The sequence below is a fragment of the Kitasatospora sp. cg17-2 genome (assembly GCF_054031055.1).
On sequence record NZ_CM132923.1, the window covers coordinates 6,735,055 to 6,790,188 of the forward strand.

General features: G+C 72.7%; 57 protein-coding genes and 1 tRNA gene (2 of these 58 cut by a window edge). 21 read left to right on the forward strand and 37 right to left on the reverse strand.

Annotated features, from left to right (window positions below):
• On the reverse strand, positions 1–20 hold the 5' end (the start) of the coding sequence (locus ACW14Y_RS28360; protein ID WP_380299810.1) for an ATP-binding protein. Its footprint begins 454 nt before the window's first position; only the first 20 of its 474 coding nucleotides appear in the window; it begins with the start codon at positions 18–20; its stop codon lies off the left edge, out of view.
• 169 nt (positions 21–189) lie between these two features.
• Between ACW14Y_RS28360 and ACW14Y_RS28365 the strand changes: the two genes are divergently transcribed.
• From ACW14Y_RS28365 to ACW14Y_RS28385, 5 genes are all read left to right on the forward strand, one after another.
• The gene (locus tag ACW14Y_RS28365) at positions 190–1,143 is read left to right on the forward strand and encodes a helix-turn-helix domain-containing protein (RefSeq protein ID WP_380392691.1); all 954 of its coding nucleotides are present in this window, start codon (positions 190–192) and stop codon (positions 1,141–1,143) included.
• The gene (locus ACW14Y_RS28370) at positions 1,100–1,240 is read left to right on the forward strand and encodes a DUF397 domain-containing protein (protein ID WP_380392693.1); all 141 of its coding nucleotides are present in this window, start codon (positions 1,100–1,102) and stop codon (positions 1,238–1,240) included. The genes ACW14Y_RS28365 and ACW14Y_RS28370 overlap by 44 nt, the downstream gene beginning before the upstream one ends.
• Before the next feature lie 58 nt (positions 1,241–1,298).
• A complete protein-coding gene (locus ACW14Y_RS28375; protein WP_456988273.1) occupies positions 1,299–1,499 on the forward strand; it encodes a DUF397 domain-containing protein in 201 nt (66 codons plus the stop codon).
• A gap of 76 nt (positions 1,500–1,575) precedes the next feature.
• Positions 1,576–1,773, forward strand: a complete 198-nt coding sequence (locus ACW14Y_RS28380) for a DUF397 domain-containing protein (RefSeq protein WP_380392702.1) — start codon at positions 1,576–1,578, stop codon at positions 1,771–1,773.
• A 43-nt stretch (positions 1,774–1,816) separates the two neighbouring features.
• Positions 1,817–1,900, forward strand: a tRNA-Leu gene (locus ACW14Y_RS28385).
• A gap of 158 nt (positions 1,901–2,058) precedes the next feature.
• Here ACW14Y_RS28385 and ACW14Y_RS28390 read toward each other — a convergent pair.
• The 7 genes from ACW14Y_RS28390 to ACW14Y_RS28420 form a co-directional block, all read right to left on the reverse strand.
• Positions 2,059–3,216 (reverse strand): methyltransferase domain-containing protein, encoded by a 1,158-nt coding sequence (locus ACW14Y_RS28390; RefSeq protein ID WP_456983765.1) that lies wholly within the window; start codon positions 3,214–3,216, stop codon positions 2,059–2,061.
• A 394-nt stretch (positions 3,217–3,610) separates the two neighbouring features.
• On the reverse strand, positions 3,611–4,456 hold the full coding sequence (locus tag ACW14Y_RS28395; protein ID WP_456983767.1) for a hypothetical protein: 846 nt from the start codon (positions 4,454–4,456) through the stop codon (positions 3,611–3,613).
• Positions 4,457–4,617: 161 nt separating this feature from the next.
• Complete coding sequence (locus ACW14Y_RS28400; protein ID WP_456983768.1) at positions 4,618–5,070, reverse strand: NUDIX domain-containing protein; 453 nt, start codon at positions 5,068–5,070, stop codon at positions 4,618–4,620.
• A gap of 377 nt (positions 5,071–5,447) precedes the next feature.
• Positions 5,448–6,311 (reverse strand): helix-turn-helix domain-containing protein, encoded by an 864-nt coding sequence (locus ACW14Y_RS28405; RefSeq protein ID WP_456983770.1) that lies wholly within the window; start codon positions 6,309–6,311, stop codon positions 5,448–5,450.
• Positions 6,308–6,820, reverse strand: a complete 513-nt coding sequence (locus ACW14Y_RS28410; protein WP_380395063.1) for a DUF6879 family protein — start codon at positions 6,818–6,820, stop codon at positions 6,308–6,310. The genes ACW14Y_RS28405 and ACW14Y_RS28410 overlap by 4 nt, the downstream gene beginning before the upstream one ends.
• Positions 6,804–7,025 carry a hypothetical protein gene (locus ACW14Y_RS28415; RefSeq protein WP_266313292.1) on the reverse strand — a complete coding sequence of 74 codons (222 nt, stop codon included), beginning with the start codon at positions 7,023–7,025 and terminating at the stop codon, positions 6,804–6,806. Before ACW14Y_RS28415 ends, ACW14Y_RS28410 begins: the two co-directional genes overlap by 17 nt.
• A gap of 339 nt (positions 7,026–7,364) precedes the next feature.
• Entirely contained in the window at positions 7,365–8,054 is a 690-nt protein-coding gene (locus ACW14Y_RS28420; protein WP_456983772.1) for an HAD family hydrolase, read from the reverse strand.
• Between the two features lie 417 nt (positions 8,055–8,471).
• On the opposite strand from ACW14Y_RS28420, the gene ACW14Y_RS28425 reads away from it, so the two are divergent.
• Entirely contained in the window at positions 8,472–9,047 is a 576-nt protein-coding gene (locus tag ACW14Y_RS28425; RefSeq protein ID WP_456983774.1) for a YrhB domain-containing protein, read from the forward strand.
• Between the two features lie 88 nt (positions 9,048–9,135).
• On the opposite strand, the gene ACW14Y_RS28430 is transcribed toward ACW14Y_RS28425, so the two are convergent.
• From ACW14Y_RS28430 to ACW14Y_RS28440, 3 genes are all read right to left on the reverse strand, one after another.
• Positions 9,136–9,696 carry a hypothetical protein gene (locus tag ACW14Y_RS28430; protein ID WP_456983775.1) on the reverse strand — a complete coding sequence of 187 codons (561 nt, stop codon included), beginning with the start codon at positions 9,694–9,696 and terminating at the stop codon, positions 9,136–9,138.
• A 258-nt stretch (positions 9,697–9,954) separates the two neighbouring features.
• Complete coding sequence (locus tag ACW14Y_RS28435) at positions 9,955–10,281, reverse strand: nuclear transport factor 2 family protein (RefSeq protein WP_456983777.1); 327 nt, start codon at positions 10,279–10,281, stop codon at positions 9,955–9,957.
• A gap of 31 nt (positions 10,282–10,312) precedes the next feature.
• Positions 10,313–11,497 (reverse strand): M20 metallopeptidase family protein, encoded by a 1,185-nt coding sequence (locus ACW14Y_RS28440; RefSeq protein WP_456983779.1) that lies wholly within the window; start codon positions 11,495–11,497, stop codon positions 10,313–10,315.
• Between the two features lie 149 nt (positions 11,498–11,646).
• Between ACW14Y_RS28440 and ACW14Y_RS28445 the strand changes: the two genes are divergently transcribed.
• The 4 genes from ACW14Y_RS28445 to ACW14Y_RS28460 all read left to right on the forward strand — a co-directional run bounded on the left by ACW14Y_RS28445 (position 11,647) and on the right by ACW14Y_RS28460 (position 16,713).
• The gene (locus ACW14Y_RS28445) at positions 11,647–12,693 is read left to right on the forward strand and encodes an Lrp/AsnC family transcriptional regulator (protein ID WP_456983780.1); all 1,047 of its coding nucleotides are present in this window, start codon (positions 11,647–11,649) and stop codon (positions 12,691–12,693) included.
• 239 nt (positions 12,694–12,932) lie between these two features.
• On the forward strand, positions 12,933–13,871 hold the full coding sequence (locus tag ACW14Y_RS28450; RefSeq protein WP_456983781.1) for a terpene synthase family protein: 939 nt from the start codon (positions 12,933–12,935) through the stop codon (positions 13,869–13,871).
• Between the two features lie 197 nt (positions 13,872–14,068).
• The gene (locus tag ACW14Y_RS28455) at positions 14,069–15,544 is read left to right on the forward strand and encodes a prenyltransferase/squalene oxidase repeat-containing protein (protein WP_456983782.1); all 1,476 of its coding nucleotides are present in this window, start codon (positions 14,069–14,071) and stop codon (positions 15,542–15,544) included.
• Between the two features lie 41 nt (positions 15,545–15,585).
• On the forward strand, positions 15,586–16,713 hold the full coding sequence (locus ACW14Y_RS28460) for a polyprenyl synthetase family protein (RefSeq protein ID WP_456983784.1): 1,128 nt from the start codon (positions 15,586–15,588) through the stop codon (positions 16,711–16,713).
• Between the two features lie 224 nt (positions 16,714–16,937).
• Here ACW14Y_RS28460 and ACW14Y_RS28465 read toward each other — a convergent pair whose 3' ends face one another.
• The 7 genes from ACW14Y_RS28465 to ACW14Y_RS28495 form a co-directional block, all read right to left on the reverse strand.
• Positions 16,938–17,189, reverse strand: coding sequence for a hypothetical protein (locus ACW14Y_RS28465; protein WP_456983786.1), 252 nt, complete (start codon positions 17,187–17,189; stop codon positions 16,938–16,940).
• A gap of 225 nt (positions 17,190–17,414) precedes the next feature.
• Positions 17,415–17,822 (reverse strand): hypothetical protein, encoded by a 408-nt coding sequence (locus ACW14Y_RS28470; protein ID WP_456983788.1) that lies wholly within the window; start codon positions 17,820–17,822, stop codon positions 17,415–17,417.
• A gap of 245 nt (positions 17,823–18,067) precedes the next feature.
• Positions 18,068–18,658 (reverse strand): chitin binding peritrophin-A domain-containing protein, encoded by a 591-nt coding sequence (locus tag ACW14Y_RS28475; RefSeq protein ID WP_456983789.1) that lies wholly within the window; start codon positions 18,656–18,658, stop codon positions 18,068–18,070.
• Between the two features lie 70 nt (positions 18,659–18,728).
• Complete coding sequence (locus tag ACW14Y_RS28480) at positions 18,729–19,790, reverse strand: SGNH/GDSL hydrolase family protein (protein WP_456983791.1); 1,062 nt, start codon at positions 19,788–19,790, stop codon at positions 18,729–18,731.
• A gap of 175 nt (positions 19,791–19,965) precedes the next feature.
• Positions 19,966–21,030: a hypothetical protein gene (locus ACW14Y_RS28485; protein WP_456983793.1), complete on the reverse strand. Its 1,065-nt coding sequence runs from the start codon at positions 21,028–21,030 to the stop codon at positions 19,966–19,968.
• A 337-nt stretch (positions 21,031–21,367) separates the two neighbouring features.
• Positions 21,368–22,288, reverse strand: coding sequence for an RNA polymerase sigma-70 factor (locus ACW14Y_RS28490; RefSeq protein ID WP_380312376.1), 921 nt, complete (start codon positions 22,286–22,288; stop codon positions 21,368–21,370).
• Positions 22,289–22,401: 113 nt separating this feature from the next.
• Positions 22,402–22,875 (reverse strand): carboxymuconolactone decarboxylase family protein, encoded by a 474-nt coding sequence (locus ACW14Y_RS28495; protein ID WP_456983795.1) that lies wholly within the window; start codon positions 22,873–22,875, stop codon positions 22,402–22,404.
• Positions 22,876–23,155: 280 nt separating this feature from the next.
• On the opposite strand from ACW14Y_RS28495, the gene ACW14Y_RS28500 reads away from it, so the two are divergent.
• Positions 23,156–24,505, forward strand: coding sequence for a glycoside hydrolase family 18 protein (locus ACW14Y_RS28500; protein ID WP_380312372.1), 1,350 nt, complete (start codon positions 23,156–23,158; stop codon positions 24,503–24,505).
• Positions 24,506–24,583: 78 nt separating this feature from the next.
• On the opposite strand, the gene ACW14Y_RS28505 is transcribed toward ACW14Y_RS28500, so the two are convergent.
• Both ACW14Y_RS28505 and ACW14Y_RS28510 read right to left on the reverse strand, forming a co-directional pair.
• Positions 24,584–24,820, reverse strand: a complete 237-nt coding sequence (locus ACW14Y_RS28505; RefSeq protein WP_030395042.1) for a chaplin — start codon at positions 24,818–24,820, stop codon at positions 24,584–24,586.
• A gap of 200 nt (positions 24,821–25,020) precedes the next feature.
• A complete protein-coding gene (locus tag ACW14Y_RS28510) occupies positions 25,021–27,672 on the reverse strand; it encodes a SpoIIE family protein phosphatase (RefSeq protein WP_456983798.1) in 2,652 nt (883 codons plus the stop codon).
• A 220-nt stretch (positions 27,673–27,892) separates the two neighbouring features.
• Between ACW14Y_RS28510 and ACW14Y_RS28515 the strand changes: the two genes are divergently transcribed.
• Entirely contained in the window at positions 27,893–28,831 is a 939-nt protein-coding gene (locus tag ACW14Y_RS28515) for an AurF N-oxygenase family protein (RefSeq protein ID WP_380390083.1), read from the forward strand.
• A 69-nt stretch (positions 28,832–28,900) separates the two neighbouring features.
• Positions 28,901–30,544 (forward strand): 4Fe-4S binding protein, encoded by a 1,644-nt coding sequence (locus ACW14Y_RS28520; RefSeq protein ID WP_380390081.1) that lies wholly within the window; start codon positions 28,901–28,903, stop codon positions 30,542–30,544.
• Positions 30,545–30,566: 22 nt separating this feature from the next.
• Here ACW14Y_RS28520 and ACW14Y_RS28525 read toward each other — a convergent pair whose 3' ends face one another.
• The 9 genes from ACW14Y_RS28525 to ACW14Y_RS28565 form a co-directional block, all read right to left on the reverse strand.
• A complete protein-coding gene (locus ACW14Y_RS28525) occupies positions 30,567–30,830 on the reverse strand; it encodes a hypothetical protein (RefSeq protein WP_380307434.1) in 264 nt (87 codons plus the stop codon).
• Positions 30,823–31,098 carry a hypothetical protein gene (locus tag ACW14Y_RS28530; RefSeq protein ID WP_380307432.1) on the reverse strand — a complete coding sequence of 92 codons (276 nt, stop codon included), beginning with the start codon at positions 31,096–31,098 and terminating at the stop codon, positions 30,823–30,825. The genes ACW14Y_RS28525 and ACW14Y_RS28530 overlap by 8 nt, the downstream gene beginning before the upstream one ends.
• A 121-nt stretch (positions 31,099–31,219) precedes the next feature.
• Entirely contained in the window at positions 31,220–31,633 is a 414-nt protein-coding gene (locus ACW14Y_RS28535) for a hypothetical protein (protein ID WP_380441326.1), read from the reverse strand.
• 227 nt (positions 31,634–31,860) lie between these two features.
• Entirely contained in the window at positions 31,861–33,000 is a 1,140-nt protein-coding gene (locus tag ACW14Y_RS28540; protein WP_456983801.1) for a PucR family transcriptional regulator, read from the reverse strand.
• Positions 33,001–33,135: 135 nt separating this feature from the next.
• Positions 33,136–34,185, reverse strand: coding sequence for an ABC transporter ATP-binding protein (locus ACW14Y_RS28545; protein ID WP_402723565.1), 1,050 nt, complete (start codon positions 34,183–34,185; stop codon positions 33,136–33,138).
• Positions 34,182–35,249 carry an ABC transporter ATP-binding protein gene (locus tag ACW14Y_RS28550; protein ID WP_456983803.1) on the reverse strand — a complete coding sequence of 356 codons (1,068 nt, stop codon included), beginning with the start codon at positions 35,247–35,249 and terminating at the stop codon, positions 34,182–34,184. The genes ACW14Y_RS28545 and ACW14Y_RS28550 overlap by 4 nt, the downstream gene beginning before the upstream one ends.
• Positions 35,246–36,100 carry an ABC transporter permease gene (locus tag ACW14Y_RS28555; protein ID WP_380307422.1) on the reverse strand — a complete coding sequence of 285 codons (855 nt, stop codon included), beginning with the start codon at positions 36,098–36,100 and terminating at the stop codon, positions 35,246–35,248. Before ACW14Y_RS28555 ends, ACW14Y_RS28550 begins: the two co-directional genes overlap by 4 nt.
• The gene (locus ACW14Y_RS28560) at positions 36,087–37,091 is read right to left on the reverse strand and encodes an ABC transporter permease (RefSeq protein WP_380307420.1); all 1,005 of its coding nucleotides are present in this window, start codon (positions 37,089–37,091) and stop codon (positions 36,087–36,089) included. Before ACW14Y_RS28560 ends, ACW14Y_RS28555 begins: the two co-directional genes overlap by 14 nt.
• Positions 37,088–38,656 carry an ABC transporter substrate-binding protein gene (locus ACW14Y_RS28565; protein WP_456983804.1) on the reverse strand — a complete coding sequence of 523 codons (1,569 nt, stop codon included), beginning with the start codon at positions 38,654–38,656 and terminating at the stop codon, positions 37,088–37,090. The genes ACW14Y_RS28560 and ACW14Y_RS28565 overlap by 4 nt, the downstream gene beginning before the upstream one ends.
• Before the next feature lie 298 nt (positions 38,657–38,954).
• Here ACW14Y_RS28565 and ACW14Y_RS28570 point away from each other — a divergent pair, with 298 nt between their 5' ends.
• Positions 38,955–39,617, forward strand: a complete 663-nt coding sequence (locus ACW14Y_RS28570; protein WP_456983805.1) for a TetR family transcriptional regulator — start codon at positions 38,955–38,957, stop codon at positions 39,615–39,617.
• Between the two features lie 10 nt (positions 39,618–39,627).
• Here ACW14Y_RS28570 and ACW14Y_RS28575 read toward each other — a convergent pair whose 3' ends face one another.
• Positions 39,628–40,485, reverse strand: coding sequence for a GntR family transcriptional regulator (locus ACW14Y_RS28575; RefSeq protein ID WP_402723570.1), 858 nt, complete (start codon positions 40,483–40,485; stop codon positions 39,628–39,630).
• A gap of 151 nt (positions 40,486–40,636) precedes the next feature.
• Between ACW14Y_RS28575 and ACW14Y_RS28580 the strand changes: the two genes are divergently transcribed.
• The 7 genes from ACW14Y_RS28580 (at position 40,637) to ACW14Y_RS28610 (ending at position 47,178) form a co-directional block, all read left to right on the forward strand.
• Positions 40,637–41,428, forward strand: a complete 792-nt coding sequence (locus tag ACW14Y_RS28580) for a tyrosine-protein phosphatase (protein ID WP_402723571.1) — start codon at positions 40,637–40,639, stop codon at positions 41,426–41,428.
• Positions 41,425–43,230 (forward strand): glycoside hydrolase family 3 protein, encoded by a 1,806-nt coding sequence (locus ACW14Y_RS28585; RefSeq protein ID WP_456983806.1) that lies wholly within the window; start codon positions 41,425–41,427, stop codon positions 43,228–43,230. The genes ACW14Y_RS28580 and ACW14Y_RS28585 overlap by 4 nt, the downstream gene beginning before the upstream one ends.
• A 177-nt stretch (positions 43,231–43,407) precedes the next feature.
• Positions 43,408–43,911: a SigE family RNA polymerase sigma factor gene (locus ACW14Y_RS28590; RefSeq protein WP_380307408.1), complete on the forward strand. Its 504-nt coding sequence runs from the start codon at positions 43,408–43,410 to the stop codon at positions 43,909–43,911.
• Between the two features lie 45 nt (positions 43,912–43,956).
• Positions 43,957–44,766 (forward strand): hypothetical protein, encoded by an 810-nt coding sequence (locus ACW14Y_RS28595; RefSeq protein ID WP_456983807.1) that lies wholly within the window; start codon positions 43,957–43,959, stop codon positions 44,764–44,766.
• Between the two features lie 151 nt (positions 44,767–44,917).
• The gene (locus tag ACW14Y_RS28600) at positions 44,918–45,484 is read left to right on the forward strand and encodes a DUF4291 domain-containing protein (RefSeq protein WP_380307404.1); all 567 of its coding nucleotides are present in this window, start codon (positions 44,918–44,920) and stop codon (positions 45,482–45,484) included.
• Between the two features lie 228 nt (positions 45,485–45,712).
• The gene (locus ACW14Y_RS28605; protein ID WP_380307400.1) at positions 45,713–46,285 is read left to right on the forward strand and encodes a papain-like cysteine protease family protein; all 573 of its coding nucleotides are present in this window, start codon (positions 45,713–45,715) and stop codon (positions 46,283–46,285) included.
• 20 nt (positions 46,286–46,305) lie between these two features.
• Entirely contained in the window at positions 46,306–47,178 is an 873-nt protein-coding gene (locus ACW14Y_RS28610) for a hypothetical protein (protein WP_380390061.1), read from the forward strand.
• A gap of 72 nt (positions 47,179–47,250) precedes the next feature.
• On the opposite strand, the gene ACW14Y_RS28615 is transcribed toward ACW14Y_RS28610, so the two are convergent.
• The 7 genes from ACW14Y_RS28615 to ACW14Y_RS28645 all read right to left on the reverse strand — a co-directional run.
• Positions 47,251–48,177, reverse strand: coding sequence for a GNAT family N-acetyltransferase (locus ACW14Y_RS28615; RefSeq protein WP_456983808.1), 927 nt, complete (start codon positions 48,175–48,177; stop codon positions 47,251–47,253).
• Between the two features lie 296 nt (positions 48,178–48,473).
• Positions 48,474–49,064: a hypothetical protein gene (locus tag ACW14Y_RS28620; protein ID WP_402723577.1), complete on the reverse strand. Its 591-nt coding sequence runs from the start codon at positions 49,062–49,064 to the stop codon at positions 48,474–48,476.
• Between the two features lie 336 nt (positions 49,065–49,400).
• On the reverse strand, positions 49,401–50,420 hold the full coding sequence (locus ACW14Y_RS28625) for an N-acetylglucosamine kinase (RefSeq protein ID WP_380313162.1): 1,020 nt from the start codon (positions 50,418–50,420) through the stop codon (positions 49,401–49,403).
• A 196-nt stretch (positions 50,421–50,616) separates the two neighbouring features.
• The gene (locus ACW14Y_RS28630; protein WP_340634235.1) at positions 50,617–51,906 is read right to left on the reverse strand and encodes a 6-phospho-beta-glucosidase; all 1,290 of its coding nucleotides are present in this window, start codon (positions 51,904–51,906) and stop codon (positions 50,617–50,619) included.
• Positions 51,906–52,829 carry a carbohydrate ABC transporter permease gene (locus tag ACW14Y_RS28635; protein WP_380300488.1) on the reverse strand — a complete coding sequence of 308 codons (924 nt, stop codon included), beginning with the start codon at positions 52,827–52,829 and terminating at the stop codon, positions 51,906–51,908. The genes ACW14Y_RS28630 and ACW14Y_RS28635 overlap by 1 nt, the downstream gene beginning before the upstream one ends.
• 21 nt (positions 52,830–52,850) lie before the next feature.
• Positions 52,851–53,849, reverse strand: coding sequence for a carbohydrate ABC transporter permease (locus ACW14Y_RS28640; protein WP_380300489.1), 999 nt, complete (start codon positions 53,847–53,849; stop codon positions 52,851–52,853).
• Positions 53,850–53,887: 38 nt separating this feature from the next.
• Positions 53,888–55,134: the 3' portion of an ABC transporter substrate-binding protein gene (locus ACW14Y_RS28645; RefSeq protein ID WP_380300490.1), read on the reverse strand. The gene runs 115 nt beyond the window's last position; only the last 1,247 of its 1,362 coding nucleotides appear in the window; the start codon falls outside the window, past its right edge; it ends in the stop codon at positions 53,888–53,890.

Below are 55,134 nucleotides of genomic sequence, written 5' to 3' on the forward strand. Positions count from 1 at the left end.
GGGATGCGGAGACAGGGCATGGCGAAGCCTTCGGGTGAGAGGGGGGAGTGGAACGGGCTCGCGAATGGGGCGCGATATTCACGCTGCGCAAGGAGAAGATTGCGTTCCGCCACAATCATCGGCTCCCGCCGGGTACGGTGACGACCAAATCGCAGTGCGGGACGTGTGCGGCACGTGAGGGGACCGGTCATGGCACACCGGAGGAGCAAGCTCGAACCGACCGCGAGTTCGGCGGTGATGTTCGGCGAGGAGCTGCGGTTCTACCGGGAGCTGGCCGGCTACACGCAGGAGGAGCTGGCCAAGCTCCTGCACTGCGACCGCACGGTGCTGACGCGCTGCGAGAGCGGCAAGCGCCGGATGCAGCCCGAACTCGTCGAGGATGCAGACCGGTTGTTGAACACCGGTGGGCTGTTGAAGCGCCTCTGGGACCGGGTGGACTGGAATGCGGAGATCGAGCACCCGGACTGGTTCCAGGAGCACGTCGAGATGGAGGCGGAGGCAGTCGGCCTCCGGGTGTTTCAGTGCTCCGTCATGCATGGCCTGTTGCAGTGCCCCGCGTACGCGAAGGCGGTCTTCGAAGCGAGTGATGCGGCAGGCAATCCGGCCCTGATCGAGGAGCGGACTTCGGCTCGGCTGGGCAGGCAGAAGCGCTTTCTCGACCCCGAAGGCCCTTTGCTCGTGGTCATCCTGGACGAGAGCGCCATTCGAACCGTCTATGGCGGACCTGGCGTGATGCGGCGCCAGCTGGAGCACGTGCTGGCCCTTGCCGAGCAGCCCAACATCGTCATCCAGGTCGCGCCGTTCGCCGATCGGCGGACGATCATCGACAAGTCCATGGTGCTGCTGGAGATGCCTGACGGCCAGCACTGGGTCTACTCGGAGAGCCTCGATCACGGCCATCCGAGCAATGTTCCGACCATCGTTTCGAGTCATCAGCGCAGCTATGATCGCCTCCGCGGGGAAGTGCTCTCGACGGACGACTCGCTCGCGCTGATTGCCGGGGCGCTGGAAGGGTTCAGATATGACGAGGAACACGCTCGGCACCGCCGAGTGGCGCAAGAGCAGCTACAGCGGCGGCAACGGGGGCGATTGCATCGAGGTGGCCCTCACGTCCCCTTCCCTCGCCGTCGTCCCGGTGCGTGACTCGAAGGACCCCTCCGGGCCGGTGCTCCTCTTCCCTTCCGCTGCTTGGGAGTCCTTTGTCTCCGCTCTTCGGGACGGTTCCTTCCCGGTTGGTTAGGACCACTCCCGGGGATGGAGCGCCCGTGCGATGGAGGAGTCCCACTGTGGAGCAGGTCGTGACGCCCGAGTGGCGCAAGAGCAGCTACAGCGGGCCCGACGGGGGCGATTGTGTTGAGGTGGCCCTCGCGTCCCCTTCCCCCGGCGTCGTCCCGGTGCGTGACTCCAAGGATCCCTCCGGGCCGGTGCTCCTCTTCGCCTCTGCTGCGTGGGGCTCCTTCCTCTCTGCGCTCCGGGACGGGTCACTCCCGTTTGGTTAGGACCACCCTCGGGGATGGGCTAGCCGCGCTCTGAACGTTGATGCGATGGAGGAGTTCCGCCATGGAGAACGTCGTGATGCCTACTTGGCGCAAGAGCAGTTACAGCGCGGACCACGGGGGTGAGTGTGTCGAGGTGGCCGTTGTGTCTCGTGCTGCTGGCGTTGTTCCAGTGCGTGACTCGAAGGACCCCTTCGGGCCGGTCCTCCTCTTCCCCTCCGCCGCCTGGTCTTCCTTCCTCTCCGCCCTCCGGGACGGGTCACTCCCGGTTGGTTAGGACCACCCCTGGGCATGGGCTACTATTTACCCATCACCCAGTTGCGCGGGTGGCGGAATAGGCAGACGCGCTGGATTCAGGTTCCAGTGCCCGAAAGGGCGTGGGGGTTCAACTCCCCCCTCGCGCACACAGAGAACGGCCGGTCGGATCCTCGGATCCGACCGGCCGTTCCAGTTTCCGGATGTACGGATCGCCCCTCACGACACCGTGAGGGGCGATCCGCGTTCGTGCCGGTCGGTGGTGTGCGGGGTTGCGGGGTTGTCGGCCGGGCGCCGCCGGGTTGCTTCAGCGCGACGTTGCGGCCGCCGCTTCGTGGAGGGGCCACCGGGGTCCGTCGTCCGGGTCGGCCAGCCAGGCGAACTGCCTCTCGGGGGTGACCGTGATGCCGTACTCGTACGGGTCCGGCCGACCGTGTTCCTCCCACTGCTTCCAGGCCTGCAGTACCTCGTCGCCGATCCGCCGCCCGCCACCCTGGAACAGCACGCTCCCGCCGGCGGCGTCGGCGGAGAACATGGCCCACGCGGCCACGCCGTCGTGCACCCACGCGCTGACGCCGTCCTCGTCGCGGCCGGTGAGGACCACCGCGTCCGGGACGGCCACCCGCAGTGCGAACCGTAGATCCCAGTCCGATTCGAGCGGGGCGAGGTCGCGGTCGACCGACCTCTCCGTCTCGGCCGGTCTCTCGCCGCGCACCGCCCGGTACCCGGTCGGCCCGGCCGCCGGTGGCGCCGGAGCGGTGCGGTCCGCCATGAACTGGGCCAGGCCCTGCACATGGCCGGAGGCATGGCGTCCACCGGCGGCGACGGTGAGGGCGACGTGCCCGAGCCGGCCCCAGGGGTAGACGATCCGTCCGCCCGGTCCGGTGGCCTCGATCCACGCCCACGGCACGCGCTCGACCGCGTAGGTGGCGATGACCCGGTCGAACCGGCCGCCACCGGGGGCGGCGGTGGTGGCGTCCGCGGTGAGCGTCTCCACGTCCAGGCCGGCGGCCGCCAGCCGTTCCCGGGCGAAGGCGGCGAGGTCCGGGTCGATCTCGGTGGAGACCACCCGCCCGGGCCCGGCCCGCCAGGCCGCGAGCGCGGCGTTCCAGCCCTGCCCGCCGCCGATGTCCCACACCCGGTGCCCGGACTCCAGTTGCAGCGAGTCCAGCATGTCCACCACCACCCCCTGGGCGGAGAGGCTGGAGGACGGCAGCCCGCCCGAGACCTGGGTGACGGCAGCTGCGTCCTGGCTCGCGTACAGCTCGTCAGCCCAGCCGTCCGGGTCGGCGTGCCGGTCGACGGCCGCGTAGGCGTGTCCGTCCCACCGCCACAGCCGGTCCGGCGCGAACCCGTCCCTCGGCAGCGCGGCCACGGCCTCACGTAGCCACGGCGAGCGCTCCGGCCAGTCCCCGCGCGCGGTCATGGCCTCGTCCATGACCGCGCGCCGCTTCGCCAGATCCACCGTCAGTCCTTCTTCGGTTTGCCGCGGTGCTTCCCGTCGCTGCCCGGATCAGGCCTCGGCACCTGCCCGTCGGCGTTCCCCGGAACCGCCTCGCCCTTACCCGGGTCCGGCGGCGGCTTCTCGTGCGATCCCATCAGCAGGTTGCCCTTTCGTGTACCGCATACCGACCCCGTCATCCTCACCGACCCGCGCTTGCAGGGGTAGGAGGCGTGGAAGCACCCACGGGGGCGTGCGGGCGCCCGCCCGGACTGTCGTGCATCAGCAGGTTTCATCCGACCTGGGAAATGATCTTTGGGGTCGCGGGAACGACCGCGTCACCGAGCAGGCAACGCTGCAGGTCAATGGATTCTGTCGGGTGGCCGTTCTGTTTCTACCCTAGAGCTGTCAGCGCGGCCTACTCGCCCGGGTCGGGACCGGTGTAGGCCGGGGAGCGAAAGAGACGGCGGAACGCGTCGCGGCCGTGGTGCCGGTCGAGCCGGGCAGTGAGGGCGGACGTGTCGCCGCTGATCATGGCGGCGACTATGAGCCTGTGCAGGGTCTCGGCGTCGGCGCCGCCCACCTCGGCGAGGAAATGCTGGTACCGCGTCCCAACGCCGTGTTCGTACCCGGTCATGGCCTGGTGGAACGGGGTGGCGATGCCGGGGGCGGAGTGTTCCAGGTCGGCCGGCTCCAGTCGTCCCGTGGTGTCGCGGAAGGCCGGCCGATCAGGCGGAGCGATCTGCTGGGTCAGGCCGAGACGGTCGGCCACCGTGGCGGCAATGGTCCGGGCCTCCCGATCGGTCGCCCCCTCCATCACGGTTCCCAGGTTCCGGGTCGAAGAAGTGCCGTCCGCGTCGGGTGCCGAGTACGTCCGCCCATGGGAGTCGCGCCAGTTGATCCCGTACCGGCTCCGGACCACCTGCCCGCCGTGGAGCCGGTACTCACGGAACGACCCCCAATGCAGGCAGTCGTGGGAGTAGGAGCGCAACAGGTCGAGTGCCACCAGTTCCGGCGACGCCAACCGCGGATCACTCAGCAGCCCGTACCGGGTGATCACCGACGCCAACTGCACGTGCCGGTAGCCCTGGTTCGGGTGGTGGAAGCCGCCGAAGGCATCGGGCCGGGTCGAGCGCACCCCGACCCACACCCGATCGATCGGCAACAGCTGGTTCAGGCCCAACTCCCGGTAGCGGTCGGCCAGTAGATCCGCTCCTTGCCGGAAGACCTCCCTCGCAGCCTGGTCCTCCCAGGTGTCCAGCACCCAGTGCAGCAGACTGAACGCGATGTGCGGGTGCGCCTGGTCCAGGGCGGTGGCCGCCCGCCGCGCGGCCAGCAGATGCGCCAGCTCCGCGCGCTCGGCCGGGTCTCCGGCCAGGTGCTCGTTCGGCCCCAGGTACGAGGGCGTGAGCGAGCGTCCGAGAGTCAGGGTCGCCGCCGACCGATCAGCTGCCGGTGCGACTCCTGCACTCCCTCGGGAAGGTCGTCCGGTGAGAACCATCGAGCCTCCAGGATCTCGAACGAGTCCACCTTGATCTGTCCGCTGACGTACAGCGCCTCGTAGGCGACTTCGACGCGCAGCTTGTATCCGCTCGTCAGGTGCGCCAGTTCGCACACCTTCACCGTGAGCCCGGTCTCCTCCCGAACCTCACGGACGATCGTCTCTTCGAAGCTCTCGCCCTTGTTCGCGTAGCCGGTGGGCAGCCCCCACTGCCGACCCTCCGGCCACATCCGGTGTTTCAGGAGCAAGACCTGGTCTTCGTCGTCGCGGACGATGCCCGTGACCCCGACCATGAACTTCGAGTGCCACAGCCACAGAACGCGCCACTGCATCGGGCCCCGGATGATCCGCCAGAGCTTCGCGGCGATCTTCTTCATGGGTTCGCCCCTTCGTTGGTGGTCACTCCCGCGCGCCGCTCGCGCGGTCGGCCCACGATCCCGCACCCCACCCCCGGGACGCCAAATCCCGCGATCATCAGATCAATTGGGGTGCCAGTACTGGTGCCGGTGCCGCAGGTGTTCCGAGCGAAGCGCTGCCTTCCGGGCAGCCTCAGAGGCCAGCGGATCGGGTGACTCCGGGTCGGTGAGCGGCTCGGTCGACCTCGTGCGCTCCCGCCACCTCGTATTGCATCATCGCGCGCGACTCGGTTCGGGCCGGGTTGGCTTTCCACCGCTGCGGACAAAGCTGGTTCCCCTTGACTTCGCGTAGTGAGTGAGGAGTCAAGTTACGGGATTCAAGTACGCGGTCCAAAGGCTTATTCACGTGGTTGCATAAATTGCTGGTCCGAGCTCCGAAAGTCGTCGGACCACCGAGCGAGCAGGTTTCGCATCTCTTCGCCGAAGAGGGCAAATCCTGCCATGGCCGCGAAGGCGTCCAGGTGCATTGCTACGTCTTTCTGGTCCCTGAGAGCAAGAATGCCACTGGTTGTTTCAACGGTAACAAGCGATGCGTCATACACGGTGAAAGTATCCATCGGTGCCACCGGCATGACTCCCCGCAGGGGAATCACGCCCAACCGGACATTGGGAAGCCGCGACACGGAGACGATTCGATCCAGTTGCATTGCCATGGCCGGCGCTGGGATCAATGGCCACCTCGCGGCCATTTCCGACAGGAGAAACGTGAACGTCTTGCCGGTGTCATACAGGACTTCTTGACGACTCAGCTTCAGCGCGATGAGCTTGCTCTGGTCTCCGTCAAGATGAGCAAGGCTGGCCCTGATATATTCGGGAGTCGAGAGGAGTCCCGTTATCATCGACAGCAGAAAGAACCTGAACTCCGTGGATGTCGACTCCAGGCCGGCAAGCTCCTGCTGCTTGTGATGAAGTCCCTTCCTCCGGAGCGATCGGATGCTCTGCCAGTCGGTATTTGCCAAGCGGGCGAGCTTTTTGACTCTGGCCAATACGTCTGGCGGAGCCTCCAGGGTGCGGAGGATCTGTTCCACGTCCACAAGGCTCGCGGGGCTTTTCCCGTTCTCGATCCTGGAAATCTTGGACTGAGACATGTTGCAGCGCGCAGCGAGCCGGGCTCCTGAGAGCCCGGCTCGCTTCCGCAATTCTTTGAGCGCTGCAGCCAGCTCCTGTTTCGACTGGCCCAGCTGCTCAGGACTGAGCGTCACGACCTGATGTACTCCAAGAACGGCACCGATTCCGCTATGGCCACCCGCTGGTACTCGACAAAGGGTAGGGGGTCACCGCTGAAGAGCTCGCGGCTGATCTGCGTTCCGTCCGTCCTGTAGTTCATGAGAACAATCTTGGACTGGTCGAACATCCAGAAGTCCTGGGCTGCCGGAAGCGGGTTTTCCCTGTCGGTCACGTCAAGGATTCGAATCTCCTCGCCGGCCCTCACGTGGTGCCGGTAGTAGTACTCGAATTCGAAACGAAGATAGTCGGAGAGCGGCCGGGTGACAATGTGAACGCGACCGACACGCTTTCCCTCGGCCGTCCACTGCTCCACCTCGTCCATCCACCCGGACTTGTGGTCCTCGGGCGAGCTTTCTCCAGCCAGAAAGCGTGCCAGCTTCTCCGCTTCCTGCGGCATGGTGTAGGTGGACAGCGTTTCGAGTCGCCACGCCTCTGACTGCATGGAATCGAAGCACTGGTTCCAGGCGTCACCAGCCAAGAGCACGGAATGCCTCCCGCAGCGTTTCCTCGGGGATCTCAACCAGGCCTTCACCCGTCGGAGGGGTGAAGGCGTTGGCCAGGTCGCCCTGGACCAGGAACGATCCCTTCGCCGTGCGGTAGACGTTGGGGCAGTCCTTCTCTCCGCACGTACCGGTCCCACTGCCGTTGCCGGTGTTGGTCAGGCGGGTCAGCTCGGCGCGATCAGACATGTCAAACCTCCTTTTCGTCAGCCAGGTTGACGAACTAACAGACAAGGTAGACGCGTCGGGGGTAGGCCGTCGATGCATGAACGCGACTATGCACGTCATTGACTAAGGATCATGGCCCTGGTGGCAGCCTGCCCAGTCCGCCCGCAAGCAGGTTCGATACCGGCGAGGGCGTGAGAGTGTTCGTCGTTGTGGGGGTATGTGATGTCGATGCAGCCGAGAGAGCACCGTGGGATCCCGGCGGCGACGGTGCGCGTGGCGCGGGCAGCGTTCCCGAAAGGGAGCCTGGCGATCCGGGTCCGGGATGAGCCGGTTGATGCGCTCGCGGCACCCGGTGCGCGACTACGAGACGCTGCCCCGCCGTGCGTCCCGGCTTCCCCCGGACACATACGCGCCGAATACCGAGGTGTCGAGGTCCTTGAGGGACCCCAGCACCAGCGTGGCAATCGCATAGCGCGGATCGCAGCGATCGGCGGCCTCGGGAACGGCGACGACCGTCATCCGGGCCGACACGCCGGCGAGGACGCCGTTGAACGAGTCCTCGATCACGACGCATTCGTCGGGTGACGCGCCGAGGGCGGCGGCTGCGCGGAGATAGGCGCCCGGGTGGGGCTTTCCGTGGTCGTCGTCCTCGGCCGAGAACACGGCATCGAAGGATCGATCCAGGCCGGTGCTCGCGAGCGCGGCCCGAATCACCGACTCCGGCGAGGACGACACGACGGCCATCGCCCTCGATGTTCGCGCGCATGCCGCGACGGCGTGTTCGGCGCCGGGCTTCAGCGCCACTCCCTCCAGCCCACGGCACACGGCGGCCACGATCTGCTGCTCGACCTCGTCGGGGTCGGCTCGAAGGGTGGCCCGATCGAACCAGTAGGCCACCATGTCCCTTTGCCGCAGCCCGCGCGTCGCCGCCTGCATCTCCGGGGTGAGGTGCAGGCCGAGCGGACCGAACACTTCACGCTTTGCCGCGTCCCAGACCGGCTCGGAGTCGATCAGAAGGCCGTCCAGGTCGAACAGGACAGTCGGTTGCATCGGTTGCTCTTTCGTTGGCGATCATGCGAGGACGGGACCGAGCCGCTGCCCCGCCGTGCATGAGCAGATGGTGCCGTGGTCGATGACGATACTCATGAGCCGCCGGCCGGCCCGGCGACGAGCGTGAACCGTCCCGGGGCGGGCTCGTCGGCCCGGCCTCGGTCGGCCGGGCCGACGGGACCAGCGCCTGGTGTCCATTCCGGCGAAGAGGTCAGCGCACTCGCTGGCGAAGGAACAGACCTGCTCCAGGACCTGTCGGTACTCCTGCGGATCCCGCACCGTGTTCGACGTGGCATCGGTCCACTGCTGCCACAGACCACTGGCGGCGAGGTATCGGGATGCCGTCGTTGAGCGACCACCTTCACGGCCTCGGCGGCCCACGCGCGAAATCAGTGGTCGCGCAAGGAGGCATGCGGCATGCTGCCGGGCATGATCGACCGGGAGTACGCCAGGCGCACGGCCCAGGAAGATCTTGAACGCATCGACCCGGGACGGCTGGTGGTCTCCGACGTGGAGGAGCACGAGCTGGTCTGGATCGTCTCCTACCAGACCGCGGAGTACCTCCGAACCAGGGATCCGCGACAGCTTCTCGGTGGGAACGGCCCCTACCTGGTCGACCGCGTCGACGGGGGGCTCCACGCGATCGGTTCGGCCTCGGACGTCAACGGCGGAGCGTGGGAGGGTGACTATCGCTGGCGCATTCGGAAAGAGCTCACGTGCGCGGCCGTCGACGACCTGCACGACGAACTCCGCCGAGCGACGGCAGAGCAGGGGCGGATCGTCGCCATGCGTCTGCTGCGGCAGCGCGTCCCGAGCCTGACCCACGCCCAGGCCGTCGAGTACGTCACGGCTCTGCGGGCCGGTGCCGTACCTGATCACCTCGTCGCCGCTGCGCGCGAGGCACTTGTCCCGCCCGTTCACCCTGCCGACGCTGTCGAGACGATCCGTCCAGGACGGACCCCCTGGAGCGGAGTTCGGACAGTCGGGCCGTAGTCCGGACAACCGTCGGCCATCGGTGCGGCCCGAACCACGGTGTGCACCCGGATCTGCGCGTGGGAGGGCTGCCGTCGGCGCCTGCCGCTCACGGCTCGATCCTCCGGGCGTACACGCCCTCACCGATGGGCCGGAAGTCGTGCCGCTCCCAGGCGAGTCGGAGCTTCTCCATCGCCTCCTCGTCCGGTCGCCGCACCTCCGGATCGTCGGACGCGTAGGAGCACGGCTCGTCCGGCCCGTGGTCGTGGATCGGTGCCGGGTAGCACACGGCCACCGTGCCGGGGACGGCCAGGCGCCGCAGCGCGGTGACGGTCAGGCGCATCCCGACTCCCTTGCCGCGCCACGCATCCGAGACGCGGACGGACTCCAGCAGGAGCAGCAGTACGGGACTCAGCGCGGATACCGCCGGGGCAAGGCTGCCGTCCTCACCGAAGATCACCCGGGGGATGCGGTCGAGGAGGCCGGGGTCGTCCTCCAGGGCGGCACGGGGGTTCGGCGTGACGCCCGGGACGACACGGGTGATCTCGGCGGTGCCGATCTTCTCGTCGGGAACGTAGAACTTCACTGTCCACCGCTCCGCCCGCCCGGTCCACGTCTCGTCGGCGAACTGCCGCATGGCATAAGAGATGTGGAGCCGATCGGGGTCCATGGTCGCTCCTCTGAAGGGGTGGGCCCCGCCCGGTGCGGCGGGGCCCACCCCTGTGTCGGCCGACTGCTTCGGGCCGGGGGCAGGTTGCCTTCCCGTTCCTCCGCAGCTGTGACCAGGGGGCTACGTACGGTATGCAGTCGATCGCAAGGGGCAATGGGGCACCTGCTCGCGTTCCCGCACAATCTCCTGGCCGACCACGGAGAACGGCCGGTCGGATCGTCGGATCCGACCGGCCGTTCCGGCTTTCCTGCCCGCGGATCAGCCCAGGAAGTCGACCCGGTCGATCAGGCCGTTGCGCACGCGGTAGGCGACCAGGACGCGGAGCGGCTCGGGGGACAGGCCGTGGGCGATCTCCTGGTCGACCACCCAGTCGCCCTCGGTGAGGCGGCCCACGATCTCCGCCCGGCACCGGGCCTCGGCGAACTGCCCGGCGTACGTGTCGCGCAGGGCCGGCCTGCCCTGGAGGAGGCTGCCGTCGGTCCGGCGGATCGTGACGTCCTCGGCGTAGGTGGCGACGAAGGCGTCGAGGTCGTGGCTGTTGTAGGCGGCGAGCTGCTGCTCGACCACGTCGCGCGGTTCGGTCATGTGCTTGAACGTTCCTTCTTCGATGGGTGGTTCAGGCCGCGAGGCGGCGGGCGGCGAGTTCGGCGTAGAGCGCGGCTCCGTCGGGGAGGACCGCGTCGTCGAACTCCGCGTGGGGCGAGTGGTTGGACGGCAGGACGTCGGGGTCGCTGCCCTTCGGGGCGGCGCCGAGCCAGGCGAACGAGCCCGGGACGGCTTCGAGCACCCGGGAGAAGTCCTCCGAGCCGGGGATCGGGTTCGGCAGCGTCCGGAAACGCTCCTCGCCGAAGACCTCCCGGACGGTGTCCGCCAGGAAGTCGGTCTCGGAGTCGTCGGTCACGGTCACCGGGTACTCGGGGAGGTACTCGATCTCCGCCCGCAGGCCGTGGGCGGCGGCGATGGACCTGACCAGCTCCACCGAGGCGTCGGCGACCTTGGCCTGCGCCTCGGGGGAGAAGGTGCGCACGGTCGCCTCGAAGCGGGCGGTGTCGGGGATGATGTTGCGCCGGGTGCCGGCCTGGAGGATCCCGACGGTGATCACCACCGGGTCGAAGATGTCGAAGCGGCGGGTCACCATGGTCTGCAGGGCGGTGACGATCTCGCAGGCCGCCGGTACGGGGTCCTTGGCCCGGTGCGGCACCGCGCCGTGGCCGCCCGCGCCGTGCAGGGTGACGTGCAGCGCGGCCGACGCGGCGAGGATCGGCCCGCGCCGGGAGCTGAACTCCTTGTGCGGCATGGTCGACGACACGTGCAGGGCGTACGCGGCGACCGGGCGCTGCCCCGCCGCGTCCAGCACGCCCTCGGCGAGCATGGCCCCGGCGCCGTCCCAACCCTCCTCGCCGGGCTGGAACATGAAGACCACGTCACCGTGCAGCTGCTCCCGCCGCGCGGCCAACAGCTGCGCGGCGCCCGCGAGCATGGTGGTGTGCAGATCGTGGCCGCAGGCGTGCATCGCGCCGTTCTCGGCCGCGAACGGCACCGGGGTCTTCTCCACGACCGGCAGGCCGTCCATGTCACCGCGCAGCAGAACGGCCGGTCCCGGCCGGCCGCCGCGCAGCACCGCGGTGACCGAACTCAGGCCGGTGCCCAGGCTCACCTCCAGCGGCAGCCCGTCCAGGGCCCGCAGCACCCGCTCCTGGGTGCGCGGCAGGTCGAGGCCCACCTCGGGGAAGCGGTGCAGGTCCTGGCGGAGCCGGACCAGATCCGGGGCCAGTGCGAGGGCGTCGTCGTGCAGGGACACAGGTACCTCCATCGGACCCGCGTGCGGCGGGATTTGTGCGGAGCGGTCTCGTTCCGTGATTCTGGGTGCCGCGGCGGGATTCTCCCGCGATTTCGCAGGATCACGCCACGGAGAACCCCTTTCATGAACGAATCGACCGGAAGCCGACGGTGACCGGTACGGAGGTGACGGTCGACGAGCTGGACCTCGCCCTGGTGAACGCGCTGCAGCTGCGCCCCCGGGCGCCCTGGTCGCTGCTCGGCCAGACCCTCGGGATCAGCCCGGTCACCGCGGCCCGCCGCTGGCAGCGGCTCTCGGAGGCCGGGATCGCCTGGGTCACCGCCTACGGACTGCCGCACCCCGAGGACCGCGGCTGCGTCGCCTACCTCGACCTCGACTGCGCCCCCGACCGGACCGGCCGGATCGCCGCCGAACTGGCCGAGGACGCGCACGTGATGAGCATCGAGCACTTCGCCCAGGGCTGCGACCTCGCCGTCACCGCCGCCTTCACCGACCTGGCGGCGGTCTCCCGGTACACCGCCGAACGGCTCGGCCGGATCCCCGGGGTCGAGGCCGTCCGGGTCCACCTGGCCACCGGCTTCTACGCCGAGGGGATCCGCTGGCGCCTGGACTCGCTGGACCAGGCCCAGCGCGTGGAACTGCACGACGACCACCTGGCGGGCCACCCGAAGCCGTTCGCCGCGCGGGCCGAAGTCCGCGAAGAAGACCGGGAGTTGCTCATCCGACTGGGCGTCGACGGCCGCCTCGACCAGGCCGGGCTGGCCGCCGCCACCGGGCTGAGCCCGTCCACGCTGCGCCGCCGCCTCGACCGGCTGGCGAGCTCCGACGCGATCCGCTTCCGCTGCGAGATCGCCGCCCGCGACGCAGGCCGGCCGGTCCTGGCGACCTTCCGGGCCGACCTTCCCCCGGACCGGCTCGACGAGGTCGGCCCCCAGCTCGCCAGACTCCCCGAAGTCCGACTGTGCGTGTCCGTCACGGGCACGTACAACCTCGTCCTCTCCGTCTGGCAGCGCTCCCTCGCCGACGTCCAGCGGCTGGAGGCCGCGCTCACCCGCAGGTTCCCGGACCTGCGGGTGGCCGAGCGCCGGGTGGCGCTGCGCACGGTGAAACGGATGGGCCGGATCCTCGGCGCGGACGGACGCGCCGTCCGCGCCGTCCCGATGGACATCTGGCGGGACCCGGTCCCGGCTCCCTGACGGCCGCTCGGGTCCTCGGGTCCTCGGGTGCTCGGGTCCTTGGGTCCGGCCGGCCGGGTGCGAACGGTCCGGGTGCGAACGGCCCGGGTGCGACCGGGCCGTTCGGCGACTCGCCCCGTGGGGTGTGCACAAGGGCACGAGCGTGCAACGCGTGCAACACGTCAGGGAGCCGCTCCCCTTTCGGGCCGCATTTCCGGCTGCTGGAGTGAGGACATCCCTCCCGAGGAAGGCGGAAAGCCATGCCCGTCCAGGAATTCCCCTACGCGTTGCCCACCTTCGGAAACACCCTGTTCCCGTCCTCGGTGAGTCCGCACGCCGACGCGGTCGAGCGCCATGCCCGCACGTGGCTGGAGTCCTACCGGCTTCTGACGGAGCCCCGTGTCCTCGAACGCTTCCACAAGACCCGTCTCGGGGATTCCCTGGGGTTCTGCTTTCCCGAGGCCGGTCCGGAGATGCTCACCTGTGCCGGTGAACTCCTCGGCTGGATCACCGTCTTCGACGACACCTTCGCCTATGTCACCGCCTCCGCCGACATGGCCCGTGCCGTCCCTGAACTCATCGGCGTGATCGAAGGGGCGCCAGCAAGGAAGCAGACCGGCTTCGCGGCGGCACTGGGCGCCTCTCTGGCGAAGATCCGGCGGACGCTCGACCCCGTCCACGCCGACCGCATCGTGAATGCCCTCCGCGTCGATCTTCTGGCGCAGTACTGGGAAATGCGCGCCGACCGGGACGTCGTGTCCCTGGACGAATACCTGGCTGTCCGGCCCCGTACCGTGTACGCGACCGTCCTGGAATCCTTCGCCGAACCGGCGGGGAACTGGCACCTCACGGACAGGGCGCGGCGCCTGCCGGACGTGCACCGGGTCATCACCGCCGCGGTCAATCTCCTGGGAATGTGCAACGACATCGTCTCCTACCCGTGGGAGATCGCCATGGGAGAAGCCGAGCTGTGCGGTCTCATTCCCCTTCTCATGCACGACCGCGGGTACGGCATGGCGGACGCTTTCGTCGAAGCGTCGGGTCTGTGCGACCAGGCAGCCAGGGACGCTCACGACGCGCTCACCCGTATCGAGAGCGGCGACGATCCCGAACTGCACCGGTTCGCCCGCACCATGCGGCTGCTGATCGGCGGGATCAACGCCTGCGAGAACTCGGCCACCGAACGCTTCGCACTGTGACCAGGCACCGCAGAACGACGGAGAGTACTCATGCGCCCGCGTACGGGGCCGCCGACCGGATTTCCGCCCTCGGCCTTCTCGTGGACCGCGCGCTGAGCAATCCCGAAGGAGCCAATACCGGCCCGTCGTGCTACGAGACGTCGTTCGTCGCCCGGCTTCCCAGAACGCCCGACTACGTCGGCATCGTCGACGCGGCGATGAAACACCTCCTCGAGGGCCAGCGCCCGGACGGCAGTTGGGGCCCCGGCCTCGCCCCGCCGCCGTACCGGCTCGTTCCGACCCTGGCCGCCACCGTCGCGACCGCCGCGACCGCCGCCACCGTCGCGACCGCCGCCACCGTCGCGACCGTCGCGACCGCCGCCACCGTCGCGACCGGCTCGACGCAGGACCAGGACGCACGGCACGTCACCGCTGCGCGCAACGGACTCGCATGGCTCTCCGCCCACGCCGAGGACTTCCCGCCCGAACGCCTCCCCGACACCGGCGGCCTGGAAATCATCGTGGCCGCGCTCCTCGAAGACCTGGACGCCCTCACCGCGGGCCAGGACGCGGCCCTGCGCCACGGTGTCGACCGGCTGGCCCAGTTGCACGCGCCCGCCCGCCGCCGGTTGGAGCTCCTGCGCGGTGCCGTGCGCTCCGGACGGCCGCTTCCTCCCTACGCCGATCATTTTCTTGAAGTGCTGCTCCCCCCGGCCGACACCCCGCTCGCCGGGGCACGCTGGGGAGCCCTGCTCGAACAGGGCGCGGTCGCCTGCTCCCCGGCCGCCACCGCGACCGTCCTTCGTGCCCACGGCAGACCCGTCCCCGCAGCCACCGCGTATTTGCTGCGCAACGCGCGGGACCTGGGCGGCGCCCAGCCCGGATTCTGTCCCATTCCGGCCTTCGAACTGGCCTGGATCACGCGCGACGTGCTCAGGACGGGAGCGGTGCTTCCCGGCGCAGTGGCCGACCGCATGCGCCGCGCCCTGCGGATGTGCGTGACACCCGACGGCGTCGCCATCGGACCGGGAGCACCGGCCGACGGCGACACCACCGCCACCACATTGGCAGCCCTTCGCCTGCTCGGCGAGGACATCGACACGACACCCCTCGACCGGTTCGAGGACGTCCACGCGTTCGCCACGTTCTACGTCGGCGAGAGCGGGCCGTCCGTCACCACCAACGCGCACGCCCTGGAGGCGCTGACCGGTCCCACCTCCACGACACACACCCGGCGCCGGCGTCACAAAGTCACCGACTACCTCCTGGACAGCCAGGAGACCGGAGGGCTCTGGACGGACCGCTGGCACGCCTCCCCGTTCTACGCGACCGCCTGCGCGATGACCGCGCTGTCCCTGTGTGCCCCCAGGAGACCCACGCCCCGGATCGAGGCGTCCATCGACGCCGTGCTGTGCGCACAGCGACCGGACGGCAGCTGGGGCATCTGGGGCCCCACCCTGGACGAGACCGCGTACGCCGCCGGTGCCCTGATCGCCACGGCCGTCGACCACCGCCGCAACGACCGGCGTCAGGCCGTCGTACGAGCCGCCGCCTTCCTCGCCGACGCCCTCCGCGCCCCCGCGGACGATGCGGTGAACACGCCGCTGTGGCACGGCAAGGAGCTGTACCGGCCGACACAGGTCGTACGGGCGCTGTCGGTGGCCGTGACCGAGCGTGCCGCTCGTACGAGCTGACGAAGCCCGCCCTCCCCATGACCTCCGACAAGGACCGCATCATGGCCCCGCTCCCTCCCCGCCCCGCACCGTCTCCCGTACTGGAGCCGCACCGCCTGAAGGAACCCGTCGAACGGATACTGACCGACTTCCTGGCGACGAAGGCGGAGACGACGACAGTGGGTGGCCGTCTGCCGAACCTGGCGTTGCCGCTGCAGGAGTTCCTGGCCGCCGGGGGCAAACGCATCCGCCCCGTCTTCGCCATGATCGGCTGGCACGCGGCCGGCGGCGTCGGCTCCGTCGACACGGCCCGTCATCTGGCGGCTTCACTGGAACTGTTCCACGTGTGCGCCCTCATCCACGACGACCTGATGGACCGTTCCGACACCCGCCGCGGCCGGCCCACCGTCCACCGCGCCCAGGCCGGCACGTACGACCGGCGCCCGTCCGGCTCCCCGCCCGGCTCCCCGGGCGAAGACCCGGCAGTGGCCGCCGACCGCTTCGGCGAGGGCGCCGCCATCCTGATCGGGGACCTGGCCCTCGTCTGGTCCGACGAACTCCTCCACGCGGGGCGGCCGACCCCCGGGCAACTGGCCCGGGTCCTGCCGTTACTGGACGAGATGCGCACCGAGGTCACCCTGGGCCAGTACCTCGACCTCGCCCACACCGGCTGCGCCCGTCCGGAGGTCGAAACCGCGCTCACGGTGCTCCGCTACAAGACGGCGAAGTACACCGTCGAGCGCCCCCTGCAGCTGGGAGCCGCTCTCGCCGGCGCGGAACCGCCCCTGCTCGATGCGCTGTCCGCGTACGCGGTTCCCCTGGGGGAGGCCTTCCAGCTCCGTGACGACCTCCTCGGGGTCTTCGGCGATCCGGACCTGACCGGGAAGCCGGTCCTGGACGACCTGCGCGGAGGGAAGGCCACCGTCCTTGTCGCCCTCGCCCTCCAACGCGCCACCCACGCCCAGGCCGACCGGCTCCGCTTCTTCCTCGGGTGCCGCACGCTGACCGAGGACCAGGCCGACGCGGCACGTCGGATCATCGAAGCCACCGGCGCCCACCACGCCGTCGACCGCATGATCACCGACCGCTACGAGGAAGCCCTCGCCGCCCTGGAGAGCCCGTTCATCGACCCCGCCGTCACCGACGCCCTGCGCCTGCTCGCCGACCAGTCGGCCCGGAGGCGCACCTGACCCGGTGGCCGCCGTCCCCGCGGCAGGGCCAGGAGCCCCGGCTCGCAGTGGGTGCACCGGCCCGAGAGGTACGGCTCGTGGAAGAGCCTCTGCACCCGGGCTGCGGACCCGGGCGATCGACGGTACCTGGGGGCGGTCTTCACCGCCCTGCTCGCGCACCGGAACGCGGCCGGGGCCCGTCAAGAACGCGGCCGGGGCCGTCAAGAGCGGCCCCGGCCGGGCATCTAGCTCTGGCCTTGGTCCATCATGCTCGAACGACCGTTGGCCCCGGCCGGCTTGTTGAAGCCCTCGGGTGCGTCGATGACGAGGCCCGGGCCCTCCTCGATCGGCGCAGCGTCGACACCGTCCGGGCCCTCGGCCTCCGAACCCGTGCTCGTCCCGACGGAACTCCGGGACCGGCCCTCCTGGTACTCGCCTTCCGGGTCCAACTGCCCGTCGATGTGGACCACCGGGTCGATTTCGGGCCCGACCACCATGAACGCCTCCTTGCCTGCCGAAAATCGCCCGGACCGGACGACGGCAACAGCCTCACAGCCACAGGAGTGCAACGCAGCCCACGGCCCTCGTAGTCACCTGTTCGGCCGAGAGGCCCGCCCCGGGTGAGGTAAGGCAGTCGCGACAGGCATGCCGACCGATGCTGACCGGTTCGAGCTACCGCCGCACCGGGACCGCCGGGCTCGCCATCTGCCGACCGGAGGGGCTCAGCAGACGGCGGGCACCGCGACCGTGGCGGTGACCGGCGCCCGGCCCGCCCTGGTGACGGTGAAGGCGGCGGTGATGCCGGTGCCGCACGGGACGGTGCTCGCGACCGGGCCGACCGTGATCCCGCCGGCCGGCACCACCGCGCCGAGGTCCTCGCGCTCCAGGCCCGGGCCGCCGGTGGTGCCGAGTTCCAGCCGGAACGAGGCGTACTGCGCGGGCCCTCCGGCCGAGGTCGCGAAGCCGGTGGCGGACGCGAGGCGGCCGCTGATGGTCAGGCAGACCTGGGCCCCGACGCCGTAGCCGCAGGTGGTCGTACCCGTGGGCGTGGCGGCGGCCTCGGTGGCCCCGGCCATGCCGAGCCCGGACAGTGCGGCACCGGCCGCGAGGACGGCGACGAAACGCTTCATCAGAGTTCTCTCCTTCGAAGGCGGGAGGAGCCGAAGCCCTCCTGTGTCATGTCACGCTGCACATGGCACATGCTGGCACGGGCCCGGGCCGCCGCCCCCGATCGGGCCGAACTCCCGTCAGGAGTACCGGAATCGGCCCCTCGATGGCGGATTCCGAGCTCTCGGGCCGCCGAGAGCACCTCGGCGGCCCCCACATTCCGGGGAGAGAAACGACTCCGTCCCGTCCTCCCGGGCGCTGGCCGGCGTCAGAGCAGGGCGATCGTGCCGTGGCCGCTGGAGGACCGGACGACGGCGGCGCTGCCGTCGTGGTCGTCGCCGAGGCCCCGGTAGGTCGCGGTGTAGCCGGTCAGCAGATCGGCGACCAGGCCCAGGACGCCCGGGGACGCGTCGCAGGACGCGTTGCCGTTGCCGTCCGCCTGCGCGGCGCACAGGACGGTGCCGTCGGCGGCGGTGAAGGTGACGTCCGCCCAGGGGCCGATACCGGCGCCGGTGTCGACGTGGGCGTGCAGGCCGGTCAGCCCCAGGGGGAGGAGACGCAGGTGCGCGGGGCCGGCGGTGGTGGTGCTCTTCTGGTCGACGAGGACCTGGTCGGGATAGTTGCAGGTCAGCAGCTTGGTGTCCCACCACAGGCCGGCGGGGCACTCGAATTGGTAGGCGACTCCGTTCGAGCACTCCCAGGACTTGGTCGGATCGTTCGGGTCGCCGTAGTACTGGTTGGGACCGGGGCAGGGGCGGGAGAGGCCGGTGTACTCGTTGCTGGCGGCGGTGGCCGGCGTGGCGAGCGCACACACCAGGGCGAGGGCCGGGACGGCCAGGGACAGCAGTGTCTTCTTCACTCCGCCGATCCTAGGAACGGTGCGGGCACGGCATGAGCCGAACAAGCGAACTGCTGGGCTCCGGAGACCGTCAGCGGTCGAGCAGGGCCTCGCGCACGGCGCGCTCCACCAGGGGAGCGGCGTTGGCGTGCTCCCTCGCGTTGGGGTGCAGGAGGGTGGCGCGCTTGCCGATGGCGGGGCAGTCGAACGGCAGGCCCCCGGGCACCGTGGCTGGCCAGAACGGCTCGGCGTCGCCGCAGATGCCCTCGATCCACTGGGCGTCCTCGGGCGCGCACACGTCGTGACCCACGCTGGAGGTGTAGCGGTCGACGTACCGGTCGCCGCGCTTCGCCGCCTCGGTCCGGACGATCGTGTTCATCGCCTTCAGTGCGTCCTCGCGCAGCCAGTCGATGTCGGTGGGGGTGATCGGGCCGAGCTGCGTCGGGCCGCCGCGGCAGGCGCTGCCCCGTTCCGGCAGGATCGCCGGGTAGCCGACCGTGACCACCCTGGCGTGCGGTGCGGCGCGGTGGATCGCGCCGAGCATCCGGCCGTACTCCTCGCGGATCCGGGCGAGTTTCGCGGCGAGGCCCTCCACGCCCTCCGGCGGATCCGTGAAGTACGCCGCGCAGGAGAGGTGGGCGAGGGTGAGCTCCAGGCATTCGCCGAAGGGCAGGGCGATCGCGCCGACGCCGACGGTGACGACGTCGGTCCGGTCGCCGAGCCGGGCCCGCCGGAGCTGCGGATCCACCTCGGGCCAGCCGGCGGGGTCCCCGCCGGGTGGCCGCACCTGGCTGGTGGGCCGCTGCCGCTCGCGGGTGATGTTGCCGATGGCGGCGTTGTCGCAGCTGACGTCCGTCAGGTGCACGGGCCTGCCCGGCGGGTGGGCGGCAAGTGCCCGCCCGACGAGGTCGGGGTAGGCGTTGGCGGTCCGGTCGCACCCGTCCCGTGCGGCGCTGCCCAGCGCGGGCCGGGGGTCCCCGATGAAGAGGCCGGCGGTGTAGGAGTCGCCCAGCACGGCCCACTCGTAGCGGCCGCCGTTGCCCTCGGCCGCGACCGGGGGCAGCAGTACGGACAGCGCCAGCACGGTCGGCGCCAGCAAGGTCAGCGCCAGCAGCGGCACTCGCGTGCGCGGACGGGTCGCGGGGAGTCGCACGGTTCCTCCGGGGACGGGACGACGCACAGTCGATGCACGAACGATCCGCGCACCGCAGTACCCATCACCCCACAGCCGGGCCGCTCCCGCCGATCGGGGCGACCGATCGGAGTCATTCGTGATCCCCCGGCCGAAGGCACTCGGACGGGGGATCACAGTGGGTGCCAGCGGGCCGTCAGGCGGCCGTGACCGCCAGGTCGGAGAGACCGGGGGCGTCGACGGCCTGGGTGACATTGCCCCAGCCGGACCAGGTGCCTCGGTCGTAGTCGCCGGTGGCGTTGTACATCCCGCGGCCGCTGAGGGTGTACAGGTGGAGCTTGTTGCCGACGGCGGCGACGGCGAGACGGTCGACCCAGCCGAGCGGTCCGACCTGGCCGGTGGCGGCGGTGAGGTCGCCCCAGCCGACCCAGGAGCCGGCGGCGTAGTCGCCGGTGGCCTGGTACAGGCGGTCGTTGGCCTCGGCGACGATGTGCAGCTTGCTGCCGATCGCGGCGGCCGAGAGCTCGCCGATCGCCACGGCGGAGGGCAGGCCCAGCAGGGCGGTCGGCTCGCCGACGCGCCAGGTGCCCCGGTCGTAGTCGCCGTCCGCGACGTAGACGCCGTCGTCGAGGCCGAGGCTCACGACGTGCAGGGAGTTCCCGGTGACGGCGGCCGCGATCCGGGTGCCGGCGGGCAGGCCGGTGGCCGAGCTGACGTCGCCCCAGCCGGACCAGGCGCCGGTGTTCCAGTCGCCGGTGGCCTGGTGGACCTTGCCGTCGACCAGGGCGAGGACGTGCAGTTTGCGGCCTATGGCGGCGACGGCGATCTGCTGGGGGGTGCCGGGCAGCGGACCGGCCGCACCGGCCGAGGTGATCTCGCCCCACGGGAACCAGCGGCTGTCCGTCATCCGCCGGTCGGCGATGAAGACCCGGCTGCCGGCGGCGACCACGTTGTGGACCGTGCCGTCGGTCGTGGCGCCGATCGCGGTCGAGCTGACGGTCTTGTCGCTGAAGGGCTGGCCGGCGGCGCCCAGCGCGGAGAACCGGGCCCACACTCCCAGGCCGTAGTGGGCGCCGCTGTTCAGCAGCGAGTTGTCGTCGAAGGCCAGTACCTGCACCCGCTCACCGGGCTTGAGCACGGAGGTCCGGGGGTCGAGGGAGGTCCGGAGCTGGGCCGCCGGTCCGGCGACGGCCGGGACCGACAGGCCGAGCAGGGCGGTGGTGGCCACGACCGTCAGCCCCAGGGCGTGACGAAGGCGCATGCGGAATCTCTCCTCCGGTGAAGTGGCGCCGGGTACGGCGGGTGCCGCTCCGACGTGGACGGTCGGGTTCCCGACCGCCGTCGCCCTCGATCCGCCGAAGTCCCGGACGCGCCCGGTCGGCGTCGGCGCGTTCCAGGGTCGGCACCGGCCAGGTCGACACGGTCCTGGCCGACACGGTCCTGGCCGACACGTTCCGGTGGGAAGCGATCACGTCCGACCCGGGAACGCGCCTGGTTCGGTGCTCACAAAGTCTTGACCAAGAGTTTACTCGGTGCTCCGCGCGGCGGAACGGCCGGTCGGGGTCCTCGGTGCTTCGCGCGGTCGTCCTGCCGCCGCCTCAGGACGACCGGCGGGCCCGCTTGAGCTCCTCGTGGACGGCCCAGGCGTCGGCGACCGGTCCCAGGTGGGCGAGCTTGTCGGGGTTGGTGACGGAGCGAACGGTCCCGATCCGGCCGTCCAGCACGTCGAGGACGAGGACGGTGAGCACCCGGCCCTCGCCGTCGCGGAACACGGCGCCGGGCCGGCCGTTGACCTCCTGCGGCTCGAAGGTCACGTCGATCCGGGCCATCAGCGGGACGATCGCGGCGAGCAGCCTCGCGACGTTCGCGGCGCCGGCGACGGCCCGGGCGAGCTGCGGGGTCCTGCCGCCGCTGTCGCCGACCATCGTCACCTCGGCCGCCAGCAGTTCCTGCAGCCCGGCCATGTCGCCCTCGCGCAGGGCGTCGAAGAAGCGCGCCGCGAGCTCGTCCCGCTCCCTGCGCTCGGCCTCGAAGCGCGGCCGCCCCTCCCGCATGTGCTGACGGGCCCGCACCACCAGCTGCCGGCAGGCCGCCTCGGAGCGGCCCACCGACTCGGCGACCTCGTCGAAGCCGAAGCCGAACACCTCGCGCAGCACGAACACGGCGCGCTCCAGCGGGCTGAGCCGCTCCAGCAGCAGGAGTGCCGCCATCGACACCGAGTCGGCCAGCTCGGCGGCCCGGGCCGGGTCGGCGTAGGGGTCGGTGAGCAGCGGCTCGGGGAACCACGGGCCCACGTACGCCTCGCGCCGGACCCGGGCGAGCCGGAGCACGTCGATGGAGATCCGGGTGACCGTGGTGGACAGGAAGGCCTTCGTCGAATCGGGCCGGGTGGGCGAGGCGTCGAAGCGCAGCCAGGCCTCCTGCACGGCGTCCTCGGCCTCGCCCACGCTGCCGAGGATCCGGTAGGCGATCGAGAACAGCAGCGGCCGCAGCTCCTCGAACTCCTCGACCTTGCTCACGCCGGTTTCCTCTCCCTCGGACGGACAGCTCTCGAAATGATCATGACGGGTGGCCCGCCGCCGCGGTCCGCCGTCCCCTGCTCGGCGGACCGGGGACGGCGGACCCGCGGCGGTCAGTGGAACTGCCCGGCCACGTAGTCGCCGGCCGGCTGCTGGGTGATGATGTTCGCCCGGTTGGCGAGGTTCATGAACGAGATCAGCATCACCAGGGCCGCCAACTGCTCCTCGTCGTAGTGCTCGGCGGCCTTCGCCCAGACCTCGTCGGGGACGCCGCCGGCCCCGTCCGCGACCCGGGTGCCCTCCTCGGCGAGGGCCAGTGCCGCCCGCTCGGCCTCGCTGTAGACCTTGGCCTCCCGCCAGGCCGCGACCAGGTTCAGCCGCACGGCCGTCTCCCCGGCCGCCGCCGCGTCCTTGGTGTGCATGTCGATGCAGAAGGCGCAGCCGTTGATCTGGCTCACCCGCAGGGCCACCAGCTCCTGGGTGGCGGCGGGCAGCGGCATGGCCTTGATCTCCTTGCCCAGCCCCATCAGGACCTTGATGGCCCTGGCGCCGGTCGGGTTGGCGAAGAAGTTCAGTCGCGCGTCCATGGTGGGTGCTCCTCGGTGGTGGTCGGTGGTGCCTCGGTGGTGGTCGGTGCCTCACCCCTCAGGACGGAACAGCCCGGCGCCCTGTGACACGCCCCGGTGTGACGCCCGCCACTCGCCGGGTTCCCTTCCGTTTTGCAAAACCTTTGCGAAGTCCGTTGACAGGTATAGACCTTGGCGTGAAGAGTCGTCGCCGCCCGCTACGGGCGCACCCTGCGGACTCCCTGCGCCGTCCACCGTTCCCACGATCGTGCGGCCCACCGCACTAGGGGTGATCTCGACCATGCGTCACCGACTCTCCACCCGCTTGACCTTCGGCGCCGCCACCGCGGCCGTCCTGGCGCTGCTGGCCCCGCTCGCCCCGGCGGCCGCGGCCGCGGACCTCGACGGGGCGGGCGATTCCGCGCGCCACGGCGGGGCCGCCTACAAGCGGGTCGGGTACTTCATCCAGTGGGGCATCTACGCCCGCAACTTCCACGTCAAGGACCTGGAGACCAGCGGCACCGCCGGCAAGCTGAGCCACATCAACTACGCCTTCGGCAACGTCGGTTCGGCCGGCACCTGCCAGATCGGCGGCCCGGGCTCCGACGGCTGGGCCGACTACGTCCGCCCGGTCGGCGCGGAGGAGGCGGTGAACGGCGTCGCCGACACCGACGGGCAGGCCCTGGCGGGCAACTTCAACCAGCTGCGTGAGCTCAAGGCGAAGCACCCCGAGCTCAAGGTCATGATCTCGCTGGGCGGTTGGAGCGGTTCGGCGTACTTCTCGGACGCCGTCCGCACCGAGGCCGGCCGCAAGGCGCTGGTCTCCTCCTGCATCGACCTCTACCTCAAGGGCAACCTGCCCAAGGACGGCGCCCGGGGCGGCGCGGGCGCGGCGGCCGGGATCTTCGACGGCATCGACCTCGACTGGGAGTGGCCGGGCTCCGAGGGCAACCCCGGCAACGGGATCCGCCCGGAGGACAAGCAGAACTTCACCAAGCTGGTCCACGAGTTCCGCACCCAGGTGGACGCCTACGGCCGGACGCTGAAGGGCCGCAAGCACTTCGAGCTGAGCGCCTACGTGCCCACCGCCCCCGCCAAGATCGACGCGGGCTTCGAGGTCTCGAAGATCATCCGGGACTTCGACTTCGTCAACCTCCAGGGCTACGACTTCCACGTCTCCGGCGAGAAGACCACCGCCCAGCAGTCGGCGCTGTACGCGCGCAACGACTTCAGCCTGGACGGGACCGTCGACGCCTGGCTGCGCCGCGGCGCCCCGGCCCGCAAGCTGGTCACCGGCCTGCCCTTCTACGGCCAGGGCTGGACGGGCGTCACGGGCGGCGGCAACGGCCTCGGCCAGCCCGCCGCCGGGCCCGCCCCGGCCACCTGGACGGCCGGCACCGAGGACTACAAGGCGCTGAAGAAGCTCGCCGACTCCGGCGCCTACAAGCTGTACCGGGGGCAGCGCAACGGCCACGCGTGGCTGTTCGACGGCACCACCCTGTGGACGTACGACGACGCCACCGTGCTGCGCACCAAGGCCGAGTACGTGCGCCGCGAGGGCCTCGGCGGGGCCATGATCTGGTCGCTGGACGGGGACACCCCGAACGGTGAGCTGATCACCGCGATCGACAAGGGCCTGAGCCGCCGGTAGCCGTACCCCCGGCACACGGACGCGGGCCCGTCCCCGGGAGGGACGGGCCCGCGTCGTGGTGCGTGGCGACCCGGTGGGTCAGGCGTTGATGCAGGTGTTGCCGAACGCCGGGCTCAGCGCGCTGATGACGCCGATCGAGTTGCCGCAGACGTTGATCGGGATGTGGACCGGGATCTGGATCTGGTTGCCGGAAAGCACGCCCGGGGAACCGAAGGCCAGACCGTTGGCGGCGGCGTCGGCGGAGGCGGTGCCGGCGCCGGCGAGCAGGGCGGCCACGGCGAGGACGCCGGCGGCGAGGGCGGTGCGAGTACGCATGTCTCTCCTTGGTGGGTGAGTCAGCAGATCAGAGCACCAATCACACCGGTGGAGGGCCGCGATCCCCCCGGATTGGTCGGAACGCGGGCGTGTCCCGGTGTCGGCCGATCGGGTACCGGCGTCGGCCCTGCCCGGCGTCCCGGCACCGGCCCTGCCCGTCGTCCCGGCGCGCGCCGGCAGCGGCCGCCCGGCGTCCGCGGTCAGCCGGGCGGGAGCTCCTGCTCGGCCCAGATGGTCTTGCCCCGGCGGGTGTAGCGGCTGCCCCAGCGGGTGGTGAGCTGGGCGACCAGGTAGAGCCCCCGGCCGCCCTCGTCGGTGAGGCGGGCGCGGCGCATCCGGGGCTGGGTGGCGCTGGGGTCGGACACCTCGCAGGTGAGCCGCTCGGCCCGGATCAGCCGGACGCCGACCGGGCCGCCCGCGTACCGGATGGCATTGGTGACCAGCTCGCTGAGCACCAGTTCGGTGGTGAACTCCAGCTCCTCCAGTCCCCATTGCCGCAGCTGCGCGGTCGCGGCCTCGCGGACCCGGGCGACCCCCGACGGGTCCGCGTCCAGGGTCCAGCCGGCGGTGTCCGCCGGCGGCACTTCGCGGGTGCGGGCCAGCAGCAGGGTGACGTCGTCGGTGAGGCGGTGGGCCGGCAGGTCGGCGACCAGGTCCCGGCCGAGCTGCCGCAACGAGGCCCCGGCCGGGGTGACGGCGCCCTCCGGCGGGTTGGCCGCGGCGGCCAGCCGGTGCGACAGCGCGTCCATGCCCTCCTCCAGGTCGTCCGCGTACCCCAGCAGCAGCCCGTCGGTGTAGAGCGCGAGCAGGCTGCCGGGCTCCAGCTCGACCTCGGTCACCTCGAACGGCAGGCCGGTCACGCCGAGCGGGGGTCCGGGCCGGAGGGGCACGTAGGTCACCCGGCCGTCCGGCGCCGCGACGGCGGGCGGCGGATGCCCGGCGGAGGCCATCGCGCAGCGCCGCGACACCGGGTCGTACACCGCGTAGACGCAGGTGGCGCCGAACGGCACGGTCTGCTGCTCGTCCGCGCCGTCCCCGGTCCCGTCCAGCCACAGGCCGTGGCCGACCGGGGGCCGGGAGGCCGCGCCGGGGCTGTCCATGGTGCCGGTCCCGCCGTCGAGCCCGTCCCCGTCCCCGTCCTGGTACGTCTCCCCGTCCTCGTCCTCGTCCGGCCGTTCCGCCTCCACCATCAGCTGGGCCACCAGGTCGTCCAGGTGGACGAGCAGTTCGTCCGGCTCCAGGTCGAGGTCGGCCAGCGTCCGTACCGCCGTGCGCAGCCGCCCCATGGTGGCGCTGGCGGCGAGGCCGTGCCCGACCACGTCGCCCGCGACCAGCGCCACCCGGGCGGAGGACAGCGGGATCACGTCGAACCAGTCGCCGCCGATCCCGCTCGCCGTGTCGGTGGGCAGGTAGACGCTGGCGGTGGAGACGGCCGAGGTCTCGGCCTGCGAGGGCGGCAGCAGGCTGCGCTGGAGGCCGACGGCGGCCCGGTGCTCGCGGGCGTAGCGGCGGGCGTTGTCCAGGGCGAGCGCCGCCCGGTCGGCGATCTCGCGCAGCAGCTCCAGATCGGCCGGCAGGTACGGCGGCCGGTTGGGCGCGCGGTGGACGGCCACCCGGCCGAGCAGCCTGCCGCCGGCCCGGAGCGGGACGGCCATCGAGGCCGGGAAGTCGGTGTGCACGCTCTGCTCGTCGGGGTGCGCGTGGACGGCCGCCCCGACCGGGGGTGGTGGCGGCGGGGCGACCGGGCCGCCCGGGCCCGCGGCCGGTGCGCCGGGCGGGGCCGACACCGCGACGGCGGCGCGGCGCAGCAGCACCCGCCCGTCCCGTCCGGGGGTGGGCTCGCCGCCGGTGAACACGGCCTCGGCGACGTCCACCACCGCGAGGTCGGCCAGGCCCGGCGGCGGCGCGGCGCCGGGGTCGGTGGTGCCGGTGCCGGTGCCGGCGCCGGTGACGGTCCGGCCGGCCGGCGGGTCCGTCCGGGCGGCGGCGGGCGGCGCGAGGACGGCGGCCAGCTCCTCCGCCGTCCCGCCGACCGACAGCGAGCCGCCGACGGCGGCCGTGGCCCGGTGCAGCAGGGCGAGCCGTTCGCCCGAGCGGTGGAGCTCGGTGACGTCGGTGAACAGGGCGGTGACCCCGATCACCTGCCCGTCCGGGGCCTGCAGCCGGAAGGCCGAGATGGCCATCACCGCGCCGCCGGACGGGTCCTCGATGGTGCGGACGATCTCCTCCGCGCCGATCAGCGGGCGGCCGGTGCGCAGCACGTCGTGCAGTCCGCGTTCGACGGCCGCCGCGTCCTGCGGCTGGAGGAAGTCGCCGAGGCGGCGGCCGCGCAGGTCCGGGGGGAGGCCGCTGTAGGGGAGCAGATGGGTGTTGGTGCGGACGAGGCGCAGCCGTTCGTCGAAGACGGCCAGGCCGACCCGGTCCTGGAGGAAGAGTTCGCTGGTGAACGCCTGGTCCTGGCGCCAGCGGGCGATCTGCGGGGTGGGGGCGGCGAGCACGAAGTAGCGCGCCGTGCCCGGGCCGTCCGGGGTCGCGGGGGCCGCCGGGGCGTCCAGCGGGAGGACCTGGAAGGAGAGCGGGAGCAGCTCGCCCCGGCCGGAGCGGAACACCGCCTCGCCGGACCAGCCCTCGGCCCGCTGCCGCTCGGTGAGCTCGGACATCGCCGGCCACCCCGAGGGGTCGGCGAGCAGCTCGTGCACCGGCCGGCCGTGGACCCGCCGGGTGTCGAGGCCGAACAGCCGGGCCGCCTCCGGGGTCCAGCGGACGACCAGGCCGTCCGCGTCCAGCAGTGCTCCGACGGCGTTGTCGACGAAGGGGGATCGGCCACGCTGCAGGGCGTCCGCCGTGCTCATCCGGTCGGCTCCTCTCCGTCGGCGGGATCACGGCCGCGATCTCTCCATCATCCTCCGGCCCGCCGAGCCCGCCAGTCCCCGCCGGCCGCCCCGTCGCACAGGAGGCGGCGCACGGGGGGTTCTCGGGCGCCCGCTCTTATTGTAATCTCCGTCAATAAGCGGGGCGGGCCCACGCCGCGGTGGCGAGTCCCCGCAGGCCACGCACCTGACGGAGGCAGCCATGGCTCACTCGGCGGAACGCACCCCCACCCTCACCCCCGGCGGCCACGGACGGACCCACACCGCCGCCGACGACGACGTGTCCAAGCGGCTGCTCGACTCCGCCGCGACCCTCTCCTACGACCCGGCCACCGAGATCGACTGGGACGCCCCGCTGGAGCCCGGGCACTACGGGCTCAACCCGGAGTGGAGCACCCTCTACGGCACCGCGCTCTGGTCGGAGATGACCGAGGAGCAGCGGGTCGTGCTCACCCGCCACGAGGTCGGCTCGATCATGACCACCGGCATCTGGTTCGAGATGATCCTTCAGCAGATGGTGCTGCGCGACCAGTACCTCAAGGACCCGGCCAGCGCCGAGTTCCGCTTCGCGCTCACCGAGATCGCCGACGAGTGCCGCCACTCGATCATGTTCGCCCGGGCCTGCGAGAAGATGGGCGTCCCCCAGTACAAGCCCAACCAGGTGGTCGCCCAGGCCGGGCGCGCCTACAAGGCCCTCGCCCGCGGCGAACTCGCCTACGGCGGCATCCTGGTCGCCGAAGAGGTGCTGGACGTCATGCAGCGCGACTGGATGCGCGGCGAGAACGTCCTCGACATCGTCCGCGGGACGTCCCGGATCCATGTGGTCGAGGAGTCCCGGCACATGAAGTTCGCCCGCCAGGAGATCCGTGAACGGCTGCGCGGGGCGGGCACGCTGCGTCGCCGCAACGCCGCCTTCGGCATCGCCGCCGGCGCGTACGTCATCGTCACCAGCATGGTTCACCCGTCCGTGTACAAGGCGGCCGGACTGGACGTCGCCCGGGCCCTTGCCGAGGTCCGCGCCAGCGAGCACCGCCGCGCCATGATGCGCACCAGCAGCCGCCACCTGATGGCCTTCCTCGCCGAGAACGGCCTGCTCACCGGGCCGTCGACGAAGCTCTACCGCCGCATCCACATGCTCTGAGCGCCGCGCCCGTCCCCCCAGGTCCAGCCCCACGCCGAACCCCACCCAGCGAGGAACCCCGCCCCCGCCATGGCCTACGCGATCACCCGGTCCTGCTGCAACGACGCCTCCTGCGTGTCCGTCTGCCCGGTCAACTGCATCCACCCCACCCCCGACGAACCCGACTTCGGCCGCACCGACCTGCTCTACATCGACCCGGCCGCCTGCATCGACTGCGGCGCCTGCGCCGACGCCTGCCCCGTCGACGCGATCTTCCCGGTCGACCGGCTCCAGGGCCCCGACGCCGTCTACGGCGACCTCAACCGCGACTGGTACCGCGACCACCCCACCGACCACGCCTGGGGCGCACCCGCCTTCCCGCGCAGCCTGCCCGCCGGACTCGACCTCGGGACCGGCCCGCTGCGGGTCGCCGTCGTCGGCACCGGACCCTCCGCGAGCTACACCGCGCAGGCCCTGCTGCGCACCACCGACGCCGAGGTCACCATGATCGACCGGCTGCCCGTGGCCGGCGGACTGCTCCGGCACGGGGTCGCCCCCGACCACCAGTCGACCAAGCGGATCGCCGAGAGCTTCGCCTCCGTCTTCCACGACCCCCGGCTGCGGGTCCACCTCAACGTCGAGGTCGGCACCGACCTCGACCACGCCGAACTCGCCGCCCACCACCACGCGGTGGTGTACGCGGTCGGGGCCGCCGCCGACCGGCGGCTCGACGTGCCCGGCGAGGACCTCCCCGGCAGCCTGCCCGCGACCACCTTCGTCCGCTGGTACAACGCCGAACCCACCGTGCCCGCCGACGCGGTGGCCCTCGGCGCGGGCACCGGCCCCGGCGCCGAACGGGCCGTGGTGATCGGGAACGGCAACGTCGCGCTCGACATCGCCCGGATCCTGCTCACCGACCCCGACCGGCTCGCCGCCACCGACATCGCCGACCACGCCCTCGCCGCCCTGCGCCGCAGCCCGCTCCGCGAGGTCGTCCTGACCGCCCGTCGCGGGCCCGAGCACGCCGCCTGGACCACCCCCGAGTTCCTCGCCCTCACCCGGCTCCCGGGCGTCGAGGTCGTCGTGGACGACCGGCCCGAGGTCCGCGCGGCCCTGGCCGCCGCGCCCGAGGGCTCCGCCGCGGCCCTGCTGGCCGGCCTCCCGCTGGAACGCCCGGACGGCGCCGCCCCGCCCCGGCCGGGCCGCCGGATCGTGCTGCGCTTCCACGCCGCGCCCCTCGAACTCCTGGGCGGCGCACGGGTCGAGGCCGTCCGCCTGACCGGCGACGAGCAGCCCCTGCCCGCCGCCCTGGTGGTCCGCTCCATCGGCCACCGCGGCGTCCCGCTCCCCGGACTGCCCTTCGACGAGGCCACCGCGAGCGTCCCGCACCGGGGCGGCCGCGTCCTCGACCCGGCGACCGGCCGCCCGCTGCCCGGCACCTACCTCGTCGGCTGGGCCAAACGCGGACCCTCCGGAGGCATCGGCGCCAACCGCGCCTGCGCCGAGGAAACCGTGCACGCCCTCCTGGACGACGCCGTGGCCGGCACCCTGCCCCACCCGACCGGCGACCGCAGGACCTTCGACCGCCTGGTCCGCACCCGCCGCCCCGACGCCCTCGGCCTGCGCCACCTCCGCGCCATCGACCGCGCCGAACGCGCCCACGGCGAAGCCACCGGCCGCCCCCGCGTCAAACTCCCCACCGTCCCGGCCCTCCTGGCGGCGGCCCGACGATGACGGGGCGGTCGCGTGCTGCTGCTCAGGGGCCGACGAGCAGCAGCACGATCCGGAGTTCGTCCTCGTTGACCCGGTAGCCAAGCGTCATTCCGGGGGTCGCCTCGTCCCCCGGGACGACGACGATGCGACCGGAGACATCGTCCCCGGGGGTGTACGGCAGCCCCAGCTCCGGGTCGCGTCGGATGCTGCGCAGGACGCCCAGGAACCGGCGACGCTGGTCGGCGGTGAGACCGGCCACGGCGGGCCGGACGGCGTCGTCGAGGAAGACCGGCAGCAGGTCAGACATCGGACTCGGCCCACTCCGGGAGGAGATCGGCCAGCGGCGTTCCCGGCCGGTCGAAGGCGGTCCGCAGGGCGTGCTCGATCTCGGGGACGGTGCGCAGGTGCAACAGGTGCTGCCAGGCCTTGAGGTAGTCCCGGAGCTCGTGCAGGGGGACGTCCTCGATCTCGGTGTTGAAGCGTGCGAGGTCCGAGCCGGTCAGGATCCCGCGGAACTCGCGGATCGTCCGCGGACCCGCGGACGGCAGCCGGGGCTGGACGGGTTGGGCGCTCATCTGCTGCCTCGCTGTGGCCGGGGGCGGGCGGGAACGGCGGCATTCAGGATGCCGCGCTCCGAACCTACCCTCCACCCGTGACCCGCCACGTCCGAGCCGAATAAGTCCGATCGTCGGACCGTCAGCTGAAGAGGGCGCCCAGGTCCAGCTGGGTGATCAGGTAGCTGTCCGTGGCCGGGTCGTGGGCGTGGAGGAGGGCGGTGCGGCCGGCCGGGACGACGGGGTCGCCGGGTGGGGTGCGGACCGCGATGAGGGCGGGGGAGCCGTCGTCCAGGGTGACCTCGGCCAAGCCGCCGGTGGCGGTGGCGTCGCCCGGGAGGACGAAGCAGGAGCGGCCGACCAGGGGGAAGGGTTCGGAAGCGAGCAGGTCGCCGGGGAGGTCGTCCGGAAGAGCCCCGGGCACGGCGTCGACATGGGGATCGGCGCCGCACCCCCCGTTCCGGGTCCCGGTGGCGTGGCCGACGTCGTGTCCCCCGGACACGACGTCGGCGCCAAGGCCGCTGAGCAGGGCCAGCATCCAGTACTCAGCGGTCACCACCAGAGTCGGGAAGCCAGGTGCGGCTCTGAAATTCCCCCGCAACCGACCCGCCCCCCGGACTCTTTCCTACAGCGCCGGATCCCCCGTGCGCCGCAGTGATCCTGTCAGGGGCGGAGCCTCCGCACACTGCCAGGATCCGGCAATCTTGACGCTGCTTTGACACCCTGAAAATATCCGGAAACCGCAAGCAACGCGGGCCCGTCCGAAACGTCTGACGGAACGGATCAGAGCGGCTGGTCGGGCCAGTCGAGCAGCCGCGCGCCCATCACGGCGGTCTCCAGGGTGTAGCGGTGCAGGGCCTCCGTCGGGTCGTAGCCGGTGAGGTCGCGGATGCGTTCCAGCCGGTAGCCGAGGGCCCGCACGCTCAGCCCGAGCCGCCGGGCGGTCTCCGCGTTCACGTACCCGGCCTCGGCCTGGACGGTGATCGTCCTCAGCAGCGGACGGGCGCCGCCGCGTGCGGCGGTGAGCGGGCCGAGCACCGTCCGCACCAGGTCGGCCATGGCTTCCCGGTCCCGCATCAGCACCGGGAAGACCAGCAGTTCCTCGGCCCGCAGCCGGGCCGCGGGCAGGCCGAGCCGCTCCGCGTACTCCAGCGTGGCGAGCGCCTCCTCGTAGCTGCGGACGATGCCGCCGGTGCCGCCGTACCGGCGGCCGGTGGCGACCCGCAGGGCCGGCGGGTAGCCGGGGCCGGGGCGCAGGGCGAGGTCGGTGAAGGCGGCGAGGACGGCCTGCTCGCCGTCGGAGGCGATGCAGACCAGCCGCCCGTCGCGGACGGCCAGCAGCAGGGTGCGGTCGTCGTAGCGGCCGGTGAGTTCGCGCAGGACCCGGTGCGGGGTGGGCGCGCCCTCCAGGTAGGGCTCGGCGCCGACGGCGACGGCGACGGTGTAGCCGGCGGCGAGCCGCAGGCCGAAGCGTTCGGCGCGTTCGGCGAGCCGGCCGAGGTCGGTGCGGCCGTGCAGCAGGTCGTTGACGAGCTCCCGCCGGTTGGCCTCCTCCTGGCGGACGGCCATCCGCTGGGCGCGTTCGTGGCCCTCGGCGACGGCGCCCAGCGCGGCCTGGGTGGCGGCGAGCACGGCGTCGCCGGTGCGCCGGACCTCGGCGGTGGTGACGGCGGTGAGGCCGGGGAACGTCTGCCAGGACGTGCGGGTGGCGCCGAGGCAGACGCCGACGAGGTCGCGCAGTCCGTGGCCGGCCTCGGCGGCGCGCTCGCCGAGGTCGCGCAGCCGTTCCAGTTCGGTGCGGCGGAGCAGACGGCCGGTGCGGGACACCTCGGTGAACAGGGCCAGGCAGTGGCCGGCCAGCTTGCCGGGGATGTCAGGGGTGCCGGGGGTGCCCGGGGTACCGGTTCCGTTGGCCGCCGTCATGCTGTCGTGTCCGCCCCGGCCCGTTGGTGCGGTGCGGCCGTCCGGCGGGCCGACCGGTCGGCCGATCGGCCTCTCCGCCGGTCGGCCGGACCGCCGGGCCGCGGGCCGGTCGGCCGGCCACCCAGCCCGGGCATGTTATCGGTTCGGCCGGCCCGCACCCCCAGCCACTGAGGAGACCGCCGGGGAGGCCGCGACCGGCAGCAGCGGCCGGTGGCAGGCGACCGTCCGCCCCGGCGCCACCTCGCGCAGCCCCGGCACCTCCCGCGCGCACCGCTCGTCGGCGAACGGGCAGCGGGTGCGGAACCGGCAGCCGGACGGCGGGTCGAGCGGCGAGGGCGGGTCGGCGGGGAGCAGCCCGGTGTCGCCGAGCGGCCGCCCGGGTTCGGGGACGGCGGCGAGCAGCGCGGCCGTGTAGGGGTGGGCGGGGGCGGCGAGCACCTCCTCGGTGGGGCCCTGCTCGCAGAGCCGGCCGAGCTGGAGCACCGCGACGTCGTCGCTGACCGCGCGGACCACCCCGAGGTCGTGCGAGATGAACAGGCTCGCCAGGCCCCGCTCCTCGGTCAGCCGGCGCAGCAGGTTGAGCACGGTGGCCTGGGCCGAGACGTCGAGCGCGGACACCGCCTCGTCGGCGATCAGGACCCGGGGTTCGGCGGCCAGCGCCCGGGCGATGGCGACCCGCTGCGCCTGGCCGCCGGAGAGCTGGGCGGGCCGGCGGTCGCCGAACAGGGCGAGCGGCAGCCCGACCGCCTCCAGCTGGCGTTCGACCACGGCGGCGCGGTCCACGGCCGGGTCGGGGTGGGCGTCGAGCGGTTCGGCGACGAGGTCGCGGACGGTGCGGCGCGGGTTGAGCGAGGAGACCGGGTCCTGGAACACCATCTGCAGCCGGGGCCGCAGGGCCCGCAGCGCGCGGGGGGCGAGGGCGGCCAGGTCGGTGCCGTCCACGGTGACGGTGCCGGCGGTGGGCGGGGGCAGCCGGAGCAGGGCCTTGGCGATGCTGCTCTTGCCGGAGCCGGACTCGCCGACCAGGGCGAGGGTGCGGCGTTCGCGCAGGGTCAGGTCGACCTCGCTGACGGCGTGCAGCGGGCCGGAGCGGGTGCGGTGGACCACCGAGAGCCCGGTGGCCCGCAGGACGACGGGGGAGGCGGGTTCGGGGGCGGGTGCTGGGGCGGGGACGACGGGGGTCATACGGTCTCCGGGGCCTTCGGCACGGACGCGGCCGCCGGGGCGGGCACGGTGGACGGGGCCGACGGAGCGGACGCCGGGCCGGGCGGCACGGTGAGCGGGAAGTGGCAGGCGGCCGTGTGGCCGTCGCCGGCCCGGTGGAGCGGGGGCGCCTCCGTCGAGCAGACCGCCTCGGCCCGCTCGCAGCGCGGCGCGAACGGGCAGCCGACGGCCGGCCGGGAGAGGTCCGGCGGCGAGCCGGCCACGGCGGGCAGGACGCGGCGCAGCGGCCCGGTGACCCTCGGCACCGAGCGCAGCAGCGCGGCGGTGTAGGGGTGGGCCGGTGCCTCCGTGACGGCCTCGGTGGGCCCGGTCTCGACGATCCGCCCGCCGTACATGACGGCGATCCGCCGGGCCCGGCCGTACAGCAGGCCGATGTCGTGGGTGATGAGCAGGGTGGCGAGGCCCCGGGTCCCGCGGTGCCGGTCGAGCAGGTCGAGGACGGTGCGCTGGACGGTGACGTCGAGCGCGGTGGTCGGCTCGTCGGCGAGCAGCAGGGCGGGGGAGCCGGCCAGCGCGGCGGCGATGCCGACCCGCTGCCGGAGCCCGCCGGACAGCTCGTGCGGGTAGGCGCGGGCGCGCCGGGCCGGGTCGGGCACGTCGACGGCGGCGAGCAGCTCGGCGGCGGTGCGCAGCCGTTCCCGGCGCGGCATCCGGCGGCGGTTGGTGAGCGACTCGGTGACCTGGTCGGCGATCCGGACCACCGGATTGAGCGAGGTCATCGGGTCCTGGTGGACCATGGCCACGCCGGTGCCGAGGAGTTCGGCGCGCCGGCGCGGGGCGGCGGTGAGCAGGTCCTCGCCGTTGAGCAGGATCCGCCCGGTGGCGGTGGCCCGGGTGGTGCGGGGGTGGACGCCGAGCACGGTGCGGGCCAGCACGGACTTGCCGGAGCCGGACTCGCCGACGACGCCGAGGCACTCCCCGGCGTCGATGCTGAGGTCGATGCCGTGCAGGACGTGCAGGGTCCGGCCGTCGGGGGTGTGCAGGGTGGTGTCCAGCGAGCGGACTTCCAGGACGGGGGCGGTCATCCCCGGCCTCCCTTCGAACGGAGCTGCTCACCCAGGTAGTTGAGGGCGAGGACGGTCAGGCAGAGCACCGCCGCGGGGGCGAGCGAGATCCACGGCGCGCTGCCGAGGGTGGTCCGGCCCTCGGCGATGATGCCGCCCCAGGACGGCTCCGGCGGGCGCAGGCCGAAACCGAGGAAGCTGAGCGAGCCCTCGGCGACGATGGCGACCGTGGTGGCGGTGAAGGCGAAGGTCAGCGCGACGGGCGCGACGTGCGGGACCACCTCGCGGCGCAGGATGCGCAGCGGCGCGGTGCCGATCATCCGGGCGGCCTGGACGAAGCCGCGCTCGCTGAGCGACAGCACGACGGCGCGCACCACCCGGGTGAAGTGCGGCACGGTGAACAGGCCGATCAGGGAGCCGATCACGGTCAGGCTCGGACCGCGCAGCGCCACCGTGATCATCACCAGGATCAGCGAGGGCACCGACATCAGGAGGTCGGTGGCGAAGCCGATCACCTTGTCCACCGGGCCCCGGAACCAGCCGGCCACCAGGCCGAGCGCCCCGCCGCCGAGCAGGCCGACGGTGATGGTCAGCCCGGCGACGGCGAAGGAGGCGCGGGCGCCCGCCACGGTGCGTTGCAGGACGTCCCGCCCGGCGGCGTCGGTGCCCAGCCAGTGGCCGGGGCCGGGGGCGGCGGAGGGGTGGGCGAAGTCGCCGTGCAGCGGGTCGAACCAGGGCAGCAGCGGGAGCAGCAGGGCGGCGAGCGCGACCAGGGCGAGCCAGGCCCCGGCGGCCAGCACCCCGGGGGCCGGGCGGCGCAGGGCCGTCCGGCGGACCGGCAGGACGGCAGGGGCGGTCTCAGCGACGCTCATCGGCGATCCTCGGGTCGACGGTGCGGTACAGCAGGTCCACGGCGACGGTGGCCGCCACCACGCCGACGGCGCTGACCACCACCACGGCCTGCACCACCGGGAAGTCGCGGCCGGCGATCGCGGTGGCCGCCAGGGTGCCGACGCCCGGCACCGCGAACAGCGACTCGACCAGCACCGAGCCGCCGAGCGACATCCCGATGCCGATCCCGACCAGGGTGACCAGCGGCAGCGAGGAGGGCCGCAGCGCGCGCCGCAGCAGCAGCCGCACCGTGCCCATGCCGCGGCTGCGGGCGGCGGCCACGTAGGTCTGGTCGAGGGTGTCGATCAGCTGGCCGCGCAGGGTGCGGGTGAACACGGCCGCCTCGGTGAGGCCGAGGGTGAGGGCGGGCAGCACCAGGTGGCGCAGATTGTCGAGCGGGTCCTCGGTGAACGGCGTCCAGCCGGTGGCGGGCAGGATCCGCAGCTGGACGGCGGCGAGCCAGATCAGCACCAGGCCGAGCACGAAGCCGGGCACGGCGAGCCAGACGAACGCGCCGGCGGTGGCGATCCGGTCGACCGCGCCGCCCGGCCGCCAGGCCGAGTACAGGGCCACCGGCAGGGCCAGGCCGAGCGCCACCAGCTGGGCGGCGACGAAGAGTTCGAGGGTGACCGGGATCCGGTCGGAGAGTTCGGCGGTGACGGCCACGCCGGTGGACAGCGAGTGGCCGAGGTCGCCGTGCAGGGCGTCGCCGAGCCAGCGCCAGGCGGCGACCAGCACGTTGTCGTCCAGGCCGAGCCTGGCCTCGTACGCGGCGACCTGTTCGGGCGTGGCGGTGGGGCCGAGCGCGGCGAGGGCGGGGGAGCCGGGCATGAGGTGGGGCAGGGCGAGCGCCGAGACGGTGACCAGCAGCAGGACCGAGGCGGCCCGTCCGGCCCGTCCGGCGACGCGCCCCGCGGTCCGCAGGACGGGCGCCAGGGCGGGTGCGTGGGCGGGTGCGTGGGCGGGTGTCACTTCTTCACCCACAGCACGGCGGGGGAGACGCTGACCACGGTCCGCCTCGACACGTCGGGCAGTCCGCCGAGCTTGGCGGAGGCCAGGAAGCCGACCGGGTTCTCGGTCAGGAAGAGCATCGGGACGTCGGCGACGATCTCCCGCGCGGCCTCCTGGTAGGCGCGGGCCCGCTGCGCCGGGTCGACGGTGCCGTGCCCGGCGGTGATCGCCCGCGCGGCCACCGGGTTGTTCCAGCCGGTGAAGTTGTAGGGGGACTCGGACAGGAACAGGCTGGTCAGGGCGGTGTCGGTGTCGCCGAACATGCTGGTGACGAAGTCCATCACCTGGAACTGGCGCTGGTACATCGCGGTGCCGAGGCCCGCCTGGTCCAGCGGCTTGATGGTCATCCGGACGCCCGCCTCGGCGAACATCTGCTGGAGCACGGTGGCCCGCTGCTGGGCCTCGGGCCGGCTGTCGACCAGGTAGTCGAAGGCGAGGTCGGCGTGGCCGGCCTCGGCGAGCAGGGCCTTGGCCTTCGCGGCGTCGTGCGCGGGGTAGCCGCTGTCGGCGGTACCCCGGTAGGGCGAGGTGGAGCCGATCGGGCCGTCCGCGACCTTGCCCTGGTCGAGGTGGACGACCCGCTCGACGGCGGAGCGGTCCACGGCGTACTGGAGCGCCTTGCGGACCTTCGGGTCGTCGAAGGGCGCGGCCTTGGTGTTGAACAGCACGGTGGAGGTCGAGCCGGGGCCGGTCGCGGCGCGCAGCCCGTCGCCGGCGGCCTGCTTGTACTGCGCGGGGGTCTCGGTCCAGACGAGGTCGGCGTCGCCGGAGCGCAGCGACTGGTAGCGGCTGTCGGTGTCCGGCAGCACCTTGTAGACGAGCTTGTCGGCGTGGCCCCGGGGGCCCCGGTAGCCGGGGTTGCGCACCAGGGTGGCGGAGACGCCGGGCTGCACGCTCTCCACCGTGTAGGGGCCGGAGCCGACGGCGGGGGTGTCGGGGCCGGCGGGGGCCTCGGAGATGTAGCCGAGGGAGCGGGTGAACAGGTTGGGGAAGGCGGCGTTCGGGGCCTTGAGGGCGAAGCCGACGGAGGTCGGGGAGTCCACCGTCATGGCGCCGATGCTCGCGGCGTCGACGGCGCAGCTGCACTTGGCCTCGGGCTTGGCGAGCCGGTTGACGTGGTCGACGACGGCCTGCGCGTCCAGCGGCTTGCCGTCGCTGAAGGTGACGCCCCCGGGCAGTTCCAGCGTCCAGGCGGTGGCGTCGGCGTTCGGGGTGAAGGACTTGGCCAGGTGGGGCTGGACGGCGCCGTTGTCGGCGTTGGTCATCAGCGGGTCGTAGAGCGCGTTGGCCAGGATCATCATCGGCATCGAGGTGAGTCCGCTGTCGGCCGGGTCGAGCTTGGTGAACGGCCGGTCGAGGCCGATGCGCAGGGTGCCGCCGTCGACGGCGGGTCCGTCGTCCTTGGGCGCGGAGCCGGTCGCGGCGCCGCCGGAGAGGGTGTCGTCGGAGGCGGAGCAGGCGACGGCGGTGAGGGCGAGGGCCGCCGTGCAGACCGCGGTTGCCAGAACGTGCGTGTGCCGCTTCATGGTTCCTCGTGGGGTTCGGTGGGGGCGGGGGAGTGGGGAAGGCGGGGAGCGCCAAGGGGAGAGCGAGGGGGAGCGAGGGAAAAGCGGGGGAGAGGGAGGGGAGGACGGGCGGTCCCGACCGGACCGATCGCCGTACGAGCCCAGCTTTTGGAAGTGGCACAACTGCCAATTGGCAGTTGTGCAAACTTCACATGTCGAGCCGGCGACGACTTCGCGGTGGGCTTGAGCGGTCGCTCCGGGCGTGATTCCGTACGACCAAGGCCGCTTGCGGCACCGCAGTTGACGAGGAGCGAGCAGGATGCAGGGGCAGGGGACGGACACCGCGGCGGAGCCCGGACTGCGCGACCGCAAACGCGCGCGGACCAGACAGGCGATCCGTACGGCGGGGCTCGACCTCTTCGAGGAGCAGGGCTTCGAGAGCACCACGGTGGACCAGATCTGCCGGCGCGCGGACGTCGCCCACCGCACCTTCTTCCGGTACTACGAGTGCAAGGAGGCCCTGCTCTTCGGCATGGACTTCGGGCTCGCGGTCCTGGACGCCTTCGCCGCCGCGCCGTCCGAGCTCGGCATCTGGGAGGCCTTCGAGCACGCCGGGGCCACCACCGACGGTCAGTTGGAGGAGCCGGCCGCGCACACGGCGCGGCGCCGGGCGCTGCGGCGCCGGTTCATCGGGATCCGCAGTGTGCACGACTTCGCGCTGATCATGATCGACACGTTCTCGCAGCGGGCGGCGGCGATCGCGGCCGACCGGCTGGGCGTGGACGTGGCCGCCGACCTGCGGCCGCACGCCCTGGCGGCGCTGCTGGCGGGGATGACCCGGCGGCACGTCGTCGACGGCGAGGAGGGGCGGCCGCTGGCGGACTGGGCGGTGGCGTTCCGGCAGCTGCTCGGGCCGCTCGCGGGGCCGGAGCCGGAAGCGGGGCCGGTGCCGACGGTCGTACCGTCCGGGCCCGCCGGGTGAGCGCGCCCGGTTACTCGGCGGGCCCGGACCCGCCCGCGTTCTCCGTCCCGCCGTCCGTCCCGCCGGGCTCGCGGTAGTGCAGCACGAACCGCGCGCTGCTGCCGTCGATCCGCCGCCGCACGTACAGCGCGGGTGTGCCGTCCGGCGTGCAGCTGACCCCCTCGCGGACCAGCAGCGGGGTGCCCGGCGGCACTCCGAGCAGCTCCGCGTCGGCGAGGTCCGCGCCGATCGCGCCGAACGCCCGCCAGTCGTACTCCAGCTCCACCCCGGCCGCCCCGGCCAGGGCGAGCACCATGTTCCCCGGCCGTCCCGGCCGTTGCAGTCCGGGCGGCAGCGGCCGGGTCGGCACCCAGTAGCTGTTCGCCACCCGGGGCCGGCCGCCGATCCTGATCACCGTGTCCACCCGGGACAACTCCCCGACCGTGCGGCCGAGTTGCCGGGCGGCTTCGCCGTCCTCGGCGGAACCGCCGACGGCCGGGGCCGCCACCACGGTCTCGCCGTCGCCCTCGACGACGCCCGCCGTCCCCTCCGGCAGGGGCGTGCCCGACGGCAGGGCGGCGTCCAGCGGCAGGGCGCGGTGGACACTGCCGAGGTCGAACCGCTGGCTGCGCGGGTCGACGGTGATCGAGACCCGCACCGCCGGCGGGCGGACGAAGGTCCCCACACCCCGGCGGATCTCCAGCACCGCGGCCCGCTCCAGCTCCGCCACCGCCTGCCGGACGGTCAGCCGGTTGACGCCGAAGTCGGCGCTCAGCTCCGGCTCGCTGGGCAGCCGGGAGCCGGCCGGGTACGTCCCGGCGTCGATGCGCTCCTGGAGCTGCCGGGCCAGCCGGCGGTACAGCGGGGTGTCGCTTCGGTGCGTTGCCACGCGCCCGATCCTACGGAGCCGCGGGGCGGCTTCCGTCCGGGGTTGTCCGGAAGTTCACCCCGGCGCCGCTTGCCCCGGCCCCGATCCGCCAGGTAGACATCTAGACGTCTAGATGTCTCGCCGCACCATGGCCCTCCCCATGGCTTTCCCCATGGCTTTCCCCTTTCCCTCGACCGACCCCCACCACCGAGAGGCCCCCACCATGACCCTGGTCAACTTCCGCGACCCCGCCACCCTCGCCGACCCCGCCGGCCGCTGGATCCGCCCCGGCGCCCTGTACCGCTCCGCCCAGCCCTTCCCCCACGACAACGCCGACATCGCCGCCCAGCTGCGCACCGCCGGCGTCCGCACCGTCGTCGACCTGCGCGGCGACGCCGAGGCCCGGGACGACGACTGGGCGGTGTCGGCGGCCGACGGCGTCGAGGTGGTGGCCGCCCGCATCCAGCCCACCAACGGCGACCTGGCGGCGGCCATGCGGGCGATGACCACCGACGCCGACCTCGGCGCCTTCTACCTGCTGATGGCCGAGTCCGCCCCCGAGGCCGTCAAGCTCGCCGTCGAGGCCGCCGCCCGCCCCGGAGGCGTGCTGCTGCACTGCGCCGCCGGCAAGGACCGCACCGGCCTCCTCACCGCCCTGCTGCTCGACCTGCTCGGCGTGCCCACCGAGGAGATCGTCGCCGACTACGCCCGCACCGGCGCCGCGCTCACCCAGATCTTCGAGGGCCTGGCCGAGCGCAACCGGGCCGCGCTGAACGACTACGAGAACGGCACCCTGACCGTCCCCCGCCCGCTGCTGGAGGCCCCGGCCGGTGCGATGGCGGCCTTCCTGGAGCTGGTCGGCAGCCGCTACGGCGGCACCGAGGGTTTCCTCGCCCACTGCGGCGTGGACGCCGGGACCGTCGCCGCCTTCCGCGCCAAGGCCGCCGCCGGGGTGACCGCGTGAGCGCCGCGAGCCGCCCGGCGCCGCTGCACCACACCGACGGCACGCCGTTCCGCGACCTCAACCACAACGGCACCATGGAGCCCTACGAGGACCCGCGGCTGCCCGTCGAGGAACGCGTCGAGGACCTCCTGGCCCGGATGACCCTGCCGGAGAAGGCCGCCCTGATGCTCCACGGCCGGATGCTCCCCGGCAACCAGGGCCCCTTCCCCTCCGGCGAGCACCTGGTCACCGAACACGGCCTCACCGCCTTCGCCATGATGGCCGTCCCCGACGCCCGCGCCATGGCCGAGTGGAACAACCACGTCCAGGACCTCGCCTCCGCCGCCCGCCTCGGCATCCCGGTCACCCTCGCCTCCGACCCCCGGCACGGCTTTACCGCCAACCCGGCCACCGCCTTCACCGGCGGCGGCTTCTCCACCGGCCCCGAGCCGATCGGGCTGGCCGCCACCGACGACCCGGAACTCGTCGAGCGCTACGCCGCGCTGATCGGCCGCGAACTGCGGGCCGTCGGCATCCGGGTCGCCATCCACCCGATGGCCGACCTCGCCACCGAACCGCGCTGGGCCCGGATCAGCGGCACCTTCGGCGAGGACCCGGACCGCGCCTCCCGGATCATCGCCGCCTACATCCGCGGCCTCCAGGGCGGGCCGATCGGCCCGGACAGCGTCGCCTGCATGACCAAGCACTTCCCCGGCGGCGGCCCGCAGTTCAAGGGCGAGGACTCGCACTTCGCGGCCGGCCGCCGACTGGTCTACCCGGGCGGCGCGCTCGACCGGCACCTGCGCCCCTTCGAGGCCGCCTTCGAGGCGGGCACCGCGCAGATCATGCCCGCCTACGCGATCCCCTCCGGCAGCGGACTGGCCGAGGTCGGCGCCAACTTCAACCACGACGTCATCACCGGACTGCTGCGCGGGAAGTACGGCTTCGACGGCGTGGTCTGCACCGACTTCAACGCCATCACCGGCATGGACGTCCCCGGCATCGTCAGCCTGCCGCCGCGGCACTGGGGCGTCGAGGAGCTGTCCGTACCGGAGCAGGTGGCGCTCACCCTGCACGCCGGGGCCGACCAGCTCGGCGGCGAGACCGACCCGGAACTGATCCTCGGCGCGGTCCGCTCCGGCGCCGTCACCGAGGCGCGCCTCGACGAGTCCGTCCGCCGCCTCCTGCGCGACAAGTTCCGCCTCGGCCTGTTCGACGACCCGTACGTGGACGTCGAGGCCGCCGCCGCGACGGTCGGCACGCCCGAGGGCCGCGCACTCGGGCGCGAACTCCAGGCCCGCTCGCTGGTCCACCTGGCCGGCCGCCCGCTCACCGGCACCCGCCTCTACGTCGAGGGCGTCGACCCGGCCGTGGCCGCCCGCTACGGCACCGTCGTCGACCGGCCCGAGGACGCCGACCTCGCGGTGCTCCGCCTCGCCACGCCCTACGAGAAGCGCGAGGGGCTGCTGGAGCAGGCCTTCCACTCCGGCTCGCTGGAGTTCGAACCGGCCGAGGCGGCCCGGCTGGCGGCGCTCGCCGAGGCGCTGCCCACGGCGCTCGTCGCCCAGCTGGAGCGCCCCGCCGTCCTCACCCCGCTGGCACCCCACGCGGCCCTGCTGGTGGGCGAGTTCGGCGCCGCCGACGACCTCGTCCTGGACGCCGTCCTCGGCCGCACCCCGATGACCGGCACCCTCCCCTTCGACCTCCCGCGCTCCGACGCGGCCGTCGACGCCGCCCGGGAGGACGTCCCCTTCGACACCGCCGACCCGCTGTTCCGCTTCGGCCACCCGACCGCGCCGCGCGGCGGGAGCCGCCCGGTCTGAGGCGCGTCCGGCCCGACCCTGAGCAGGAGGTGCGGAGCAGGAAGTCGGCCGGACCGACTTCCTGCTCCGCACCTCCTGTTCCGTGTCTCCCGCTTCGTTCGGTGCCGCGAGCCCTGTAACGCGCCGTCGGTCCTGGAGCGTGTTGGTGGTGACATCAGTTCGAGAGGGGACCATTCGGTGGGGGACACACCCGCGGACTTCCTGGAGTTCGCCCACGCCCGCAGCGACCAGCTCTTCCGCACGGCGTGCCTGCTCACCGGCGACCGGCATCTGGCCGAGGACCTCGTGCAGGAGACGCTCGCCAAGATGTACCGGTCGTGGCGGCGGATCGACCGCACGCACGCGCCGGCCGCGTACGCCCACACCGTCCTGGTGCGCACCTTCACCTCGTACCGCCGCCGGCGCAGTGCGCAGGAACGCCCCGTCGAACGGCTCCCGGAGGGCGCCGGGGCCTCCGGCGACCCCGAGCTGCGGCTGACCCTGCTGGACGGGCTCGCCCGGCTCGCCCCCAAGGAACGGGCGGTGCTGGTGCTGCGCTACTGGGAGGACCGGTCGGTCGAGGAGACCGCGCGGATGATGCAGCTGAACCCCGGCGCCGTCCGCACCCGCAGCCTGCGGGCGCTGCAGAAACTCCGCGCCGTACTCGGCGACGAGCTGCTCGCCGACCTCGCACACCTCTGAGCGGGCCGTGGACCCGCTGTCCCCGCCCCTCGAAAGGAGAGCACCGTGAGCCCCGATCAGCAGTCCGGCCGACGTCTGCACGAAGCGATGCGGCACAGTTCCGACGCGTTCGGCCCGCACCGTGCCGACCTCGTCCTCGGCGCGGCCGCGCGGGGCCGCCGGCTCCGGCTCGTCCGCCGGGCCCAGCTCGCCGCGCTGGCCGCCGTCGTCGCCGGGGCCGCCGTGCTGGGGGCCGCGCAGCTCTCGCCCGGGGCCGCGCCCGCCCTGCTGCCGGCCGTGACCCCGACGTCGGCCCCGACGTCGGCCCCGACCTTCGCGCCCGCCCCGACGGCGACGCTCGTGCCCGTTCCGACCCGACCCCCGTCCGCCGCCCCGCCCGTCGGCGGCCCGCGCTCGGGACCGATCTCGGCGCAACTGGCGGCATTCATGCCTCCGGGAACGACCACCCGGGTGTCCAGCAGCGGAGCCTTCGAGGACGGACGCGTCACGATGAGCCAGACCGTAACCGCCTCGGGATACGTCCTCTACGACGACGGACGCGGCGGGGCCTCCGTCGGTGTGAGGCTCGCCGACATCGACCGGCGCACCCCCACCTGCGACCCGGGGCCATGGCTCTTCTGCGACATCCTCGCGGACGGCACCCAGGTCAAGGCCGAGAAGGCCAGGCTGACCAGTGGCTACCTGCTCTGGTCGGTGCACGTCCTCCACCCGGACGGCCGGAAGGTCGACGTGGACGAGCTCAACACCGACCGGATCCCGGAGAAGGCGACGACCGCCGGTCCCACCCGGGCCGAACCCCCGCTGACCATCGACCAGTTGCAGGCCATCGCCCTCAGCCCGCACTGGAACCGCTAGCCGGGGGTCGCGGTGCCTCGCGCGTTCCGGGCGAGGCACCGTCGGGGGCGCGGGCGGGCGACCGCCCGCGCCCCCGACGCCGCCACCGGGCCCGCGACCTCGTCGAAAACCGGTCGCTCCGCCCGCCGCGCCGCTGGCAGAGTCGGACGCCATGCAGCACCTGCGCGGGATCCGGGCCGACTTCGACGCCACCACTATCACCCTCTACCAGGCGTACGCCCCCGCCGTCGCCGAACCGGCCGTCGCCGCACAGCGGTTCGTGCCGCCCTTCTCCTTCGGCCGGACGACCTGGATCAAGCCCTCGTTCGCCTGGTTGATGCACCGCAGCAACTGGGCGCGCAAGCCCGGCCAGGAACGCGTGCTCGCCGTCCGGATCACCCGCGCCGGCTGGGAGGAGGCCCTGCGCCGCGCCGTCCTGACCACCGCCGACCCGGGGGAGCTCGCCCGCGCCGAGGTGCACGTCCAGTGGGACCCGGAGCGCTCGCTGCGGGGTGCCGCGCTCAACCACTACAGCATCCAGGTGGGCGTGGGCCGGACGCTGATCCGGACCTTCGCCGAAGAGTGGATCACCGGCATCACCGACCTCACCCCGCAGGTCCGGAAGATCGCCGACCTCGTCCGCGGCGGCCGGGCGGACCGGGCCCAACGCCTCCTCCCGCCCGAGCGTCCGTACCCGCTGCCCGCCCCGATCGCGGCCCGGCTGGGCATGGACGGCTGAACGCGGCCGGATCGGAAAGTCGGCCGTTCCGACTTCTCGTGCGTGGCCGCCGACGGCTGTTCGATCCGGTCGCCCCAAGGGCCCTCCGACTACGAATACTTCCAGCCATTCGACTCTTATACGGCTAACAACTCCTTCGGCCCTGCCCCCGACGAGCCGTCCGGTGAACGGGTGCGGTCCGCGCTGTCATGGCGCTGGGCAGCCCACGCCCCATGGAAAGGCAGGGACATGAGCAGATTCAGGTACACGGTCACCGGACCGGCGCTGGCACTCGCGGCCTCGGCGGTCCTCCTGGCCGCGGGCGGTACGGCCCACGCGGAGTCCGGCTACGACCAGATCACCATGCTGAAGCAGGAGAAGACCCAGTGGTGCTGGTCGGCCTCCGGGCTCACCATCGCCAAGTTCCAGGGATACGGCACCACCCAGGCGGACTTCTGCAAGCGGGCCTCCTCGTACGCCGGCGGTCCCAGCTGTGACAACCAGCCCGCCAGGCTGGAGGACATGGCCAACGCCTGGTACAGCCTGGGCATGGCCAAGCCCGGCACCGGTCTCGTTCGCGCGGCGTCGTTCGCCGAGGTCACCACCGACGTCAAGGCCGCCCGGCCGATCGGCGCCCGGATCGGCTGGAAGTCCGGCGGCGGCCACATGAACGTGGTCTACGGCTTCGACACCTCCAACAACACGATCGCGGTCGGCGACCCGTGGCCGGACACCGCCACCTACACGTGGTGGAACTACGCCGACTACGTCAACAACAGCTCGTTCCAGTGGACCCACTCCCGTACCGGCATCTCCCGCTAGACAGAGAAGGAGGACGACACATGCGTGACCGAATCGAGCCCGTCGGCCGGAAGGCCGCCCGGTTCTCCCCGCTCGCCCGGCTGCCCCTCGTCCTGGCGCTGGGTGCTTCCGTACTGCTGTCCGCCGCCGGTCCGGCCCGGGCCGTCGACATCCCCGACTACCAGGCCGCCCTGGACGTGGTGCGGTCGGCCGGCGTCCACGACGCCGTCTGCCGCTTCCTCTCCACCCCGCTGCCCGGCGCCGGGTCCGACACCGGTGCCGACGGCATGGTGACGATCCCCGACACGCCGGAACCGTGCGCCGGCCTGCCCGCGTTCACCCTCAACGACCCGCTCGCGGTCAACGAGATCACCCCGGACTTCGTCGCGGGCACCGCGCTGCCGGTCCCCACCTCGGCGGTCAGGCTCAGCCACCTGGTCTCCTCGATCGGCGGCGCCGTCAACGACCGCACCGCCACCGTGCTGCTGGCCCCGAGCGAGGGCGGCGGCTGGCACCTCGCGGGGGTGCGGGACGGCGACAGCGACGCCGGGTACGCGGGCAGCGCGACGCCCGGCTCCCTGGTCTTCACCGAACCGCAGATCCGCGGCTGGTACCGGCTGACGCTCACCACCGTCGAGCCCCTCAACGACCAGGCCAGGGACGGGATCGACGGCAGGTCGACGATCTCGCTGGCCGACTACCAGAAGGTGGTCAAGGCCCGCTACGCCGACAAGCTGCCCGGCTCCGAGTACGACACCCGGGGCATGTCCAGCGGCTACGGGCCCGACGGCCGGGCCGCCGAACCGACCTCCCGCACCCCCCTGCTCGCGGGCGGTTCGATCGCGGCCCTCGCCCTCGCGGGCGGCGCCGCCGCCCTCGGCCGGTTCCGGCGCCGCCGCCGCGGCACCGTCTGAGCGCTGCCCGCCACCCCGGCGTGAGCCGGACCCGGGGGCTTTGCAGAGTCCGACGCGACTTTGCAAAGCCCCCTAGACTCCGAGAGCCTTCCCGTACATCGACGAGGTGCGCCGGACGGTCATCCCCAACCGCTCGTACAGCGGCAGCGCGCCGGTCTCCGAGTGCGTCCACAGGGTGCACCGCTCCCGGCCGTGCCGGTGGAAGGCGCCGAACACCTCGCCGAGCAGCAGCCGCGCGATCCCCCGGTGCCGGTGGTCGCGGCGGACGGCCAGCCGCTCGACGTGGCCCTCGCCGCGGTCCGGCGCGTCCAGGGCCAGCGCCGCGCCGACCATCTCCCCGTCGGCGAAGGCCACCCGGGAGAGCGCGGGCGCGAACGAGTCGTGCCCGACCGTCCGCGGCGCCCACTCCTCGTAGGGACTGCGCCGCACCTGCCACTCGTCGAACGCGTCCTCGGTCACCCGGTGCGCCGCCGACTCGTCGCCCGGGCGGAACGGCCGCACGGAGATCCCCGGCGGCGGTGCGGCAGCCACCGCGGCGGCGGGCAGGGCGATCCCCAGCTGCCACTGGGAGACGAACGGCAGGTAGCCGCGCGAGCGCAGCAGCCCCACGGCGGCCCGGTCGCCGTCCTCCACGGCCTGCGCGAGCCGCTCCCCGCCCGCCCGCCGGGCCCGTTCCTCGGTCCAGTCGAGCAGCCAGCCGCCCAACCCGGCGCCCCGGTGCCCGGGGTGGACGTCCACCCGGCTCCGCCGTCCGCCGCGCACCCACGCCCAGCCGGCCACCTCGCCGCGGCCGTCCCGCACCAGCAGGGCGTCCAGGGCGGGGTCGAGAGCGGGGTGCGCGAGGTCGGCGGCGACGTCGCCCGGCGCGCTCTCGGTACGGCCGAGCAGGTCGCGCTCGCAGGCGGCGACCAGCCGGGCGACGGCGGGGGCGTCGGCGACGGCCGCCGGTGCGGACCGGTAGCGGGCGGGGAGCGGCGGGAGTCCGGCGAGGTCGGTCATGCGTCCTGACTCTGCGCCACCCGCGCCGCTCCTGTCGACCGGATTCGGCGATCGGACCGGGCCGGATCCCGCGGACGGATCCGCCGGACCGCTCGGACCGGGGGACGGGAGAGGGGGCCGCCTCCTGGCACGATCGCAGGATCGGAGGCGGCCCCCGGGACCGTTCCCGGACCACGCCGCTGACTGGGCATCGACCGCGTGGCCCGGACCGGTCACGAACCATCCGACAACCTCAACCGCACGTGAGGTCAAGCCCCGCCGTCCGTGCAGGACGCCTCAGCACGGCTCGGGACGCCTCAGGAGGACGTCCGCAGCTCCCGGATCCGGGTGATCCGGCCGCGGGCGTCCACGACCAGGTCGTAGGTGTCGCCGTAGCAGGCGTAGGGGGGCTCGGGTTCGCCGTCGGACAGACAGGTGTCGAGGTGGTCCAGGAGGACGGGCAACTGGACCTCCTTGGCCGGCTCGCCGTGCGGGAGGTCGACCAGGGTGGCGGTGGCGTGTGCCGCCAGGGCGAGGTCGACCGGTGCGGCGTCGGGGTGGCAGCCGGGCGCCGCCGGGCGGACGCTCAGCCGGCCGTCCCGGACCTCCAGAACCGTGACCACCCGGTGCCCGGCCCCGGTCGCGCAGGCGGCGGGGGAGGAGGCGGGGGAGGCGAGGTCGAGGTCGGCCCCGGCCTCGGGGGCCGCCCAGTACTCCTCGGTGTCCGAGTACCCGTCCTCCCCGGTGTCCTCCAGGTCGTCGGCGTCCGCACCGTCGTCGGCGTCGCCGACCTCGTCCGAGGACATCGCCAGCGTCGGGTCCTCGTCGATCGGCGTGCAGGCGGAGAGGCCGGTGGTGACGGCGCAGCAGAGCAGCACGGCGAGGAGGAGGCGGCGGGGCGCGGTCATGGGATGAGTCTTCCAGGAACGTGACCGGAGGAGACACCCGCGTACACGTGGAATCCGTCCGACCGGTTCCGTTCCACTGCCAGCGCCGCCCCGGAACACTTTGCAAAGTCCCGAAAGGACTTTGCAAAGTGTTCCGCGGCAACGGTCCCGCCCCCACCGCTCCGGCCCCGGACGCACGACCGCCCCCGCCGGGCGTGCGGGCCCGGCGGGGGCGGAGGACAGTGAGCGGACGAGCGGACGAGCGGACGAGCGGACGAGCGGACGAGCGGACGAGCGGACGAGCAGGCCGGCAAGCCGGTGGCCCGGTCCGGTCCGGCCCGGCCCGGCCCGGCGAGGCTACGCGGCCACCGGGTGCGCCGGGTCGTACGCCAGCCGCGCCCGCTCCTGCGCCTGCGGCCCGGCCCGGAGGTGGTCCAGGCCGAGCAGGACCGCCCCCAGCACCGGCGGCGCGACGACGACCCGGGGCTCGGCGAGCGGCGCCTCCCGCGCCAGGCGGGCGGTCAGGTTGTCCAGCAGCAGCGACTGCCGGGCGGCCAGCACTCCGCCGCCGAGCACCACCGGGGTCGGGGTGTCCAGCAGGTCGAGGCGGCGCAGCGCGACCAGCGCCAGCCGGGTGATCTCGTCGGCCTGCCGGTCGATCAGCTCCAGCGCCGCCCGGTCGCCCTCCCCGGCGACCGCGAACAGCACCCGCACGATCTCGTGCAGCCGGGCGAACGGCAGGTGCCCGAGGTGGACGGCCTCGGCGACGGCGCCGGCGCTGGGCAGGCCGAAGTGCTCGGCGATCGCGGGCGCGAGCGCGGTCGGCCCGCCGCGCCCGTCCTCGGCGCGGACGGCGTGCCACATGCTGCTGATGGCCAGGCCGGCGCCGCCGCCCCAGTCGCCGGTGAGCTCGCCGAGGGCGGGGAAGCGGGCGGTGCGGCCGTCCGGCAGCAGTCCGACGCAGTTGATGCCGGCGCCGCAGACGACGGCGACCCCGCGCGGGCCGTCGGTGCCGGCCCGGAGCAGGCCGAAGGTGTCGTTGACCACGGTGTTGCTGACGCCCCAGGGGTGGGTCTCCAGGGCCACCCGCAGGGCCTCCTCCTCGACCGGGAGGTCGGCGTTGGCCAGGCAGGCGCTGACGTGGCTGGTCAGCGGGCCGGTCCAGCCGGTCAGCCCGGCGGCCGCGGCGGCCTCCTCGACCAGTGGGGCGAGGCCGGCCACGGCGGCGGCGCCACCGGTCTTCTGAGGTGTGAAGCCGCCGCCCCGGGCGGAGCCGAGGACACGGCCGTCGGCGCCGACGAGGGCGACGTCGGTCTTGGAGTTGCCGGCGTCGATGGCGAGGACGCCTGGCAGGTGTGGTTCGGGCTGGTGGGTCATCGGGTCCCCGCGGCTCGTCGTACGTGGCCCGGCCGGGGGTCTTTCCCGGCCGGGGATGGCTTCTCCTGCCGGCGTCCGCCGGGCGCCGTCCGCCGGGCCGCCGGTGGCCCGGCCCGCACTCCCCCCACGGAGTGCGGGCCGGGGGCCGAGGGCCCGGTCCGGCGCCGGGACGGGTCCGGCGCGGAGGCCGGGCGGGTCAGGCCCAGGCGAGGTGCTCGCGGTTGTGGGCGAGCAGCCGGTCCGTGAGCCGGTCGGCGAGTTCGATCTGGCCGACCAGCGGGTGGGCGAGCAGTGCGTCGAAGACCCGGTCGCGACCGCCGCGCAGGGCGGCGTCCAGGGCCAGGTGCTCGTACGAGGTGACGGCGGCGACCAGGCCGGCGTACAGCGGCTCCAGCGGGCGCTGCGGCAGCGGGCGCACGCCCGCCGCGTCGACCTCGGCCGGCACCTCGATCACGGCGTCGTCGGGCAGGAACGGCAGCACTCCGTCGTTGCGGGTGTTGACCACCTGCACCGAGGTCCCGCCGCCGGTGCCGAGCAGCGCGGCGATGAGCTGCACCGCCGCCTCGGAGTAGAACGCGCCGCCGCGCTGCGCGAGCAGCTCCGGCTTGGTGTCGAGGGCCGGGTCGGCGTAGAGCTCCAGCAGCTGCCGCTCGATCTCGGCGACCTCGGCGGCCCGGGAGCCCTTGACCTTCAGCTCCTCCACCACCAGGTCGTGCTGGTAGAAGTACCGCAGGTAGTAGGAGGGCACGACGCCGAGCCGCTCGACCACCCGCTGCGGCAGCCGGATGTCGTCGGCGATCTCCTTGCCGAATCCGGCCAGCAGCTCCGGCAGCACCTCCCGGCCGCCGGCCGCGCCGGGCGCGTCGAGCAGGGTGACGCCGCGCTCCCAGCTGAGGTGGTTGAGGCCGACGTGGTCGAGCCGGACCAGCTCCGGGTCGACACCGAGGTGCTTGGCGAAGCGGCGCTGGAAGCCGATCGCCACGTTGCACAGGCCGACGGCCTTGTGGCCGGCCTCCCGCAGCGCGCGGGTGACGATGCCGACCGGGTTGGTGAAGTCGACGATCCAGGCGTCCGGGTTGGCCCGCCGGACCTTCTCGGCGATGTCGAGCACCACGGGGACGGTGCGCAGCGCCTTGGCGAGTCCGCCCGCGCCGGTGGTCTCCTGGCCGACGCAGCCGCACTCCAGCGGCCAGGTCTCGTCCTCGTTGCGGGCGGCCTGTCCGCCGACCCGCAGCTGCAGCAGCACCGCGTCGGCGTCCGCGACGCCGGCCTCGATGTCGGTGGTCGTGGTGACGACCGCGCCGTGGCCCTGCTTGGCGAAGATCCGCCGGGCCAGTCCGCCGATCAGCTCCAGCCGGTCGGCGGCGGGGTCGACGAGGACGAGTTCGCCGATCGGGAGGGTGTCGCGGAGCCGGGCGAAGCCGTCGATCAGCTCCGGGGTGTACGTCGAACCGCCGCCGATGATGGCCAGCTTGAGTGCGGACATCAGCCCTTGACCCCTGTCAGTGTCACGCCTTCGATGAAGGCTTTCTGTGCGAAGAAGAAGAGGACGATCACCGGGGCCATCACCAGCAGGGTGGCGGCCATGGTGAGGTTCCAGTTGGTGTGGTGGGCGCCCTTGAAGGACTCCAGGCCGTAGGAGAGGGTCCAGGCGTCGTGGTTGCTGCTCGCGTAGATCTGCGGGCCGAAGTAGTCGTTCCAGCAGTAGAAGAACTGGAACAGCGCGACGGCGGCGATGGCCGGCTTGGCCATCGGCAGCACCACCCGCAGCAGGGTGCGCAGTTCGCCGCAGCCGTCGATCCGGGCCGCCTCGATGTACTCCTTGGGGATGGTCAGCAGGAACTGCCGCAGCAGGAAGATCGAGAACGCGTCGCCGAAGGCCATCGGGATGATCAGCGGCCAGAGCGAGCCGCCGAGGCCCAGCTGCTTCGCCCAGAACAGGTACATCGGGATGATGGTGACCTGCGGCGGCAGCATCATCATCGAGATGACCGCCATCATCGCCAGGTTGCGGCCGCGGAAGCGGAACTTCGCGAGGGCGTAGGCGACCGGCAGGCTGGAGACGACGGTCAGCACGGTGCCGGCGAGCGCGTAGAGCAGGGTGTTGCGCCACCAGGTGAGGAAGCCGGGGGTGTTCCAGACCTTGCCGTAGTTGCCCCAGTTCCAGGAGGTGGGCCAGTAGTCGGTGGTGAGTGCCTGGCTGTCGGTCATCACCGAGGTGAGGAAGACGAAGACGAACGGCAGCAGGAAGAAGAGGCCGGCGGCGATCGCCAGCGAGTGGACGGCCACCCAGTTGAGCAGCGCGCGCCGGCGGGCGACCCGCTCGGCGGCGGTGACGGGGCCGCGGGCGACGCCCCGGCCGGTCCGCTTCCCGGGTGCCTCGGTGGGGAGGGTCGAGCTGAGAGTCATGATCGTGTCCTCACTGGGCCGCTAGTCGTCGCTGGCCATGAAGCCGGACTTGCGGCGCATCAGCACCGAGGTCACGGCCATCGAGATGACGAACAGCACCAGGGCCACGACGCACGCCGCGCCGTAGTTGAAGCGCTGGAAGCCGAGGTTGTAGACCATCTGCGGCAGGGTCCAGGTGGAGCCGTTCGGGTATCCGGGCTCGAACTGCTGGCCGGAGTTGCCCGCGTTGCCGGCGGCGACCTTCCCGGCGACGAAGGCCTGCGTGTAGTACTGCATGGTCTGGATGACGCCGGTGACCACCGCGAACATGATGATCGGCGAGATGTTCGGCAGGGTGACGTAGCGGAACCGCTGGAACGGGCCGGCCCCGTCGAGCTCGGCGGCCTCGTACTGCTCCTTCGGGACGTCCAGCAGGGACGCCATGAAGATGACCATCAGGTCGCCGACGCCCCACATGGCGAGCAGGGTCAGCGCGGGCTTCGACCAGTTCGGGTCGGCGAACCAGCCGGGCTGCGGCAGCCCGATCTCGCCGAGGAAGTGGTTCACCGGGCCGGTGCCGGGGTTGAGCAGGAAGGCGAAGGCGACGGTGGCGGCCACCGGCGGGGCCAGGTACGGCAGGTAGAAGGCGGTCCGGAAGAAGCCGACCCCGGTCTTGATCTTGGTGATCAGCATCCCGATGCCGAGACCGAACGCCACCCGCAGGCTCACCATGACGACGACCAGCCACAGGGTGTTGCGCAGGCCCTGCCAGAACGCCGGGAGGTCGTTGAAGACGTAGTCCCAGTTCTTCAGGCCGGTGAAGGTGGGCGAGCCGAAGCCGTTGTACTTGGTGAACGAGAAGTAGATCGTCGAGATCAGCGGGTACAGGAAGAAGACGCTGAAGCCGATCAGCCAGGGGGAGAGGAAGCCGAGGGTGCGGGCCGCCGCCCGGCGGCGCTTCCGGCGCAGCAGCTGCTGCACGGGAGGCGCCGCCGGGGCGGTCGCTCCGGCCCCCTTGCGGGTGGCGGACGCGAGTGACATGGGAGCTCCGAGGACGGGCCGGGCGTGCGGGGTGCGCGCTACTTGGCCTGGGCGATGGCGGCGTCGATCTCCTTGGCGGTGGCGGTGAGGCCGGCCGTGAGGTCGGTCTGCTTGCCGGACTCGTAGTCGTAGCCGAGGTTCTGCAGGGAGACCAGGTAGCCGCCGCCGTTGACCACGGCCGGCGTGGTGCCGGAGCTGGCGTGCTTGGCGATGTTCACGAAGGTCTTGAAGTTCTCGTCGGCGACCAGCTTCGGCGACTCCAGCGCGGCGAAGGTGCTCGGCACGTTGTGGATCGCGTTGGCGAAGGAGACGACCGCGTCGGTGTCGGTGGTCAGGAACTTCACGAACTCCCAGGCGGCGGCCTGCTTCTTGCTGGTGCTGGCGATGCCGACGATGGTGCCGGTCTGGTAGCCGCGGCCGTAGGTGTCCTGCTGGTCGTCCGGCACCGGGAACGGGGCGGTGGCCCACTCGAAGTCCGGCTTGTCGGTGGCGAGCGAGGCGGTGCGCCACTCGCCGTCGATGGCCATCGCGACCTGGCCGGTGTGGAACGGGTTCTTGGCGCTGAACTCCTCGCCGAAGGTGGAGCGGAACTTGTCCAGCTTGTCGTAGCCGCCGAGCTTGTCGACCATGCTCTTCTGCCACTTCATCATCGCGGCGACCTTCGGGTCGGTGGCGACGGTGGACTTGCCGGCGGGGTCGAAGTAGGTGGGGCCGTACTGGCCGAGGAAGTGCTCGGTGGTCGACTCGTAGCCGTGGTACAGCGGCATGAAGCCGAGCTGCTTGTAGCCGTCGCCCTCGGGGACGGTGAGCTTGTTGGCGACCTCGGCGAACTCGGTGAAGGTCTTCGGCGGGTTGGTGATGCCCGCGTCGGCGAAGGCCTTCTTGTTGTAGTACAGGCCGAAGGCGTCGCCCAGCAGCGGCAGGGAGCACTGGTTGCCCTGGAACTGCGTGTAGTTGAGCATCGCGGCCGGGAAGGTCTTGGCGGCGTCGATGCCGTCCTTGGCCAGCAGCGGCTTGAGGTCGACGAAGGCCTTGGTCGAACAGAACATGCCGACGTTGTTGGTGGTGAAGGAGGAGACCACGTCGGGGGCGTCGTCGCCGCCGGCCCGCAGGGACTGGTTGACCTTGTCGTCGGCGATGTTGCCGACGGCCTTGACGTGGATGTTGGGGTGGGCCTTCTCGAAGGCGGCGATGTTGTCGTTGATCGCCTTCACCTCGGAGTCCTGGCTCCAGCCGTGCCAGAAGGTGATCGTGACGTCCTTGCCACTGGCCGAGTCGTCGCTGC

Excerpts from the sequence above, each read along its gene's own strand:
- ACW14Y_RS28545 (WP_402723565.1), bottom strand. The coding sequence starts at position 34,185 with ATGACCCCCGTCGTCCCCGCCCCAGCACCCGCCCCCGAACCCGCCTCC.
- ACW14Y_RS28425 (WP_456983774.1), top strand. The coding sequence starts at position 8,472 with ATGCTGCCGGGCATGATCGACCGGGAGTACGCCAGGCGCACGGCCCAG.
- ACW14Y_RS28450 (WP_456983781.1), top strand. The coding sequence starts at position 12,933 with ATGCCCGTCCAGGAATTCCCCTACGCGTTGCCCACCTTCGGAAACACC.
- ACW14Y_RS28435 (WP_456983777.1), bottom strand. The coding sequence starts at position 10,281 with ATGACCGAACCGCGCGACGTGGTCGAGCAGCAGCTCGCCGCCTACAAC.
- ACW14Y_RS28600 (WP_380307404.1), top strand. The coding sequence starts at position 44,918 with ATGCAGCACCTGCGCGGGATCCGGGCCGACTTCGACGCCACCACTATC.
- ACW14Y_RS28460 (WP_456983784.1), top strand. The coding sequence starts at position 15,586 with ATGGCCCCGCTCCCTCCCCGCCCCGCACCGTCTCCCGTACTGGAGCCG.
- ACW14Y_RS28620 (WP_402723577.1), bottom strand. The coding sequence starts at position 49,064 with ATGACCGCGCCCCGCCGCCTCCTCCTCGCCGTGCTGCTCTGCTGCGCC.
- ACW14Y_RS28580 (WP_402723571.1), top strand. The coding sequence starts at position 40,637 with ATGGCTTTCCCCTTTCCCTCGACCGACCCCCACCACCGAGAGGCCCCC.
- ACW14Y_RS28400 (WP_456983768.1), bottom strand. The coding sequence starts at position 5,070 with ATGAAGAAGATCGCCGCGAAGCTCTGGCGGATCATCCGGGGCCCGATG.
- ACW14Y_RS28510 (WP_456983798.1), bottom strand. The coding sequence starts at position 27,672 with ATGAGCACGGCGGACGCCCTGCAGCGTGGCCGATCCCCCTTCGTCGAC.
- ACW14Y_RS28550 (WP_456983803.1), bottom strand. The coding sequence starts at position 35,249 with ATGACCGCCCCCGTCCTGGAAGTCCGCTCGCTGGACACCACCCTGCAC.
- ACW14Y_RS28500 (WP_380312372.1), top strand. The coding sequence starts at position 23,156 with ATGCGTCACCGACTCTCCACCCGCTTGACCTTCGGCGCCGCCACCGCG.
- ACW14Y_RS28415 (WP_266313292.1), bottom strand. The coding sequence starts at position 7,025 with ATGTCTGATCGCGCCGAGCTGACCCGCCTGACCAACACCGGCAACGGC.
- ACW14Y_RS28465 (WP_456983786.1), bottom strand. The coding sequence starts at position 17,189 with ATGGTGGTCGGGCCCGAAATCGACCCGGTGGTCCACATCGACGGGCAG.
- ACW14Y_RS28515 (WP_380390083.1), top strand. The coding sequence starts at position 27,893 with ATGGCTCACTCGGCGGAACGCACCCCCACCCTCACCCCCGGCGGCCAC.
- ACW14Y_RS28470 (WP_456983788.1), bottom strand. The coding sequence starts at position 17,822 with ATGAAGCGTTTCGTCGCCGTCCTCGCGGCCGGTGCCGCACTGTCCGGG.
- ACW14Y_RS28485 (WP_456983793.1), bottom strand. The coding sequence starts at position 21,030 with ATGCGCCTTCGTCACGCCCTGGGGCTGACGGTCGTGGCCACCACCGCC.
- ACW14Y_RS28570 (WP_456983805.1), top strand. The coding sequence starts at position 38,955 with ATGCAGGGGCAGGGGACGGACACCGCGGCGGAGCCCGGACTGCGCGAC.
- ACW14Y_RS28555 (WP_380307422.1), bottom strand. The coding sequence starts at position 36,100 with ATGAGCGTCGCTGAGACCGCCCCTGCCGTCCTGCCGGTCCGCCGGACG.
- ACW14Y_RS28365 (WP_380392691.1), top strand. The coding sequence starts at position 190 with ATGGCACACCGGAGGAGCAAGCTCGAACCGACCGCGAGTTCGGCGGTG.
- ACW14Y_RS28455 (WP_456983782.1), top strand. The coding sequence starts at position 14,069 with ATGAAACACCTCCTCGAGGGCCAGCGCCCGGACGGCAGTTGGGGCCCC.
- ACW14Y_RS28420 (WP_456983772.1), bottom strand. The coding sequence starts at position 8,054 with ATGCAACCGACTGTCCTGTTCGACCTGGACGGCCTTCTGATCGACTCC.
- ACW14Y_RS28615 (WP_456983808.1), bottom strand. The coding sequence starts at position 48,177 with ATGACCGACCTCGCCGGACTCCCGCCGCTCCCCGCCCGCTACCGGTCC.
- ACW14Y_RS28610 (WP_380390061.1), top strand. The coding sequence starts at position 46,306 with ATGCGTGACCGAATCGAGCCCGTCGGCCGGAAGGCCGCCCGGTTCTCC.
- ACW14Y_RS28630 (WP_340634235.1), bottom strand. The coding sequence starts at position 51,906 with ATGTCCGCACTCAAGCTGGCCATCATCGGCGGCGGTTCGACGTACACC.
- ACW14Y_RS28605 (WP_380307400.1), top strand. The coding sequence starts at position 45,713 with ATGAGCAGATTCAGGTACACGGTCACCGGACCGGCGCTGGCACTCGCG.
- ACW14Y_RS28495 (WP_456983795.1), bottom strand. The coding sequence starts at position 22,875 with ATGGACGCGCGACTGAACTTCTTCGCCAACCCGACCGGCGCCAGGGCC.
- ACW14Y_RS28520 (WP_380390081.1), top strand. The coding sequence starts at position 28,901 with ATGGCCTACGCGATCACCCGGTCCTGCTGCAACGACGCCTCCTGCGTG.
- ACW14Y_RS28635 (WP_380300488.1), bottom strand. The coding sequence starts at position 52,829 with ATGACTCTCAGCTCGACCCTCCCCACCGAGGCACCCGGGAAGCGGACC.
- ACW14Y_RS28525 (WP_380307434.1), bottom strand. The coding sequence starts at position 30,830 with ATGTCTGACCTGCTGCCGGTCTTCCTCGACGACGCCGTCCGGCCCGCC.
- ACW14Y_RS28625 (WP_380313162.1), bottom strand. The coding sequence starts at position 50,420 with ATGACCCACCAGCCCGAACCACACCTGCCAGGCGTCCTCGCCATCGAC.
- ACW14Y_RS28530 (WP_380307432.1), bottom strand. The coding sequence starts at position 31,098 with ATGAGCGCCCAACCCGTCCAGCCCCGGCTGCCGTCCGCGGGTCCGCGG.
- ACW14Y_RS28565 (WP_456983804.1), bottom strand. The coding sequence starts at position 38,656 with ATGAAGCGGCACACGCACGTTCTGGCAACCGCGGTCTGCACGGCGGCC.
- ACW14Y_RS28640 (WP_380300489.1), bottom strand. The coding sequence starts at position 53,849 with ATGTCACTCGCGTCCGCCACCCGCAAGGGGGCCGGAGCGACCGCCCCG.
- ACW14Y_RS28540 (WP_456983801.1), bottom strand. The coding sequence starts at position 33,000 with ATGACGGCGGCCAACGGAACCGGTACCCCGGGCACCCCCGGCACCCCT.
- ACW14Y_RS28430 (WP_456983775.1), bottom strand. The coding sequence starts at position 9,696 with ATGGACCCCGATCGGCTCCACATCTCTTATGCCATGCGGCAGTTCGCC.
- ACW14Y_RS28505 (WP_030395042.1), bottom strand. The coding sequence starts at position 24,820 with ATGCGTACTCGCACCGCCCTCGCCGCCGGCGTCCTCGCCGTGGCCGCC.
- ACW14Y_RS28380 (WP_380392702.1), top strand. The coding sequence starts at position 1,576 with ATGCCTACTTGGCGCAAGAGCAGTTACAGCGCGGACCACGGGGGTGAG.